At 52.1% G+C, this 57,671-nt stretch carries 45 protein-coding genes and 5 pseudogenes (1 of these 50 running past the window's edge); 21 read left to right on the top strand and 29 right to left on the bottom strand.

Annotated elements, in window-relative coordinates:
- Window positions 1-76 precede the first annotated feature (76 nt).
- From ATO67_RS18885 to ATO67_RS18915, 7 genes and pseudogenes are all read right to left on the bottom strand, one after another.
- Window positions 77-781, bottom strand: a pseudogene (locus ATO67_RS18885) (transposase); the annotation flags it as partial.
- A 283-nt stretch (window positions 782-1,064) separates the two neighbouring features.
- Window positions 1,065-1,871, bottom strand: a complete 807-nt coding sequence (locus ATO67_RS18890; protein ID WP_067652842.1) for an IclR family transcriptional regulator — start codon at window positions 1,869-1,871, stop codon at window positions 1,065-1,067.
- 19 nt (window positions 1,872-1,890) lie between these two features.
- The gene (locus ATO67_RS18895) at window positions 1,891-2,280 is read right to left on the bottom strand and encodes a RidA family protein (RefSeq protein WP_067652844.1); all 390 of its coding nucleotides are present in this window, start codon (window positions 2,278-2,280) and stop codon (window positions 1,891-1,893) included.
- A gap of 18 nt (window positions 2,281-2,298) precedes the next feature.
- Window positions 2,299-3,069 (bottom strand): amino acid ABC transporter ATP-binding protein, encoded by a 771-nt coding sequence (locus ATO67_RS18900; protein ID WP_067652846.1) that lies wholly within the window; start codon window positions 3,067-3,069, stop codon window positions 2,299-2,301.
- Between the two features lie 11 nt (window positions 3,070-3,080).
- Complete coding sequence (locus ATO67_RS18905; protein ID WP_067652848.1) at window positions 3,081-3,746, bottom strand: amino acid ABC transporter permease; 666 nt, start codon at window positions 3,744-3,746, stop codon at window positions 3,081-3,083.
- A gap of 4 nt (window positions 3,747-3,750) precedes the next feature.
- Entirely contained in the window at window positions 3,751-4,413 is a 663-nt protein-coding gene (locus ATO67_RS18910; protein ID WP_067652850.1) for an amino acid ABC transporter permease, read from the bottom strand.
- A gap of 72 nt (window positions 4,414-4,485) precedes the next feature.
- Window positions 4,486-5,325: a transporter substrate-binding protein gene (locus ATO67_RS18915; protein WP_067652852.1), complete on the bottom strand. Its 840-nt coding sequence runs from the start codon at window positions 5,323-5,325 to the stop codon at window positions 4,486-4,488.
- A 183-nt stretch (window positions 5,326-5,508) separates the two neighbouring features.
- Here ATO67_RS18915 and ATO67_RS18920 point away from each other — a divergent pair, with 183 nt between their 5' ends.
- From ATO67_RS18920 to ATO67_RS18945, 6 genes are all read left to right on the top strand, one after another.
- The gene (locus ATO67_RS18920) at window positions 5,509-6,588 is read left to right on the top strand and encodes a D-TA family PLP-dependent enzyme (RefSeq protein ID WP_067652854.1); all 1,080 of its coding nucleotides are present in this window, start codon (window positions 5,509-5,511) and stop codon (window positions 6,586-6,588) included.
- A 176-nt stretch (window positions 6,589-6,764) separates the two neighbouring features.
- Complete coding sequence (locus ATO67_RS18925) at window positions 6,765-7,883, top strand: ROK family transcriptional regulator (protein WP_067652855.1); 1,119 nt, start codon at window positions 6,765-6,767, stop codon at window positions 7,881-7,883.
- 18 nt (window positions 7,884-7,901) lie between these two features.
- Complete coding sequence (locus ATO67_RS18930; protein WP_067652857.1) at window positions 7,902-8,666, top strand: ATP-binding cassette domain-containing protein; 765 nt, start codon at window positions 7,902-7,904, stop codon at window positions 8,664-8,666.
- A 39-nt stretch (window positions 8,667-8,705) separates the two neighbouring features.
- On the top strand, window positions 8,706-9,746 hold the full coding sequence (locus tag ATO67_RS18935) for a sugar ABC transporter substrate-binding protein (RefSeq protein WP_067652859.1): 1,041 nt from the start codon (window positions 8,706-8,708) through the stop codon (window positions 9,744-9,746).
- A 66-nt stretch (window positions 9,747-9,812) separates the two neighbouring features.
- Window positions 9,813-10,808, top strand: a complete 996-nt coding sequence (locus tag ATO67_RS18940) for an ABC transporter permease (protein ID WP_067652861.1) — start codon at window positions 9,813-9,815, stop codon at window positions 10,806-10,808.
- Window positions 10,805-11,575 carry an SDR family NAD(P)-dependent oxidoreductase gene (locus ATO67_RS18945; RefSeq protein WP_067652863.1) on the top strand — a complete coding sequence of 257 codons (771 nt, stop codon included), beginning with the start codon at window positions 10,805-10,807 and terminating at the stop codon, window positions 11,573-11,575. Before ATO67_RS18940 ends, ATO67_RS18945 begins: the two co-directional genes overlap by 4 nt.
- Before the next feature lie 601 nt (window positions 11,576-12,176).
- On the opposite strand, the gene ATO67_RS23310 is transcribed toward ATO67_RS18945, so the two are convergent.
- Window positions 12,177-12,332, bottom strand: coding sequence for a hypothetical protein (locus ATO67_RS23310; RefSeq protein WP_173645951.1), 156 nt, complete (start codon window positions 12,330-12,332; stop codon window positions 12,177-12,179).
- Window positions 12,333-12,625: 293 nt separating this feature from the next.
- On the opposite strand from ATO67_RS23310, the gene ATO67_RS18955 reads away from it, so the two are divergent.
- Window positions 12,626-12,835 carry a hypothetical protein gene (locus ATO67_RS18955; protein ID WP_082760331.1) on the top strand — a complete coding sequence of 70 codons (210 nt, stop codon included), beginning with the start codon at window positions 12,626-12,628 and terminating at the stop codon, window positions 12,833-12,835.
- Window positions 12,836-12,929: 94 nt separating this feature from the next.
- Here the strand turns inward: ATO67_RS18955 and ATO67_RS18960 are convergent, their stop codons facing one another.
- The 4 genes from ATO67_RS18960 to ATO67_RS18975 form a co-directional block, all read right to left on the bottom strand.
- On the bottom strand, window positions 12,930-13,823 hold the full coding sequence (locus tag ATO67_RS18960) for a DMT family transporter (RefSeq protein WP_067652866.1): 894 nt from the start codon (window positions 13,821-13,823) through the stop codon (window positions 12,930-12,932).
- A 346-nt stretch (window positions 13,824-14,169) separates the two neighbouring features.
- On the bottom strand, window positions 14,170-14,496 hold the full coding sequence (locus ATO67_RS18965) for a hypothetical protein (protein ID WP_067652868.1): 327 nt from the start codon (window positions 14,494-14,496) through the stop codon (window positions 14,170-14,172).
- Between the two features lie 187 nt (window positions 14,497-14,683).
- The gene (locus ATO67_RS18970; protein WP_067652870.1) at window positions 14,684-15,637 is read right to left on the bottom strand and encodes a nucleotidyltransferase and HEPN domain-containing protein; all 954 of its coding nucleotides are present in this window, start codon (window positions 15,635-15,637) and stop codon (window positions 14,684-14,686) included.
- 73 nt (window positions 15,638-15,710) lie between these two features.
- The gene (locus ATO67_RS18975) at window positions 15,711-16,334 is read right to left on the bottom strand and encodes a cytochrome b (RefSeq protein WP_067652872.1); all 624 of its coding nucleotides are present in this window, start codon (window positions 16,332-16,334) and stop codon (window positions 15,711-15,713) included.
- Between the two features lie 4 nt (window positions 16,335-16,338).
- On the opposite strand from ATO67_RS18975, the pseudogene ATO67_RS22540 reads away from it, so the two are divergent.
- The 7 genes and pseudogenes from ATO67_RS22540 to ATO67_RS19010 form a co-directional block, all read left to right on the top strand.
- Window positions 16,339-17,570: pseudogene (locus ATO67_RS22540) on the top strand (MobA/MobL family protein); the annotation flags it as partial.
- Window positions 17,571-17,972: 402 nt separating this feature from the next.
- Complete coding sequence (locus ATO67_RS18990) at window positions 17,973-19,529, top strand: class I SAM-dependent methyltransferase (protein ID WP_067652877.1); 1,557 nt, start codon at window positions 17,973-17,975, stop codon at window positions 19,527-19,529.
- Window positions 19,530-19,560: 31 nt separating this feature from the next.
- Window positions 19,561-21,108, top strand: a complete 1,548-nt coding sequence (locus ATO67_RS18995) for a glycosyltransferase family 4 protein (RefSeq protein WP_067652879.1) — start codon at window positions 19,561-19,563, stop codon at window positions 21,106-21,108.
- Window positions 21,109-21,157: 49 nt separating this feature from the next.
- On the top strand, window positions 21,158-22,747 hold the full coding sequence (locus ATO67_RS19000) for a glycosyltransferase (RefSeq protein WP_067652881.1): 1,590 nt from the start codon (window positions 21,158-21,160) through the stop codon (window positions 22,745-22,747).
- A 2-nt stretch (window positions 22,748-22,749) separates the two neighbouring features.
- The gene (locus ATO67_RS19005) at window positions 22,750-23,787 is read left to right on the top strand and encodes a GSCFA domain-containing protein (protein ID WP_067652883.1); all 1,038 of its coding nucleotides are present in this window, start codon (window positions 22,750-22,752) and stop codon (window positions 23,785-23,787) included.
- Between the two features lie 267 nt (window positions 23,788-24,054).
- Window positions 24,055-24,255, top strand: a pseudogene (locus ATO67_RS23895) (transposase); the annotation flags it as partial.
- Window positions 24,256-24,285: 30 nt separating this feature from the next.
- Window positions 24,286-24,765: pseudogene (locus ATO67_RS19010) on the top strand (transposase); the annotation flags it as partial.
- A 121-nt stretch (window positions 24,766-24,886) separates the two neighbouring features.
- Here ATO67_RS19010 and rfbA read toward each other — a convergent pair.
- The 4 genes from rfbA to rfbC are packed head-to-tail and all read right to left on the bottom strand — an operon-like array spanning window position 24,887 to window position 28,320.
- Window positions 24,887-25,753, bottom strand: a complete 867-nt coding sequence (gene rfbA, locus ATO67_RS19015) for a glucose-1-phosphate thymidylyltransferase RfbA (RefSeq protein ID WP_067652885.1) — start codon at window positions 25,751-25,753, stop codon at window positions 24,887-24,889.
- Window positions 25,750-26,676 carry a dTDP-4-dehydrorhamnose reductase gene (rfbD, locus tag ATO67_RS19020; protein ID WP_067652888.1) on the bottom strand — a complete coding sequence of 309 codons (927 nt, stop codon included), beginning with the start codon at window positions 26,674-26,676 and terminating at the stop codon, window positions 25,750-25,752. The genes rfbA and rfbD overlap by 4 nt, the downstream gene beginning before the upstream one ends.
- Complete coding sequence (gene rfbB / locus ATO67_RS19025) at window positions 26,673-27,734, bottom strand: dTDP-glucose 4,6-dehydratase (RefSeq protein ID WP_067652890.1); 1,062 nt, start codon at window positions 27,732-27,734, stop codon at window positions 26,673-26,675. Before rfbB ends, rfbD begins: the two co-directional genes overlap by 4 nt.
- A 31-nt stretch (window positions 27,735-27,765) precedes the next feature.
- Entirely contained in the window at window positions 27,766-28,320 is a 555-nt protein-coding gene (rfbC, locus tag ATO67_RS19030) for a dTDP-4-dehydrorhamnose 3,5-epimerase (protein ID WP_067652892.1), read from the bottom strand.
- 362 nt (window positions 28,321-28,682) lie between these two features.
- Here rfbC and ATO67_RS19035 point away from each other — a divergent pair, with 362 nt between their 5' ends.
- The 3 genes and pseudogenes from ATO67_RS19035 to ATO67_RS22545 all read left to right on the top strand — a co-directional run.
- A complete protein-coding gene (locus tag ATO67_RS19035) occupies window positions 28,683-29,348 on the top strand; it encodes a class I SAM-dependent methyltransferase (RefSeq protein ID WP_067652894.1) in 666 nt (221 codons plus the stop codon).
- A 44-nt stretch (window positions 29,349-29,392) separates the two neighbouring features.
- The gene (locus ATO67_RS19040) at window positions 29,393-30,100 is read left to right on the top strand and encodes a methyltransferase domain-containing protein (RefSeq protein WP_067652896.1); all 708 of its coding nucleotides are present in this window, start codon (window positions 29,393-29,395) and stop codon (window positions 30,098-30,100) included.
- Between the two features lie 219 nt (window positions 30,101-30,319).
- Window positions 30,320-30,457: pseudogene (locus tag ATO67_RS22545) on the top strand (integrase core domain-containing protein); the annotation flags it as partial.
- Window positions 30,458-30,504: 47 nt separating this feature from the next.
- On the opposite strand, the gene ATO67_RS19045 reads toward ATO67_RS22545, so the two are convergent.
- The 12 genes from ATO67_RS19045 to ATO67_RS19100 form a co-directional block, all read right to left on the bottom strand.
- Window positions 30,505-32,682, bottom strand: coding sequence for a glycosyltransferase family 2 protein (locus ATO67_RS19045; RefSeq protein ID WP_067652899.1), 2,178 nt, complete (start codon window positions 32,680-32,682; stop codon window positions 30,505-30,507).
- A gap of 5 nt (window positions 32,683-32,687) precedes the next feature.
- A complete protein-coding gene (locus ATO67_RS19050) occupies window positions 32,688-33,428 on the bottom strand; it encodes an ABC transporter permease (protein ID WP_082760336.1) in 741 nt (246 codons plus the stop codon).
- A gap of 169 nt (window positions 33,429-33,597) precedes the next feature.
- Window positions 33,598-34,881: a KpsE/RkpR family capsule polysaccharide export protein gene (locus tag ATO67_RS19055; RefSeq protein ID WP_245304031.1), complete on the bottom strand. Its 1,284-nt coding sequence runs from the start codon at window positions 34,879-34,881 to the stop codon at window positions 33,598-33,600.
- Between the two features lie 38 nt (window positions 34,882-34,919).
- Window positions 34,920-35,573: an ABC transporter ATP-binding protein gene (locus ATO67_RS19060; protein ID WP_067652903.1), complete on the bottom strand. Its 654-nt coding sequence runs from the start codon at window positions 35,571-35,573 to the stop codon at window positions 34,920-34,922.
- 1 nt (window position 35,574) lies between these two features.
- Window positions 35,575-36,828, bottom strand: coding sequence for a KpsE/RkpR family capsule polysaccharide export protein (locus ATO67_RS19065; RefSeq protein ID WP_067652906.1), 1,254 nt, complete (start codon window positions 36,826-36,828; stop codon window positions 35,575-35,577).
- A 19-nt stretch (window positions 36,829-36,847) separates the two neighbouring features.
- Window positions 36,848-37,879 (bottom strand): hypothetical protein, encoded by a 1,032-nt coding sequence (locus ATO67_RS19070; RefSeq protein ID WP_067652908.1) that lies wholly within the window; start codon window positions 37,877-37,879, stop codon window positions 36,848-36,850.
- Window positions 37,880-37,906: 27 nt separating this feature from the next.
- The gene (locus ATO67_RS19075; RefSeq protein ID WP_245304032.1) at window positions 37,907-38,806 is read right to left on the bottom strand and encodes a class I SAM-dependent methyltransferase; all 900 of its coding nucleotides are present in this window, start codon (window positions 38,804-38,806) and stop codon (window positions 37,907-37,909) included.
- A gap of 124 nt (window positions 38,807-38,930) precedes the next feature.
- The gene (locus tag ATO67_RS19080; RefSeq protein WP_067652910.1) at window positions 38,931-40,214 is read right to left on the bottom strand and encodes a capsule biosynthesis protein; all 1,284 of its coding nucleotides are present in this window, start codon (window positions 40,212-40,214) and stop codon (window positions 38,931-38,933) included.
- Entirely contained in the window at window positions 40,211-41,803 is a 1,593-nt protein-coding gene (locus tag ATO67_RS19085) for an LTA synthase family protein (RefSeq protein WP_067652912.1), read from the bottom strand. Before ATO67_RS19085 ends, ATO67_RS19080 begins: the two co-directional genes overlap by 4 nt.
- Window positions 41,804-41,817: 14 nt before the next feature.
- The gene (locus tag ATO67_RS19090; RefSeq protein ID WP_067652914.1) at window positions 41,818-42,606 is read right to left on the bottom strand and encodes an SDR family NAD(P)-dependent oxidoreductase; all 789 of its coding nucleotides are present in this window, start codon (window positions 42,604-42,606) and stop codon (window positions 41,818-41,820) included.
- A gap of 27 nt (window positions 42,607-42,633) precedes the next feature.
- Complete coding sequence (locus tag ATO67_RS19095; protein WP_067652916.1) at window positions 42,634-44,034, bottom strand: aminotransferase class I/II-fold pyridoxal phosphate-dependent enzyme; 1,401 nt, start codon at window positions 44,032-44,034, stop codon at window positions 42,634-42,636.
- Entirely contained in the window at window positions 44,027-51,493 is a 7,467-nt protein-coding gene (locus tag ATO67_RS19100) for a type I polyketide synthase (RefSeq protein ID WP_067652918.1), read from the bottom strand. Before ATO67_RS19100 ends, ATO67_RS19095 begins: the two co-directional genes overlap by 8 nt.
- Window positions 51,494-51,794: 301 nt before the next feature.
- Here ATO67_RS19100 and ATO67_RS19105 point away from each other — a divergent pair, with 301 nt between their 5' ends.
- The 3 genes from ATO67_RS19105 to ATO67_RS19120 all read left to right on the top strand — a co-directional run bounded on the left by ATO67_RS19105 (window position 51,795) and on the right by ATO67_RS19120 (window position 56,497).
- Entirely contained in the window at window positions 51,795-52,970 is a 1,176-nt protein-coding gene (locus ATO67_RS19105; RefSeq protein WP_067652921.1) for a polysaccharide biosynthesis/export family protein, read from the top strand.
- Between the two features lie 465 nt (window positions 52,971-53,435).
- Window positions 53,436-55,373, top strand: coding sequence for a glycosyltransferase family 2 protein (locus ATO67_RS19115; protein ID WP_158667376.1), 1,938 nt, complete (start codon window positions 53,436-53,438; stop codon window positions 55,371-55,373).
- 44 nt (window positions 55,374-55,417) lie between these two features.
- Window positions 55,418-56,497, top strand: coding sequence for a glycosyltransferase family protein (locus ATO67_RS19120; protein WP_067652927.1), 1,080 nt, complete (start codon window positions 55,418-55,420; stop codon window positions 56,495-56,497).
- 69 nt (window positions 56,498-56,566) lie between these two features.
- Here ATO67_RS19120 and ATO67_RS19125 read toward each other — a convergent pair whose 3' ends face one another.
- A complete protein-coding gene (locus tag ATO67_RS19125; protein ID WP_067652929.1) occupies window positions 56,567-57,460 on the bottom strand; it encodes an AraC family transcriptional regulator in 894 nt (297 codons plus the stop codon).
- Window positions 57,461-57,647: 187 nt separating this feature from the next.
- On the opposite strand from ATO67_RS19125, the gene melA reads away from it, so the two are divergent.
- On the top strand, window positions 57,648-57,671 hold the start of the coding sequence (gene melA, locus ATO67_RS19130; RefSeq protein ID WP_067653124.1) for an alpha-glucosidase/alpha-galactosidase. It continues 1,443 nt past the right edge of the window; 24 of the gene's 1,467 nt are visible here — the first part of the coding sequence; it begins with the start codon at window positions 57,648-57,650; its stop codon lies beyond the right edge, outside the window.

The raw sequence follows: 57,671 nt of genomic DNA on the forward strand, positions 1-57,671 counted from the left end.
AGATGGCTTCCCCTCGGCAGTTCATCAGAGCTAAATCAACCTAGCCGACCTGTCCGGTGAAATGGGGTGCACTCCACTCTTTAAGGGCGTCAATCAGCTGTGTCTTTTCCCGATTACTCAGGGTCTGGAGATCGACGCCCAGGCCTTTTTTTAGCAGTTCGTTGGCCTTCTTCAACAGATCATGCTCGAGTTGCAACTGACGGACATCGCGTTGGAGGACTTCGAGCTGTCGCTCAAGTTCCTCGCGTTCGGGCGCCGGCGCAGAGGTTTTGCGGCGTTTCATGGATGAAGGAGCCTCATGACCGAGTAACTGATTTCTCCAGTTGTACAACGTCGGCCTGCAGACGCCCAGCCGGTCGGCTACTCGTTGGGCACTTTCCTCTCCACTGCAAAGCTCCATGATACCAACCTGCTTCAAAGTCTCCGAATAGGCCGGACGCCACGATCGACCGACCATGGAAGCTCTCGCCTCTGGGAACGCTTCTCGACCCCATACGGTCAAGGTTCCTCGGCCGGGATAACCCAGTGCTCGCATTGTCGCAGAGATACAGCGATCGTGGGTCTGGTAATGCTCAAGCGCCGCCTGCTTCTGATCCTCGGAATATTTCGGCATTCGAACCGGATAGCAAACGCACAGATCAAAACGCTGCTCGTACTCACGGTACCAGCCCTTCAAAGCATTTTTGGTCGGATAACCCAACTGGCGAATGGTTGCCTTAACCCGCTTGCCAAGCCTGATGTAAAGCTCAACGGCTCGAAGTCTGTCTGCGTAGGAATACATGAACTACCTCCTGGTGGTCCAAGTTTTCGTCCGCATCCCCACGGGGTCAACATTCCAAGCCGATTGACAATTGGCATCTCGGACAAGCTCGCCAATGAAAACGTTGGTCAGGTTCATGTGAGAAAAATGCCGGACGCATTTGTTTTTTCCAAGGGTCGGCAAGCCCCCCCTACAACACGCCCGGCATGTTTTGCGGCTGGGTGACATCACAGGGCAAGGGGTTCGTTGCGACCCATGAAGAGATTTATGAAATTACGCTGTGACGCTCTATAATGACGTCAATTTACCTGATCCCCGCAAGTTTCGCTGGCTCGATGCGAAATCCCAGCTTTTCCGACACCTCATTTGCCGCGGTGAGCAAACTCGTCAGATAGCTGTTCCGATTTCGCAGGCCATCTTCACGGGGGGTAACGAGGCAGAGCGTTGCGATACAAGCGCCATCCGCCTGGTGGATCGGCACCGCAAAACAGTGCGTGAAGTTTTCGACTTCGCTGTTGAAGGTAAAGAAACCGTCCCGGCTGGCTTGGCGGACCTGGGCGATGAAGTCGGCAGGCTCCATCCGGCTTCCATTTGGCAGAATGAAGTCTTCTTGGGGAATGAGGCCGAGGATTTGCTGGTCACTCAGATGCGATACCAGAAGACGGCCGGATGCAGTCCAGACGATCGATACCAATTCACCGATATTGGAAGAAATGCGGAACGGGCGGCTGCCCTCCCGCATCATAGCGACCGTGTACTTCTTTCCTTCGAGGACGCACATCTGAGCGGTCTCTCTTGTTTCTTCGGCAAGATGCACGAGCATGCGTTCACACTCACGCATGAGATCAAACTGCTCGGCATATGCGGTTCCGAGGAAATAGAGGCGGCGACCGAGATTAACGCGGCCATCGCCTCCTTGGTAATCGAGCATGCCGTGGCTGAGCAGAAGATTGACGAGTTCATAGACCGAAGAGCGCGGTGCGCCGATTTCCGAGGCTATCTCATTGGGGCGCATGGACTGTCGTTTGACACGCAGAAATTCGAGAATTTCAAATGCGCGATCCAGTCCCCGAGTGCGTCGCGACGCCGTTTCGCCTACAGTCTCTGCCATGCCACTCTCCAAATCGATGTCACCCGCGATCAGCCCGATAGGCGACGCAATCGACCTCCACTTTGCAATCGACCATCATACGTGACTGAACACAAGCGCGTCCTGGCGGGTTTTCGCCGAAGTATTCCGCATAGACGCCGTTGAAGCTCCAGAAATCCCGGGGATCATCGAGCCACACACCAACGCGGACCACATCTTCGATGCCGTAACCGGCTTCATGAAGGATGGCAATGAGGTTTTCGATGGCTTTCCGGGTTTCCGAAACGATGCCACCGAGAACGATTTCGCCGTTCTCCATCGGCACCTGACCAGACACATAAAGCCAGCCACCAGCTTCAACGGCCCGCGCAAAAGGAAGCGGCTGTCCACCCGCACCAGTTTCACCAGCACCGTAACGTTTGATCGTCATAATATTCTCTCTTTTCTTTTAGTTGAAGCTGGACGTTTTAAGAAATTCAGCAAGCCGCTCAGTCTTCGGCCTGACGAACATCTCTTTCGGGTCGCCCTCCTCGCAGATGACGCCCTGATTCATAAAGATCACCCGGCTGGAAACTTCATAGGCAAACCGCATTTCGTGGGTAACGAGCAGCATGCTCATACCATCGGCGGCAAGACCTTTTATGACCTGCAGCACTTCACCAACCAACTCCGGGTCCAGGGCTGATGTCACCTCGTCGAAGAGCATCAGTTGCGGTGCCATGGCAATAGCACGCGCAATTGCGACGCGCTGCTGCTGACCACCGGATAGTTGCCCGGGATAATGACCGCCACGTGTCGCAAGCCCTACGCGGTCCAACCACTTTTCGCCGATGATACCTGCCTCATCGCGGCTCATCTTTTTGACCTTTATGAGGCCAAGCATGACGTTTTGAAGTGCCGTCAAATGCGGGAACAAATTGAACTGCTGGAAAGCCATGCCGGTCATTGCCCGCTGGCGAGCAATTTCCTTCTCGCCCTTGCGCACACGCTTTGCACCGTTTTGTTCATATCCGATCTCTTCACCAGCGAGCCTGATCTGCCCACCTTGAAACTCTTCCAGCATGTTGATGCAGCGAAGCATCGTCGTCTTGCCGGATCCGGAAGAGCCAATGATGGAGATCACGTCTCCCTTGTGCATGGTGCAGTCGATGCCTTTCAGCACCTCAAGAGTGCCGTACCGTTTGCGTAAATCGCTGATTTCGAGAAGTACATTGCTCATGACAATCGGCCTTAGGACGCGACAGTGGTCTTGCGTTCGACATATTTGCCGAAGCGCTCGATGCTGTAGTTGATAACGAAGTAGAGAAGACCCGCGAAAAAATAGAACTGCAGGCTCATGAAGTTGCGCGAAATGATTTCCTGCGTACGAAGCAGAAGCTCAGCGACGCCAATAACGGAAAGGAGCGTGGAAGCCTTGACCATCTCAGCAGCGGTGTTGACCCAGGCCGGGAGGAATTGACGCAACGCTTGGGGCCAAAGGACATAGGCAAATGTCTGGCCGAATGTCAGGCCAATGGCCTTGGCGGCCTCGGTTTGGCCTTTCGGCACCGCTTGAAGGCCGCCGCGAACAATTTCTCCGACATGCGACGAGCAAAAAATGGCAAGCGCCAGAACACCTGCCTGGAAAGGCCCGAGCTCTATACCAATGCCGGAAAGCATGTAGTAACTCGCCAGAATCAGGACGAGAACCGGCGTGCCACGAACGACATCGGTGTAAACCCGCACAATGAAACGTAGCAGGCGGTTGCCGTAAACCAGCGACAGACCAACGAAAACTCCGAGAATTGAGCCAGCGACGATCGACAGTAACGAAATCGATACAGTCACACCCAGCCCTTTCAGGATGACGTTTCGGGCCAGCCATATCTGGTCAAAGAATGCGTAAAAACTGTTCATGGCACTACCTTGGAACCATCAGGCGTCGCTCGGCCACACGCATCAGTGCGGCGAGGACGGAGCAAGTGGCGACGTAAAGACCAGATACGACGATCCATGTCTCGATGACCCGGAACGTTTCGACGTTAATCTTGCGCGCCTCGAATGTAAGCTCCGGCACCGCGATTGCGGCGGCCAGAGACGTATCCTTGAATAGCGAGATCACCGTGGAAGAAAGCGAGGGGAGCACATTTCGAAACATCAGAGGTGCGATGATGGATGTCCGGATCTGCATCGGTGTCAGACCAATGGCGAGGCCCGCTTCCGTCAATCCCTTGGGGATGGAGAGCAGGCCAGCGCGAAAGACTTCCGCCAGATAAGCCCCCGAATAGATCGCGAGTACCGCCACGAAACTCTGAATCTTGCCGAGCCTCAAGCCAAGTTGAGGCAGAGCAAAATAAGCAAAAAGCACCAACACTAGAATTGGCAGGTTGCGGATGATCGTGACATAGATCGCAGCAGGCGCCTTTATCCATCGACTTTTTGAAACAAGAGCAAATGCGACCAGCAAGCCGATGAGAGCCCCGATCAGGATCGAACCGAAAGCCAGACCCAGGCTGATCAGCAATCCTTCCAGAAGCTGATCAAAGCTGCGCCACACGGCCGCAAAGTTGAGCGAGTAGCCCATTGAAACGTCCTGCACTAGGATAGGAAGAGGACAAAGGGGAAGCCCCTTTGTCCCGATGATAAGCGAACAGACTTACTTGTATTCGACTGGAAAACCGATTTGTGGCGGTGGCAGGTCCTTGCCAAACCAAGTCTTGTAGGACTTGGCGTAGAAATCAAACTCCACGCCGGTCATGGCTTCATGCAGCGCAGTGTTGACAAAGTTCAGCCAGTCCTGGTCTCCACGCTTGACGCCGCAGGCATAGGTTTGCGGGTTCCAGCCGTAACCGGCATCTTTATAGCGGCCCTGATTTTGCGTCATGTACCAAGCGAGAGACGACTGGTCGGTTGCAGCCGCATCAGAACGACCGGATTCCAGCGCCTGATAAATCAGGTCAACAGAATCGTACTGATCGACCGTTGCATCCGGCAGGGCAGCATGAACCATAGCTTCAGCATAGACGTTCTGAAGCACGGAAATTGTGACGGATGAACCTGCGGCCTTCAGTGCGGCATAGTCGGCATATTTGCCATCCGCCTTCAGCATAAGTCCCACGCCTTCGCGGTAGTAAGGAATCGTAAACGCGATCTGCTGCGCGCGTTCACCGGTCACGGTCATGAACTGGCAGGTGATATCGACCTTATTCGTGGTGATGTTCGGAATACGGGCGTCAGACGATTGATTGACGTATTCGATTTTGTCCGCATCGCCAAACAAAGCTTTTGCGACGATGCGCCCCATGTCGACATCGAAACCTTGCAGCTTGTCATCGGCGCTTTTGAAGTGCCATGGCGCATTGGTGCTACCGGTGCCAAGCACGAGGTGGCCACGAGCAAGGACCTCATCAAGCTTACTGCCGTCAGCAAGAACAGGCGTGGAAAGAAAGGTAGCGGCGATCAGCGACATGACGCCAGCACGGAAGGAAATGGTCATTGCGTTCCCCTGAGAATTGAGCGCTTATTATTTAATCCAATATACTGGACATCCGTCCGTTTTATCGGATTGACATATCAAGTCTTATAGATGAAGACTTGTCAATAGCCACCGCTCAAAATTGGTGCAGCGCCACAGAGGTGGTGATTTCTTTTGCAATGCATCACTCCTGTTGAGGTTAAAATGCCTTTTACGCCTAAAGAACTGGCCGCCATCAGCACCCCCGCCGTGCTCATCGATCTCGATATTGCCAATCGCAACGTTGAGAGGTTTCAGAGGTATGCAGATGCCCATGAATTGAACGTGCGCCCACACATCAAGACGCATAAGCTTCCGGAGGTTGCGCAGATGCAACTGAGCGCAGGTGCCATTGGCATCACCTGCCAAAAAGTTTCGGAAGCCGAAGCCATGGTCTCGGGCAACTCGAAGATTGATGATGTTCTCATCACCTACAACATCGTTGGTGAGGACAAACTCGAAAGCTTGAGAGAGCTTGCGAAACGCATCACACTTTCGGTCGTGGCCGATAGTAAAACCGTAGTGGATGGGTTATCGCAGACGTTTAACAAAGAGCCGCAACCTCTTACTGTGCTTGTGGAATCCGATACTGGGGCACAACGCTGTGGCGTGCTTAGCCCAGACGCTGCACAAGATTTGGCAACGTATATCGATGCAGCACCCGGCCTGCTCTTTGGTGGCCTTATGACCTATCCGCCAGCGGGGCAAGAGGCCTCGGTGGAGGCTTTCATGAAAGAAGCCAAAACCCGTATCGAGGCCCGCGGCATTCCAGTTCCAGTGGTCACGTCAGGAGGCACTCCCTCCATGATGCACGCGGCAGAAGCTGTTGTGACAACCGAATATCGTCCGGGAACTTACGTCTATAACGACCGATCCTTGGTCGCACGGGGCGCCTGTGAATGGGATGATTGCGCGTTGAATGTCCTCGCCACGGTGGTCTCTGTCCCGACACCGAACCGTGCGATTATCGATGCCGGCTCCAAAGCCCTGACCTCCGATCTTCTTGGCCTTACAGGCTACGGCCATGTGGTTGGACGTGATGACATCACAATAGATCAGCTCTCTGAAGAGCACGGACGCCTGATCAGCGCCGAGCCGATTGGCCTCGTCGTTGGCGACAGAATCAGGATCGTGCCGAACCACGCCTGTGTCGTCACGAACCTAGTCGATACCGTTATCGTCAAAGGCCATGGCCGAGCCGTGCCGGAAACGTTGCCAGTCACAGCGCGCGGAAAGATCATCTAATCATAGGAAGAGAAGCGATCACTTTCGGCAACTGACGTGAGGCCATTGTGATCGCCCATGCCGGAACTCGAAAATCGATAACTCAATGAGCGGACGAGAGGTCTGGATTTTTTTTGAAAACCATTTGACTAAATAAAAACCCAGTGTCACTCTCCTGTCATTCGGGGGCTTCTGACATGGCATTGCGTGGCACCAATCAAGAATCGGGAAGGCCGTATAATCGACGGATCGTGCTGGAATCGATCCGGTTACGTGGGCCAACGACACGGAGCGACATTGCCGACAGAGTTGGCCTGACCGTACAGACCGTCTCCACCATCGTTCGTGAACTGGAAGAGCACGACCTCATCCTCTCGGTGAAAGAGGAGCCAAAAGGACGTGGTATTCCACCCTCGACGCTCACCATAAATCCCGACGGCGGCCTTGCCGTTGGTATCCACCTCACTCCGCTGTTCATCGAGGCTGCGCTCGTCAATCTTCTGGGCGACGTCGTTGAAAGTCGCCATCGTCATGCGACAAAACCGACGCCGGACGAGGCCTTTGCGCTGATCGGCGAAATGGTGGCGGAGCTCAAAGCAGATATGCGCGGCGGCAGACTACTGGGTGCGGGTCTTGCCCTTCCCGGTCCGTTCGACGTGGAATCCATGAGCTTCGTTGGCCCCACAACGATGACCGGGTGGAAGAATGTCGATATTCGTCAGCGCCTTGCCGACGCGACGGGTCTGCCATCCTTCATCGAGAATGATATGGCCGCAGCAGCACTTGGTGAGCAGCTTTACGGTCTGGGGCAACAGCTTTCGGATTATTATTACCTGTTTTTTAGTGTCGGCCTTGGTGGCGCCATGATGCATGACGGCTTGGTCATGCGCGGAGCCTGGGGCAATGCGGGTGAAATCGGCCACATTCCCGCCGTGCCGGACGGTGAGCCATGTCCCTGCGGCAACCACGGGTGCCTCGAACGGTACCTTTCTCTGGATGCCTTCAATAGGCGGGGTCTGCCCGAAGCAGACTGGGTTCGCGAGATCGCGCCGATCTTCCGCAATGCGATCCGGACCATCGAAAACCTGTTCGACCCCGAGACCGTTGTTCTCGGTGGTTTAGCGCCACAACCGCTGATCGACCAGCTGGTAACGCTGGTCGAAGGCCTTAACAATTCCGTGTCTGTCCGCCCGAACCGCTCCTACCCACGCGTCGTCATCGCCAGTGATTGCCAACACTCCGCACTTCGCGGTGCTGCGGCACTTGCTGTCTTTGGCGCGCTGTCACCACGATACGGCCAAATGTTCGAAACTTGAAAAACAGGGGAATGCCGAATGACTGAGAAGCTGCTTGTTCTCGACAATATTCGCATGAGCTTCGGAGCGATCGAAGCCCTCAAGGGCATCAGTTTCTCGATTGGCAAAGGCGAGGTCGTGGCGCTTCTCGGTGACAACGGTGCGGGGAAATCGACGCTGGTGAAGATCATTTCCGGTGGCCTTAAGCCAACCTCCGGTCGGATGCTGTTCGAAGGCAAAGAGTATAACGCGACGACACCGGCACAGGCCAAGGCGGCCGGCATCGAAACCGTCTACCAGGACCTGTCGCTCTGCACCAATGTCGATGTTGTCGGCAACTTCTTCATGGGCCGCGAGATCACTCGCAAGATCGCGGGAATACCCTTTCTCGACGAGCGCGCGATGGAAGAGATTACCACCAAGGCGCTGACGAGTGCCGGCACCCGCATTCCCTCCATGCGTACCAAGGTGGAGCATCTGTCCGGCGGCCAGAGACAGGCCATCGAGCTCAATCGCTTTGTGCATTGGGGCGGCAAGCTTGTTTTGCTGGATGAACCCTTTGCAGCCCTTGGCGTAGAACAGACCCGGCGCGGGCTGGATATGATCCGCCACGTGGCCAACCAGGGCATCGGCGTCGTCATCATAACGCATATCATGCAGCAAGCCTTTCAAGTCGCAGATCGCATCGTTGTCATCCGCCACGGCGTTGTCGCAGGGGATGTCGCGCGCGACAATACAAGCCCGGATGCAGTGATCGAAATGATCACAGGGCAAACACTCACCGGTGCCGGACCGGTGGGATAATAATGAAAAGGGGTCCGGCTCAAACTGGAGAGAACGATCATGAAGCGAATAGGATTATTTTTGCTGAGCGTATTGGTGCTCGGCCTGTCCATGCTCACGACTGCAAACGCTCAAAGTAAAGGGACAGTCTATTATCTCGTCCCCACCTTGCTCGATGAATTCCAGACCGGGTCCGTCAGCGCACTGGAACTGTTTCTAAAACAGACCGGTTACGAGATGAAAACGCTCAATGCCGACAACAAGACCGACGCCCAGCAATCACAGATGAACGACGTCATTGCACTGAAACCTGCGGCCATCATTCTTGCTGCCGTCGATTTCAATGCGCTGAAGCCCTCCATCGAAGCAGCACGGGCTGCCGGTATTCCGGTTGCCGAATTCGACCGTCAGATCACATCGACCAAATCCGACTTCACCTCCGTCGCCGGTACCATAGAGATCGGCCATGTGGCGGGCGACCAGGCGCAGGCGATGCTGAAAGCCAAAAACGGTGACGTGAAGGGCAAAATCCTTCAGGTGCTCGGCGATCCCGGCGATCCCTATACCCTCGACATCCAGAAGGGCTTCGAGGAGAAAATGAAGGCCTTCCCGGATGTCACCATAATCTCGGTGCCAGCTCTAATGTGGGAAGCCAGCAATGCAGGTACAATCGTCTCCGACCAGATGCTGGCCAATCCCGATATCGACCTGATTTTCCTGCATGCTGCCCACCTGTCGGTGGCAGCGGTTGCCTCCCTTGAAGCGGCTGGTAAAAAGCCGGGCGACGTGATGATGATGAGTTCCAACGGCGCGCCCGTCGGGCTCGACCTTATCCGTAAGGGCTGGCTGAATGCCGAAGTCGAACAACCGCTCTATGCGCAGGCAGCCGCTATTGCCATGTTCATGGACAAGATCGTCGGCAAGCAGGAAATTAAGGCTGGAGACTATGATGTGCTTGGTCTCAAGGGCGTCGTTACAGGCGAAACCTGGGGTCCCAACATCAAGATCCCTGGCTCCGCGATTACCAAGGAGAATGTCGACAACCCAGCCTTCTGGGGTAACCTGAAGCCGCCGACATCGAAAATCGAATCCGTCAAGTAAAGATGGATTTTCCGTCCGGGGTCTGCGGACCCCGGCCTCCTCCCCCTCCCATCTCGGATTGGCCGTATGACGCCTCGTACCCGCACAACTCTTGAATTCGTGCTGGACAATCTTGTCTGGTTCATGCTCATCCTCGTGCTTGCCCTGTTTTCGGCGCTGATCCCGAATTATTTTCAGCTCGGCATTTTCACCAACATCATCGAAGCTTCGAGCGTACTCGGCGTGATGTCGATCGGGCTGGCACTGGTCATCATCACTGGCCATATGGACCTGTCCGTGGAGTCGGTGGCGGCTCTGTCTGCCATGGCCGTCGGTATCCTTTTTTGCTCGGCTGGCATCGGGCTTGGCATCAAGCTGTCGCCGGAGTGGCTGATGGTTCCGGTCTCCCTGCTGATTGCGTGTGCCATTGGGGCGCTGATCGGTTTTCTCAACGGTGTCCTCATCGTCAAGCTGAAGATGAGCGCCTTCATCATCACCCTCGCCTCTTTCATATGGGTGCGCGGTATCGTGCTGGCCGTCTCCGGCGGCAGGTCCGCGCAGGATCTCGCACCCTCCATCCGGGTGTTCGCCATAGAACGCTTCCTCGGCATTCCGCTTTCCGCCTGGATCGCGATTGCCTGCTTCGTCGTCTTTTCGGTTCTCATGTCGAAGACGCCGTTCGGGCGGCATCTCGTGATGATCGGCGGCAATGAAACGGCGACGTTCCGGGCCGGCATCCGCGTCACCCGCAACCTTATCCTTGCCTTCGTTATGGCTGGTGCCATCGCCGGTCTTGCGGGCTGGCTGCTTGCAATACGTACCTCGGGCGCAACGGCTAATCTGGGCGTAGGGCTGCTGTTCAATGCTTTTGCCGCCGTCGTCATCGGCGGTGTCAGTCTTAAAGGTGGCGTCGGGTCACTTCCGGGTGTCTATGCAGGCGTACTGCTGCTCTCCTCCATCAATACGGCCATCAATCTGATGGGCCTCCCCGCAAATTACACCCAGGTCATCCATGGCTTTCTGGTGCTTGCGGCCGTTCTTCTCGATACCTTCAAACAAAAACTCCGCCAGAGGCTCGCATGACAGACCGACTGAAAGACAAAGCGGCGCTGGTCATTGGTGCGTCCCGCGGTATCGGCAAGGCGATTGCATTGCGCTTCCGTGAAGAAGGTGCAAGCGTTGTCGTTTCGGATTTCGAAACCGAGGAAGGCAGGGCAACAGCGGACGAACTCGGTGCGGATTTCATCCAGACCGACATTTCCAAGTTGGACGACGCAATTGCTGCGGTCTCTCACACGCTGGAACGTTATGGCAGGCTCGATATCATTGTACAGAATGCCGGTATTTATCCCTGGCAACTGATCGAGAACACCAGTCCCGACGACTGGGACCGGGTGATGGCCGTCAACCTGCGGGGTTGCTTCAATGCTGCAAGAGCGGCGTTGACACCGATGAAGGCGCAAGGATCGGGACGCATTCTCTTCACCTCTTCCATCACCGGTCCACATGTCACGAGCCCTGGCCATGGCCACTATGCCGCAACGAAGGCGGGCATCAACGGCTTTATCCGTTCCGCGGCGCTGGAGTTTTCGTCTTACGGAATCACCGTCAACGGCGTCGAACCGGGCAACATCCTGACTGAAGCCATGCAGCTTCATCGCAGTCCAGCATTCATCAAAAACATGGAAAACTCCGTTCCACTTGGCCGGCTGGGTTCACCCCGGGATGTGGCCAATGCTTTCCTTTTCCTGGCCTCGGACGAAGCGGCCTATATTACCGGCACCACAATCGTCGTTGATGGCGGCCAGTTGCTGCCGGAAGGTGCCGATTTTCGTGTCCTGCCACCCTGAAATCTTCGGACGGAGACCTGCGTCGAGCAACCTCCAGCCACTCTCTCAAGCGCTCGATCGAGGGTATTCTTTCGGGTCCACTCTTCGCAAGGAAACCGCAGCCTTAACCAAGTCTGCCAAGCAATAACCAGCGCCCCATGAAATTGTTCAAGACTCTCAATGAAGCCTATATGAATGCTTGATATTCCGCTGAGTATGGTGACGAAACAAGCGCCTGGATGGCGATCGTTCACACCAAGGCCCTCCATCAAGCGGCACGGGGATGTACTTCGCCATTAAATGGTAACACGATCAAGCGAAGAAGGAGAAGGAAACAGCGGATGGTTAGCGCCCATTGCCCAGCCAGCGGACCTCTAACACTCAATGCGCCCTCGACGCTATCTTGCCGATGATATCGGCTTGGCTCATTCATTAGACGAGATGTAAGCCTTAACTCACTGCAAAGATCGTAAATACTGAACCTGCATACTACGTGCAAAGGATGACGTGTTGTGGCCATTTTTAAACAATCAGCGGGTAAACGCCGTCGCCATGTGACCCTAAACACGCTGGTCTCAACGCAACGAAAGAGCCGACTTTTCTGAGCCGTTCAATATCGGCTTCATTTCTCTCGCTGCGGACACCGCTTCATCATTTTCTCAATCGATGCACCGTCACCACCGAAACGATCCAGAACCTCGATGGCTTTTGGTAAACTCAGCGCATAGATTTCCTGAAGCTTCTCTACCGTATACTGCTTGCTCTTCTTCTGGCTCATTTCGCATTCTCCTTACCGCATACAAATGCGATCGATCAGCGATGCGTTCCGGCCACACGCCCTGTCAAATTTAACCCGCAATCTTTGGGCTGGCGTCAACAGTCTCAGTGACTGAACATCTTTTACAGCCATAGCAAAGAGCACTGACTTGACGAGTGAGGCGATATTAAACACGCGCCGCGGCAATTCGAGCATCAGATCCTTGGCGATCCCTTGACTCCCTGCATCGTAAGAACATAATAGGAACATCCGTCAGAAATGCGGGCTCCATCGATCAACGCGAACAGTCAGAAATGGAACGTAAACTCATGCGTCACAGGCTCAATGAGGCCGATGTTGCCGACTATATTCTAGATTACCACAACGGCGATGCGAAGGCCGCGATCAAGGCGATGCAAGACGAGATCGAACATCTGCAACACCAGTTGAGCCTCGCTGTTGTTGCGATGGGTCGGGGCTATACCAGGGGTTGGGCTCCCGGCGAGACGCGTGATGGTCAATGAGGCCTTGCCAGCGCTGTAGCCGCCTGCTTGCCTGGCTCTGGCTGTGTTCTGTTGTCGACAGCGAAGCGGCAAAGCAGCAGGACTGAAGACTGGATCAACCAATCCGCTCCTTCGCAATTTTCATGCTTCGACGTTCCCAACTCACAAGCACAAGGCTCGCCGCGACGATGAGGATTGCGCCGATGAAGACGTTTATTGCCGGTACTTCCGTCCAGATGACGTAACCATAGATGAAGGCCCAGATCAGGCCGGTATATTCCACCGGCGCGAGTGAGGATGCGGGCGCGTATCTGAACCCTTCATAGAGAAGATATTGCCCGATTGTTGAGACGAGCCCGACCCCGATCATGAGAAGCCAGCCCTGCGCATCCGGGTTTTTCCAGAGCCAGGGCAAGGACAGTGCGCAGGCGATGCCGAACAATGCGCTGGTGGCATACATCTGCGTCAATGTCGTTTCGCTTCTGCTGACGAGGCGAATGAGAATGGTGCTCCACGCCCAGCAGAAGCCCGCGATGATGCAGAGTGTTGCGGGGAGCCAGTTTGGGGAGTTGGCTGGATTGGCAGCTATGACGACACCGACGAAACCAACCGCACAGGCTATCCAGCGACCTGCGCCGACTTTCTCCTTCAGCACGAAGATGGAGAGCACCATGACCATGATGGGTGCGGAGAAATAGAGCGTGGTGAGTTCCGCCAACCCCAGATATCGCGCGGAGCTGTAGAACAGCATCCATGCGGTGAGCATGAGTGCGGCGCGAATAACGACGGTGCCGCGATATTTGCTCTTGAGGATGGATGGGTGGCGGTAGCGATATGCCAGTAGGCCGGTAATCAGAACGATGACGGCGCTTCGCACAAAGAGGATTTGCGGAACCTCGTAGCTTTCGACAAGCCATTTGACGAGCGCATCCTGAAGAGCAAAACAGGAGTAGCCCATGGCCGCCAGCCCGATGCCGAAAAGCGGCCTTGCTTCCAATGATCCTGCCATGCACTTCACCATGATACTGCTGATGATCTGTACTAGCCGAGTCCCTTGTTACGATCTATCAAATTACGGCAGCGTATTTCGGAACGTTCGGTTGATGAGCTGGTCAAGGCAATCAGAGTTCAGGAGCTGATGTCGCGGCTTTGCCAGACAATCGACGTCAAGATCCTAGTGTCCTCACATCGAAGGGCAATGGCCCTGAATTTGAATTGATTCCCAGTGGCGAGACGTAAACGGGTTTCGAATCGAAGAGGGTGCTGAAAACAGTAGGGCGGGCGTCTATCTCGCAAATAGATCACCCAACCGGAACCCTATCGGATACCTAGCACACCTGCCCCAGAGGCAATTACTACGAGACGTCGCGGTTTCCGACCAGGGATACCCTTGTCCCGCTATCGAGAACAATGTGCAGGTCCCGGATCATACCAGCAGCCAGAAGAAACGTATCACGAACCTGATTGTCATCGCGCCAGCCCCGCTCGACCGAAAGAGCAGTTGTGTGAATATCAAGAACGATATCGCGGCCGGGGCCTGCGGGCAGGCCCACAGCCTCTCGCAAATCCGCGATCGTCGCGACGGCACGCTCCAGCATCCGGCGCTTCTGGAACGCATCGAGGCGCTCCATGCGATTGGCATCTCGAACAAGTTTGCCAATAAAATCCGTTGTCAGGCTCATCCCTAAAAAATGCCGCACGCCTGCGTTTTTTCAAGTCCAGACATCGGAAAAAACATCAAAGCACGCGGTTTCGATTGGTCTGTGATCCAACGGCATCATCGGACAACGCCGATCTATCGTCCAAGGCCATGAACGGCCCCAAACATCACCCCGTCACTGTCTTGAGAGCAAGACGCCAAGAGCAGGACTAGCCACCCGTTTGAGACGCTTTTTCATTCGCATTCTCTGCGAGTTTTGTCAGGTGCTCTTCGCAAACCTGTTTGACCCGTTCAAGCAGATGCGCGGTCCGTTCCCCGAGCCAGACAAGCGCCTCTTCGCTGATCTCGAAATGCTTCGAATACCTTGCCTTCACATAGGCCTCGTTGATCGTGTTGAACCAGGCCCGCTCGCGGTGTTGGTCGCGCGGAAAGGCTTCCACCAAGCGAAGATCCTGCTCCTCAGCCATCGAGCGCAAAAACTTGATGTTGTGCGATGGCGGCCCGTAATTAGTCAGAGTGAGCAGAACGCAGGAGTAAGCCTGTTCCAAAGACTGGTGCAAGCTGAACGCCGCTAAGTTTTTCCACACATCATCACCATCCTTCCACATGCCCCATTGAAGGCCCGCAGTCATGTGGAACGCGTTAGCCTCAGCGTACCGCTGAGCAAAATGCTCCCGCGCCACCCGCAGCCGTGCCTCTGCGGTCAGCGGCTTGGGCTCCACCAGGGGTTCATCATCCAGTTCGTAAAGAACGATCCCGTCTCTGCGGATATCCGAGAAGAAGTAATGGCCTTCCTTCAACTGCGTGTTCACCTCGCGCAGCGAGTGCACGATGAACTGTGCCGGCGTTTCGATAAAACTATCCCGGATCAAACGGTCGGCGGCCTTGTACCAATATTCGGCAAAGTCGGTCAGCTTGCGATTGTTGACGATGACGAGCAGATCAAAGTCAGAGCGATACCCCTTCATCGTGTGCGGCTCGTCGACAAACGTACCGCGGGCGTAAGAACCGAACAGGATGATTTTCAGAATGCGTCCGCGCTTTTTGAAGTCGGCTGTTCCCTCGCCCAGCGCATCCTCGAATTCCTCGTGCAGGATTTCCAGCGCACGGGCGAGTTCACGTTGCTTGCGCGGCGGGATATGATCGAGGGAAGACTTCATCATGGTAGCACGTTCTTGTTCGCTGGCGGTATCGGCGTCGACTCTCTTAAAGCTGGTCCGCAAAACCTGACACAGTTCAACCGAAACAACAACTGCAGGAAAGGCCCCTAGGCCGTTGACACACATTGCACAAAGGCACTCGGCGGAGTTGACCAGCCTTCGTCTGCGACGCTGCTTTCAGGTCTCGTCCGGCTGGCCTGCCCGTCATTGCTTCCTCATCAGTCGTGGCTGTGCCCAGCCTTCCCGCCATCCGTCCCAGCGTTTGGTCATTCAACGCAAACCGGTGAACGAGCGCCATGGTGACGTGGCCTGCGATCAGAACCGACAGGCCCCATGCCAACAGACTGTGAAGACGATCGGCCGGTGCCATCATCCATGACACCTCCACCCCGCTTGCCGGGATCCACGGCTCCCACCCCTTGCCGCTGCCATAGGCCCGCAACAGCGCCAGGGCCGGAATGCCAAACATCAGAAGATAGAGGCTGGCGTGAACAACAACGGCCGCATGACCGGCAATGGTTGTCGATTGCACCGGGCGACGGTTGCGATTGACGGTCCACCAGATGGCGCGAATGACGACAAGCACGATGACCAAAAGGCCAACGGTGCCATGGCCGGGTCCAAGCGACGTGACCGTCCTGACCCACTCCCTATCCCCGAACAATCGCCACGTCAGGATGACGACAAACTGCCAGATCAAAAGGTGGGCGCTGGATCGATCAACACTGTGGAATGCCGCAGAGGCCGCCGAGACACGCTGCGATGCCCGTGTTGCCCGCGAGTTCGAAATCGCCCTTCCCCATGAGTTGAGCAGCGACGATCGCCTGTCGCTGACGCGTGCCTTTGCCCAGGATCTCGCCAACCGCTATGGTACCGCCGTCGACTTCGCCATCCATGCCGCAGGGCAAAAGCGACATTCGCAATATCCATGCCCATGTGATGATGACCACGCGGGTGGTGACACCAACAGGCCTTGGCGAAAAAAGCCTGATCGAGCGCGAGAACAAATGGCTGATCACCCATGAGCTGCCGACGTCGCACCTGCAGATGCGCGATATCCGCCAGATGTTCGAACAGCATGCCAACCGCCATCTGATGCGGGCAGGCCTTGATGTGCGTGTCGATCATCGCTCGCATCTGGAGCGTGGCCTGTCGATTGAGCCAACCGAACATATGGGCGTGCATGCCAGCCAGATGATGCGACGCGGACTGGATGTTGAGCGAAGCCGGATCGAGGAACAAGCTGCGAAACGAAACGCTAACATCATCCGGCGCAAACCGGACGAGGTTCTCAAACTCATCACCGACGAAAAGAGCGTGTTTACCCGTCATGGCGTCACGCCAGCTGGTCGAACTGCAAGCCGAGCAACACGATGAACTGGCGCGCTGTTCGACCCGCGAGATGATCGAAACCGAACATACGATGGCGGCCAGCGCGGTGCGGATGGCAGACAGACACAGCCATGGCACCAGACCTGAAACCGTTGATCATGCGCTCGATCGTCAGGACGCGCTCCTGAACGGTCCTGGTCTCAGCCACGAGCAGCGTGCGGCCGTGCGCCACATCACATCTTCACAGCAGATCGCAGCCGTGATCGGTTTTGCCGGTGCTGGCAAATCCACCATGCTGGCGGCAGCCCGCGACGCCTGGGAGCACCAAGGGTTTACCGTTCATGGCGGCGCCCTTGTCGGAAAGGCAGCGGAAGGTTTGACGCAATCATCCGGCATTGCGGCACGCACATTGGCGTCATGGGAATACGGCTGGAACAAAGGCAAAGGCGAGCTTGGTCATAGTGATATCTTCGTCATCGACGAGGCCGGTATGGTCGGCAGTCGCCAGCTCGCACGGATCGTGTCGCAGGTCGAAAAGCGCGGTGCCAAGCTCGTTCTGGTTGGCGATCACGAGCAGCTTCAGGAGATCCGTGCAGGCTCGCCGCGAAGTCCGTTTTCCTCTCAGCGCCCACGACCCCAGATAGCTTGCATCACCACGGACGAGGATCGCCAGCAGCCTCTGCGGCATCCAACCTGTCTTACGGCACTCATCACCCAACAAACCGTCCTAGAAAAGATCCGCTGATGCCGCAACGCGCTCCTAGGTAAACAATCCCCGGCTACGGGCCTTCACTTCAAGCAGGGACGATGCCCAAAGTTACAACGTTATCTCAATCGATGCACCTAACATCCGTAACTATCCCGTCATGGAGACCTAAAGATTCAGAACTTGAAAAAATACGTAACTGTAATGTTTGCTGAACAGAGCTAACTTGAACGAACCAGCGTTTTCAAATAGAGAGTACTTCTGAAAACTCATAATGGTCCCGATGCAAGTGTGGTATTGATGATGGATGGTGAAGGTAGAAAGCCGACAGTGCAGATGCTTTCTTCAAAAAAAATTTGGGACTACGCCGCCCGGCCAATTACATTTATGCGGCCTCAATACACCGCCAAATCAGGTTGGCATGAGCATGTCCCTTTTGCATTCTGGCTGACCGATGTTCACCGACCTCAATGTATTGTTGAGCTAGGTTGCCACTATGGCGTCTCATATTTCGCTTTTTGCCAAGCTGTCCAAGAAATCGGCCTTGATGCTAGATGCTACGGTGTTGATACATGGAAAGGCGATGAGCACGCGGGTGTCTACGACGAGTCGGTTTTCCGAGAAGTGGAAGCACACAACAATGCTCAGTACTCCGGTTTTTCACGGCTTGTTAGAAGTACGTTTGACCAGGCACTAGAGCATTTTTCTGACGGCCAGATAGATCTCCTCCACATCGATGGCCACCACTCGTTTGACTCTGTTTTACATGACTTCAATAGCTGGCTACCCAAATTATCTGACCGAGCAGTAGTTATAATGCATGACACCAATGTGCGCGAACGCGGTTTCGGTGTATATCAGCTTTTCGAGGAACTCCGGCGCCGATACCCGGGGTTTGCCTTTCTACACGGCCATGGACTAGGCATCTTAGGTACGGGCTCAGATTACGGCGAAGGTATAAAAAAGCTATTCAGTATAGATGGAAGTGAGGATCGACTAGCTTTCCAAGAACTTTTTTCTCGGATGGGTCGCTCTTGCGCCGATGCTTATTGGGCAAAACAGCGTGACATCGAGCTCGCTGAAGAAAAGAAATTATCGGAAGGTTACAAGAATACAATCGATCGGTTTTGGAAAGAGATTGAAGAAGGTGAAGCTCAACTACAACTTGAACGGAAAGAGCGCGAGAGGGTCAGCACGACCATATCGGAACTAGTAAAGAGTTCGGAAATAGTCCGCCAGTCCTTGATCGAAAAGAAACTAGAATTAGAACGAAAATGCAGCGAACATGCAGATGCAGTGGATATCACGTTGAAACTGGGGAAACGTCTGGAAGCTTTCGTTCTATTGCAGAAACAGTTAGAAGAGCAACTGAGTCAGACCAAAGCTGACGCCGAGCGCAAAAATTTGGATTCTAAACAAGCTGATGAGACACGACTACGTGTCGAAACCGAAATTTCTCAACTGCGTAAACGATTCAACGAATTAGAATCTCGCTGCCGCGAACACATTGCGGAAATAGTTAAGCTCAGTGAAATGCTGCTGGTACGTGATAATGTCCTAGCTGGCTCGAAGATATTGAAAAAAGAAGCTCTTTTGTTAATCGGGAAGCACGTACAGTCGATGTTAGGTAAACCGTCTTTGCCAATTGTTGACCGATGGCGTGAAAAACGTCTAGCACGACGCTTGGCAAAACTAGGGCTTTTCAATTCACGGTGGTATTTAGAGTGTTATGAAGATGTCGCGAAGGCTGGCATCGATCCAGCAATTCATTACGTCCGACACGGGAGCAAAGAAGGGCGCAGTCCTGTTAATAACCTAGATGAGATTTTCGGGTCTTTCATGCCAAGTGACCCCTGAGACAAAGCGTCAACCGTGGGAATCCCGTTTAATGATTTCGAGAAATTCCGATTCTTTTGCGCAGGATATTTTGACAATCAAGACTTCTGACCTTTTCGATGAAGATTGGTACGTAAAAAACTATACCGATGTTGCAATTTTGAAAATGGACCCAGTCGAGCACTATATATGGCTCGGGGCAAAAATTGGGCGCAATCCTTCATTGCGCTTCAGTACCAATACTTATTTATCGGAATACGACGATGTTTTCAACGCGTCCATAAACCCATTGGTCCACTACATTAAATGGGGGAAGCAGGAAGGGCGTGTCGCTTTTGACGTGAAGACATCTACAAAACCATCAGAGGGAGCGGAAAGGTTAGCGGCCGAGGTTGCCACTCTTAAGAAAAACCTAAGCGCGACAACTAATAGTCCCCTCGTTCTCTACGAGAGTCACAACCTTAAGATGCAGGGCGCACCGAGTAGTTTATTTGAAATTGCTTCTGGTGTGCATCGTCGTGGGACATATCAAGCTGTATTATCCTCTAATACACCGGGGCCTCTCTCTACGTCTTATACTAGCGTTGGCATCAAAACTATTGTTCATTCGATATCGCAAAATCGTATGAAAGATATTGATACCTACGACAATTGGCTTTCTCGTCTAACAGACCATTACAGGTTATTAGGCCCTGCTATCTGCCATATCAACACGCTACAGAACTTCCATTCCGTAATTGCTGCTAAACGGGCGGGTTGCGCCGTGTTATGGAATATCCGGGAGAGCGAACCACCAGAATCATACTATGATTATCTTCCTAGCCACGTTCGAGAGTTGGCATATTCAGCCTTCGATCACGCAGATGCAGTTGTTTTTGTTGCCAATTCAACTAGGCATATGTGGGAGAAGCACTGGGCACGGCCCACGAAGGCTTTTACAATCCACAATGGAATAAGCATGGATCGTATGATGAGTCCTCTGTACGGTACAAGTCGCTCCAATTTACGCACCTCTTACGGGATAAGAGAGACAGACATAGTCATCCTAAGTGTGGGCACAGTGTGTCCTCGTAAAGGCCAAAAAGATCTGTTGTACGCACTTAGGAAGCTTGGCACAGATACTTTGTCCAAAACAGTCGTTGCTATCGTGGGCTTAAATAAATCGGAATATGCTAGCGAGGTACGCGACGGCTTTAATAATCTCCAAGATGTCAGTGGATTAAGATTTATTGCAGTTGATGAAACGGAGGACGAAAGTGAAAGGAGATTTCTATCGGAGCTGTATCTTTGTGGAGATATGCTTGCATTTTGCTCTAGAGTTGAAAGCTACCCACGTGTCATTATCGAAGCATTAGAATTCGGATTGCCCATTGTCTCTACACCATGTTTCGGTGTTAGGGAGCAACTCGAAGATGGCATTAGCGGGCTGTTTTATCAGGAGGGTGAGATCGACGTCTTGGCTAGACACCTGCAAGAGATGATTAGAAATAAGCAATTTAGGTTAAAACTCTCAGAAGGAGGTCGGCGTCGGCTAATGATGCTTAACTCATATGACGAGATGCTGGACGCTTATGAGCGAATCTACGATACCATCATTTGATAAAACACGGGCGAGCCATGTTCGCGCGCAAAATCGTTACAGGAGTAACATGCTAACTAAAGTCGTCAATACCCTTTCGATTCTGGTGGTTTCCCGTTCTGCAGAGAACATGTCGAGACTGATGGCGACCTTGGAACAAAATGAAATACAAGCGCCATATGAAGTCATATGCTCGTGGAATGGCTCTGATGAAGAAGCCAAAGAGATAGATGTATGCGAAGGTCAAAACTTTTCGCTGTATATTCAGCGGCCATATAATTTCGCTCAGAACAATAATTTTGTTGCTGCGAAGGCCAGTGGTGAGTACGTTCTCTTTATAAACGACGATTTGGTTCCGGACAAAGGGGCCATAGCGAAGGCCTTGTTGGCTGTTAAGCAGCAGACTGTTGGAATCGTAGGTATCAATCTCCGCTACTCAGATCACCGGCTGCAGCACGCCGGAGTTTTCTTTCATGATGATGGAAAACCTTACCATCGCTTTAAGCATAAAATTGAGTGGCATAATGCGATCGTAGCACAAGATATGTTTGTGCCTTCAGTCACAGGCGCTTTCATTATGATGCGTCGGGCTGAGTTCGATCAACTTAAATTTGACGAAAATTTTAAGGTTTGTGGCGAGGACATTGCTCTCTGCCTTAGTTATAGACAGAAGTTCCAGCGAGAGATCCTATATCTCGCGGCCGCAACAGCGCTCCATTTCGAAAATGTTACCCGCAAAAAATTTGGTGAAACGAAAACTCCCGACGATGATATGGCGAGAATTATAGCTTACTCAAAACGTACTCTCGCAAATGGTAAGCCTATCACTGACGTGCGCCGTCCAAATATTCGTATAGTTACGGAACCGCCGGGTTGGATAATGCATCGAAAAGCGGAGGAAATCGCAAAATACATGGGCACCGCGAGGATTAATCAAGATTTCCCAGAAGCAGATATCCATTACTATGTAAACTACGGTTATTTTAATCGTAGGCCCGATTCAGGTATAGTAGTAGCAAACTTCACGCACTACGATCCTGATCATTTGGGAGAGAAATTCATTTCCGTGGCGAAAGAAGTAGACCATTGCATAGCGGTTTCAGAGGAGACAGCGAAGGTTTTGACAGGATTTGGCATTCCGCGATCAAAAATCACTGTTATTCGGGTCGGCGCGGATAGGAGTTTTCAACCCAAGCTCACGGTAGGCGTTGTGGGGCGTGTTTATCCTGGGCGCAGAAAGGGTGAAGATATCATCAAACAATTGTTGGATGACTCCGACTTGATGGAGCAGGTTCAGGTTGTAGCCTCGAAAGAGGGTTGGGGAGCACCTGTCTGGTCTTTTGCCCATATCGCCGACTTCTACAGAGCTATAGATTTTTTGCTCGTTCCAAGTCGTCTGGAGGGAGGACCAGTTCCATTTATGGAGGCTCTCGCTTGCGGTACAATGGCGATAGCCCCAGAGGTTGGTGTCGTACCAGAGTTTCCGCACGTGTCCTACCCAACGGGTGATGTCCAAACACTAAGAGAAACTCTTTTACAACTCGCTTCCGAGCATATTCGGCAGCGTAGTTTTCTAACCGCCAAAATGCAGGGTCTAGACTGGGAAGGTTGGGCGATGAATCATGATAAGCTTTTCCGTGCTCTTGTTCTGGATAGATGACGATGAATGATCAGCAGAATATTGAAGATAATTCCGTCCTAACTGGATCCCTTAACAATGCGAAAGAGGTATTCAGAGAAGCGGCTAGGAACATCGGCGCTAGATGGTCGTACGGTGATATCAAACGAGATTCCGATCCTACGTTAGCCATAAATCGTATAGGCAATGGGTATTTTGTCCCTAACTTCACTCCGAAGTTTAAGGTAAGGCGCGATGCCGTGTTCTTTTTGATTGGCTCGTGCTTTGCGCGCGAACTCGAGATACCACTGCTGAAAATGAAAAGAGATGTTCCGAGTCGGCTGGAAGATATTGAAGGCAATCCCTTGTTTCTTCATAAAAACGGGGTTTCAATTCACCAATATTTCAACCGTTATAATGTCCCATCAATCGCTGAAGAAGTGGAAAACATTAGCTCTAGAGTAGGATGTACCCTTGAAGATAAATTGATATATGAATCAGCTGATGGACAGTATGATGATCTTCATTATACTCCTGCTGCTGTCGCTGGGGATATGGTCACGATTTTAGAGAGGCGCAAGTGGCTCTGGAAAAGGCTATCCGAAGGGTATGCTCGTGCAGATGTTGTTGTTTTGACCTTAGGGCTTTCCGAAGCTTGGTTCGATACGAAGTCTGGAAAATATCTTAACGTTGTTTCGTCACCTCAAATGCTCCGCCGCTACAGCGATGATCTGCAGATACGGTTCATCGGTTTCACGGAGGCACAACGTTACCTCGGTCCTGCAATTGACCGATTGAGGAAAGACGGTAAGAAAGTGGTACTTACTGTATCTCCAGTGCCACTGCAAAACACCTTTCTCGGAGAGGACATCGTGATCGCAAACCATGCTTCCAAATCGAACTTGCGTGCCTTGGCCGTCGAGGTAGCTCAGAACAATGAGGACGTTGATTATTTCCCCAGTTTCGAAATGGTTCATTTTTCAGATAAATCGATGGCTTGGAAGTCTGACGGGAGACATGTGCAAATGGGGATGATTGAGGCGATAACTTCGAAGGCGCTTAGCTCTTACCTCCAGCAATAGATCCAACTTGGGGCCATTCACTCATTGTCCGGCACGAGCATCACGGCACCAGCCAAATCGCAATGGTGGATGAATCCCGCTGCGTTGAGCAACCGATAAAACCTTTGCACCAGGCTCCATCGCCTCAGCGTAAGCGGCAAGCTGATACCGTTCAGCGCGCCTAATTCCACGGCATGAGCGCATCGAGATTGACGTGCCCCCAATAAATTAGGCCATTTTGAACTGGAATTTTCCACTTATGATCCCGGTTGGGAAGAGGAGAATTCAATGAAGGCGTCCAAGTTTTCGGAAGCGCAGATCGCATTTGTGTTGAAGCAGGCGGAGGATGGAATACCGATCGGTGAGGTTTGCCGCAAGGCAGGCAGTTCGGATGCGACGTTCTACAATTGGCGTAAAAAATACGCGGGCCTGATCCCCTCGGAGATGAAGCGACTGCGGCAGCTTGAGGAGGAGAATGCCGAGCTGAAGCGGATTGTGGCGGATCTCTCACTGGACAAGGCAATTGACATAACCTACGTTCCGATGGCTCGCGGTTTTGTCTATCTCTGTGCCGGCGTGGACTGGTTCAACCGCAGGGTTCTGTCGTGGCGGCTGTCGATCACGACGGAAGCAGCTTTCTGTATCGCAGTAGTCGAGGAAGCGCTGGCCCGTTATGGCAAACCCGACATATTCAATACTGACCAGGGATCGCAGTTCACCTCGATGGACTTCACGGCAGTGTTGAAGAAAGCCGAAATCGCCATCTCGATGGATGGCAAGCGCGCTTGGCGGGACAATGTCTTCGTGGAACGCCTTTGGCGTTCGATCAAATACGAGGAGGTCTACCTCCACGCCTGCAAGACCGTGTCCGAAGCCCGCGTCGGCATTGGCCGATATCTGACCTTCTACAATAGCCGACGCCCACATTCATCCCTTGACCGGCAGACGCCGGATCAGGCCTACTTCAACGCGCTGGCACCTATGATGGTGGCAGCATAATCGAGGCGGAAATCCACTTAACGAAACGCCCGAAACTGTTCAGACAAACCGAACCAGCTCTCTTCTCGCTTGAACCGAAACACCATTACACTGTGGGACTAAACGAATAGCTAAAATATACTCACGCATCTATCAACTTGAGCAGGGATCGGCCATATGCAGTCTTCGAAAACATGTTCCCATATTCACGAACCTGCTCTCGAGTAATCCAGCCGTTCATATACGCTATTTCCTCAATACACGCGACGCTCGTCCCCTGCCGATGCTGGATAGTTCGTACGAATTCCGAAGCTTCCAACAGGCTATCGTGAGTGCCAGTATCCAACCACGCAAAGCCACGCGACATACGCTCAACGAATAGCTCGCCCTTTTCCATATAAAGTCGGTTCAGGTCGGTAATTTCATACTCGCCACGTGCAGACGGCTGCATGGTGCGCGCATATTCGACGACTTTGCTGTCGTAAAAATACAGGCCGGTGACAGCCATACGCGATTTGGGTGACGTTGGTTTCTCTTCCAACGACAAAGCTCGCCCGTCCGCATCAAGCTCGACCACGCCATACCTTTCGGGATCATCCACTTCATATGCAAAGACCGTCGCACCCGCCTTGCGGTGGCTTGCCTGTGCGAGCAGCCCCTGAAGGCCGGCCCCGAAAAAGATGTTGTCGCCAAGAACCAATGCGACGTTGTCGTCACCGATAAATTCAGCACCCAATGTAAACGCTTGCGCCAGTCCGTCTGGTTTGGGTTGTACGACATAAGAGAAGCTCAGTCCCCAACCAGAACCATCGCTGAACAAACGCTTGTAGCTGTCGATATACTCTGGAGAAGATATGATCAATATATCGCGAATGCCAGCTAGCATCAAAACAGATAACGGATAATAAATCATCGGCTTGTCATAAACGGGAATGAGTTGCTTATTGACGGCCAGTGTCGCTGGATGAAGCCGTGTACCGCTGCCGCCGGCAAGTATGATGCCCTTCATTTATTGTCTCCTGAAATTTCATTGGCACGCGATGTTTGGATTATCCGGGCAACTGTTTTTCGCGTAGAGCTTCGCCACTGCGGGAGGGAGACACCATAAATATCTAGGAGCTTTCCGCAGTTCAGGCGCGAGTTGGTTGGCCTTTTTGCAGGAGTAGGGTAATCACTTGAAGGAATTCTGTTCACCCCAGCAGACGGACCGCCCATCTCAGCGGAGGCTCTGAAAATTTCTTCGGCAAAATCGGCCCAACTGGCCTCGCCGGTCGCCGTCATATGGAAAATCCCTCGTAGTCCAGGGTCGGTTGAGGCAATAAGGCTGCGGGAGACCGCAAAGACTGCTCCGGCAATATCGAGCGCGGATGTGGGGTTTCCGAACTGGTCGTCGACCACGTTGACGACGTCACGGCCCTCGCCCACTCGGAGCATTGTCTTCAGGAAATTTTTTCCGAATGGACTGTAAACCCAGGCGGTACGCAGTATTGCATAATTGTCCGTCGCCGCCGCCACAGCCTTTTCGCCGAACAGTTTGCTTGCACCGTAAACGCCCAACGGCGATACCGCATCGAACTCTCTATATGGTGTTCTTTTAGCGCCATCGAAGACATAGTCTGTCGAGATATGCACGATCGGTATGTCGAGCTTTGCCGCCGCCTCTGCAAGAGCCGATGGTCCGTCTCCGTTGACAACGTGCGCAAACGCACTCTCGCTCTCCGCCTGGTCTACAGCGGTGTAAGCAGCGGCGGATATTATGAGATCAGGTTTGACCTCCATCACCGCACTGGTGACGGTTTCCGGTCTTCCGAGATCAAGCTTCGGTCTGCCTACAGCAATGATCTTCACCGAAGCATCGCTTGCCGCTTGTTGAATGAGCGACTGTGCGACCTGACCATCCAGCCCGGTGACAAGATAGCGTTTGACATTCATGCCGCGGCTCCTGAGGGTAAAAGACCCAGCCGCTCACCCTTGTATCGCTGCCGTAAGGGTGACCACCACCATTCGTTTTCGAGATACCATTTAACTGTTTTCTCGATCCCTGTGTCGAAGTTTTCGACGGCTTTCCAGCACAATTCTTGCTCGAGTTTTGTTGCATCGATTGCATAGCGTGCATCATGTCCGGGCCGATCTTCAACACATTTAATCAATCTGGAATGTGGGCCATGTTCAGGGCGAAACTCATCCATCAGCGTGCAAATGCGGTTGACTACATCTATGTTTCGCTGCTCGTTTCTGCCGCCCACATTGTAGGTTTCGCCAACACGTCCGCGCTCTGCGATGAGATCCAAAGCTTTGGCATGATCTTCAACAAACAGCCAGTCACGTATGTTGCTCCCGCTACCATAAACAGGCAGAGATTTACCCTCCATCGCATTGATGATCATGAGCGGAATGAGCTTTTCCGGGAAATGGAATGGTCCATAATTATTCGAGCAGTTGGATATCACAACTGGCAAGCCATACGTCCTCTCCCACGCTTTCGCGAGATGGTCAGACGCCGCCTTTGTGGCAGAGTAGGGCGAACTGGGATCATATGGCGTGGATTCGGTAAATAGGCCTTCCTTTCCCAATGAACCGTAGACTTCATCAGTTGAAATGTGAAGGAAACGAAATGTCTCTTTGGCACGGCTGTCTAAAGATTGCCAATAAGCACGCGCGCATTCGAGCATGTTGAAAGTGCCAAGCACATTTGTTTCAACAAAATCTTTGGCACCCGTGATAGACCTGTCAACATGGCTTTCGGCTGCCAAGTGCATGATGCGATCTGGTCTGAAGTCCGACATTGCTTGTGTTATCGCTGTCTTGTCGCAGACATCTGCATTTTCGAAACGATATAGCGGATTATCATTCACTGACACCATAGACGTAAGGGTCCCGGCGTAGGTCAACTTGTCAATGCTCAACACATCAAAGCGCTTATCGTTGACGAGATGCCTTACTACCGCAGACCCTATAAAACCTGCACCACCGGTAACTAGTACGCGCATTTACTCAAATCTCCCGATTTATTTTGTCGCTCTAGAGGAAATTGGTCTCCAACTCAGCCAGCAGTGGTTGCTTTTTATCTCTTTCAGAAAGAACTACGTCACCGCCAGCAACTGGCCAATTGATGTTCAGCGCCGGATCGTTCCAAAGCAAGCCGCGATCACAATCGGGCGCGTAGTAGGCAGTCACCTTGTAACTGATGACAGTATCTGGTTCTAATGTGCAAAATCCATGAGCAAATCCAGGGGGGATCCATAGCTGATGAGCATTATCAGCTGTTAGTTCCGCGCACACGTAGTGACCGTAGGTTGGAGAGCTTCTTCTAATATCAACCGCAACGTCCAAGAGAGCACCTGCAGCGCAAGTAACCAACTTTCCTTGTGCGTGCGGCTCGAGCTGAAAATGCAGCCCTCGGATCGTCCCAGCTTCCGCAGAAAACGAGCGATTTTCCTGAACAAATACGAAATTCCCGATATTGAGTTGAAACCACTCTGAGCGAAAAGTTTCCATAAAGTAGCCTCGGGTATCACCGAAACGAGTTGGCTTTAAGAGCACTACGTCCGAAATGTTCAAGGGGTCGTACTGCATTGCGTGCCTTTCTTCTTAACGAGTTCCTTCTTCAACCATAGGCGTTATTTCAGTGCAACGCCAAAACCCAACTTCAGGCCTAAAGCTCGACCGAAAATCATATTGGTCGACTATATAAGCATCTTTACCATTCAGGACGCCCGCGCTGGACACAGCTGACTCTAGGCCGAAAACAAAAACGGTTCTCAATCAGTGCGGACAAATGTTTCCTGTGGCAGTCGACCAAACTCCTTCTGAACAGTCGAACTGTCAGGCGAATTCGGGGCGGCGCAAGTATCAAACATTATTGAAACGATAACAATGTTGTATCAGCCCACCTAGCATGTTAAACGCCGTCAAGAAACCAAACAGAGGGCCCAAGCATGAGCGGAGTTGAAGAAGAAAACATTCTCGCCCGGCACAAAAACAAGTGGGACGTGTTAGCAAAGGAAAACGACCGCTACTACGTACGCTCGGTACATCATGAGCAATCAGATGAGGAATACGAAGCAAGCGGCAAAAAAAACGTCGAGGAGCATATTCTTAACGATCCGATTCTCATGGCTAAGCTCGGCTGCCTTGCAGAAAAAAACGTTCTAGAAATTGGCTGCGGTTCGGGTCGTATAACTCGAACTCTCTCTAAGCATTTTATGAACGTTGCAGCGCTGGATATTTCGAGGACAATGCTTGAGAAGGCGCGCTACTTCGTAAACGAAGAAAATGTGATATTTTTGGAAAGCAATGGTGAAGATGTGCCTTTGTTTCCTGCTAGCGTTGATTTCGCATTCTCGTTCATCGTCTACCAGCACTTCCCAACGAAAGAAGCGATCCTTCATTCGTTTCGCCAAGTTGCCCGCTCATTGAAACCAGGCGGCGTGTTTAAGGTACAGGTTCGCGGGATTGCCAATCCGGATCCAAAACACTGGGCTTGGGGTCCTCATTTCACTAAAGAAGACGGTCTAGCCCTCGCCAATTCGGCCGGACTTAAAGTTATAGAACTGCGAGGAGAAGGTTCTCAATATTTCTGGATGTTGCTCGAAAAGAGCTGAATTCCAGCGGTCATCTCTGAAAGGTAACAAGAAGAGAGATCTACATGCACGACACTGCGCTTGAAAACTCAAAATATTTTTTCGAAACTTACACACCCGGACGCTCAAACCTGAAGATTATCGAAATTGGCTCGCAGAACGTTAATGGAACCATCCGGGTTAATGCACCAGCTGATTCTGAGTATATCGGACTCGATTTCGTTGAAGGAAGGGGTGTAGATGTTGTTATTGACGATCCCTACGTTCTTCCTGTCGAGGATGAGTTCGCCGACGTAGTCGTGTCATCCTCGTGTTTTGAGCACTCAGAGTTCTTCTGGCTGTCGTTCAACGAAGCGTTGAGAATATTGAAGTCCGACGGATTATTATATATCAACGTCCCATCAAATGGTGGATTTCACCGATATCCAGTGGATTGTTGGCGATTTTATCCCGACAGCGGCATAGCCCTCCAAAACTGGGCTCGCCGTTGTGGCTACAATGCCGCTCTACTGGAATCTTTCATTACATTGAGGAAGAAGGACCAGTGGAATGATTTCGTAGCTGTCTATGTTAAAAATGAAGCTTACGTACCTAACTATCCAGAACGGATCCACCTTCGACGGGACGACTACTTGAATGCTCGTACTTATGGATCGAATAGCTTTACCAACCCATCAGATCTTACCGAAGATCAGATTATTGCAATACGTCGATTGGAGCGGTTGGGAGAAATTTCCAAGATAGCCTCGCCTCAGATATCATCCCGTTACTAGGAGTAAACTTATTGGCTTCAATTGCGATGTAAAATTGACGTATTCTGAGTGGATTAAATTTCCGGCAGTAAACAAATGCCAATCCCGATTCTCCGACCCGTCCGTTACGAAGGAATTTCTGGATGATCTCACAGTGTTTGAATGAATAGCCCTGCGTTTCGTAGACACCTCGGTAATCCACCCGCAAATTAACGTGCTTCAAAAGTAGAATTTTCTCGGGCAGAAGCCTTCGTCAAAACGTTCAAGCGTGATTACGTCACGGTCAACTCCATTCCGGACGCAAAAACGGTAATCGCCCAACTGCCAATGTGGTTCGAGCATTACAACACGCTTCACCCTCACAAAGCTTTGGGATAGCGGTCGCAACGGATACTTTTGGGCTCTTTGCTGGTCACTATATCGGATCAGGAACTTCTGTTCGTTCGGGCCTTAAAAACACGAGTTGGAATCGAAAGCGACGGAACGGAACTCCCCTTGAGGTAACCCGGATTTATGGTGGGGTCCTGAAAAACCTCAGTCCTGTGAAGCCGACGTAGGCTAGCTTGTTCAATTTCAAATCTTTTCCTATTAGGCCCGTGCGTATCTTCTCCACGAGAGGCCGATTCATGATGATACAGCGACGCGAACGGAGTCCAAACTGCTTTAAAACCTTTTCTGTACGCACGTATGCAATAGTCGACATCGTTATAAGCAACCGCGAAGTTTTCTTCGTCAAACCGACCTACTAAGTCAAGACAATTTCGAGAGATCAGCATTGCCGCTCCAGTAACGCAAACAACAGAGTTTCGTACATGTAGCCGATTCATCGGACCGCCAAAATTCTCAGGCTTGTTAATATACCAATGACCTGCGAGCCCTCCGAACCCAACGATCACCCCTGCGTGCTGTATGGACCCGTTGGGATACAGAAGTTTCGCCCCAACTATTCCCACGCCCTCAAACCGAAGGCAAGAAACCATCTCTTTTAACCAGCTAGACTCACGTACCTCTATATCATTATTGAGCAATAGTACGCACTCGCCTTGGGCAAGATCTAACCCGCAATTCACGGATCTAGAAAAGTTAAAAGCCTCGTGTCTATGAGAAACCCGAAATTTTTCCCCAGATTGCTGATATTTTTTATAAAGCTCCAGCACTCGGGAATCGGTGGTACCATTGTCGACAACTATAACTTCAAAATTGGGATAGGAGGTCTCTTCAAAAATCCCTCGCAACACACATTCTAAAAGTTCATAACTATCCCTGCTAGGAATAATGATAGAGACTTTCGGCCAGTCGCCAACGTTGTCGTAGGTTAGGTCTATGCGGTGTAGGCTAGCCGTTAACGCCGGCTGAACTTGAATCACGTGCCCGCTTCTTAGAAAACTATCGCACAGAGCTTTTCGAGCTGCGTTAGTCGCTTTTTCGATGAAGCGTTGAGAATACGAGCCCTTTGTACGACGCCACCAGTACGCTGGGAACGGTAGATGATAGACCTTGCTACGGTCGAGATCCTCCAAGTATCGCAAAAGCAGGTCATAATCTTGAGATCCATCTAAGGACTGATTGAAGAGCCCGAGATCAAGAATTTTTTGCCGACGATATATAGAGAAATGGTTTATATAGTTCATACCTGAGAGTAGAACTGGATCGTAAGCCGGCTTCAACATCAGGCCCTGCGGCTCTAACCTCTCGCTGACAACGGCCTCGTCCGTATAGAGAAACTCTACGTCAGAATTTTCTAGCAGAGCACTAAGAATAATTTTGAACGCATGCGGCGCAATTACGTCATCATGATCCAGAAAAGTTACCCAGAGACCCGAGGCTTGAATTACGCCAGCATTTGTTGCTGCGGCGATTCCGCCGTTGATATCGCTAATCAGAACTTTAATGTTCTGCTCGTGAGATAAGCTTTGGTAAAATGCCAAGGTCTCGGTCGAAGTCGATCCGTCGTCACTAAGAATTAACTCGGCTCCCATGGAACCCTGCGACATAAACGAACCTACCAAATCTTCCAAGTGCCTCTTAGGGGCATTGTAGACTGGCACAACAACGCTCAGCCACACATTTCCAGGGGGGGAGGGCTCGGGCTCTAACTGCGCAAGTTGATAAATAGAATCTAGGTAATCGCTCACCTCATAGGATACGGATTTTGGGAGACGTGGTATTTTGAGCCAAAATCGAGGAAGAGGTTTGACATTCCATAGCTCGCCATCTTCACTGTACCCTCGAACCCGAACAAGGTGCTCGGCTTCTTCTCGGGTTTTCGAAGCAGCAACTGAGAACAAAAAATCACACGGTTGTGTCGCCGGGTCAAAACGAAGTGACTTATTGACGCCAACGATCCCAACGTCGACGATAATTGCAACTTTCCGCGTAGATTTATATGGTAACGAATCCTCTTCTCGATATCCGTGTCCTCTATTCAAGTACAGCCTAGGTTCCAAAGCTTCGCTGCACGAAGAAAGAAAGATGATTAGAAATGGAGATCTTATATATCCAAAACTAATTTCGAAGCTAGGGTCCTCACCTGTACTAATCCAATGATCAGGGTTCGACCCCGCTATCGCCAGGTCAGCGTTTTGGATAATTTTCAATTTCATTTAAGTTAGTTTTCCAACATTCTCATCCGAAGCGATCTTTCCAGAGCAAGTCCCGCAGCAAGCGCTGTAACCCCGAACCAAACTACGTATTGTTTGTCGAGAACTCGGCTATTATATCCTAAATAATAGGCTTCTCTCATCCACTCAACCAAGTGAAACACAGGATTCCAGGACAGAACGTACGTGACCGGTTCAGGCATAGTCTGCACAACAAAAAGGGTACCGGAAGAAATATAAACTACAATCATTGTGAGAGCATAGATTGTTGCGAACAACGGGAGAAACATCACAATGACTCCTGCCAGAAAGCCCATGCCGACCGCAAGCAAAATCGACGCCCCGTATGCCTCAACAGCCAGAAATGGATCGATAGGAAAAGGATCGTCTCCGAGGGCTACTAGCGTTAAAAACATAAGCCCCAACGTTATGAATGCAGCAATCACTTCGAGCACGCTTCGCGCCAGCATAATGTCCAATACAGTAACAACTGGGAACGCCAACATCGGTCGATTGAGAACCAGCGAAAGTGACATAAATCTCGATATGTACATAAAAGCTAAGGTAGGTATAAGCCCTGTGGCAAAAAAAACATTCAAACTCTCACCGTAGGGGGCGCGCCGACCCATAGCGCTGTAGATCAGCAATAGAATCAACATATGTGCAAGCGGCCAAAGAGAAACTACTAGAAAACCAAGGCCATGATCGAAAAACCTTGATCTCATATCTCTGAGGATCACTGCATTCATCACGTTCCGTTTTTCTAAAATCGCACTTAAAACTGTGGACCGTGGAGTATTCTTAGTCCTACCCATCGCACTCGTACCTATTCAAACAACAGCTCTTTTGGGATTTAGAAGTCGAGTAAATCGTGAAGCACCACCAGTGCGACTGCTCCATTGTAAATTCCTCATAAGATCAATCCGCAAGTCGGCTTCTCACTAAATAGGAAATTCCAATCGCACCACCCCAAGACAAAACGCTGCCGATGACGACGACAATGAACCATAATCCCGATTTGGGATAAGTTGCCTTATCAGGCACCCTTGGGTCGAGGAAGCTCTCGAGGTACATCAGTTGCTGTTGGCTTGTGAATCTGACCTGTTCCAACGTTTTGGCGCTTGAAGCAAACTGAAGTTCAGAAAGGTTCTGCGCTAGTTGTAGTTGAGCTAACTCCTGTGAAACATCCGCCAGATTCGGCTCACCGCTAGCCAACTTCCTCCCAGCAAGCTGCCTCTTCAGGTCTTCGACTTGTTTTTCTGTGCTTTCTATTTCCCGCTTTAAAACCTTCATTTGCGGCGCGGAAATTGACACATTCGAGAGTTGGGCTTCCATTCGCCCCTGAAGTTGAAGCCTTCTCCCCTCGAGATTGACAATAAGTTGATTTACCAAATCGGCGCTGCTTTCCACCGATATTAATGAATTTCTATTGCGAGCACTTGTTATACCCGCGCGTGCACCCTCAAGCTGTGCAGCGGCGTGCTTTAGATTTTCCTCTGCGGTACTAATAACATCTTTCCAAATTCGAACATTAACATCATTCACAACGGCTTCCGATGCAGAAAGCACATGTTGCAAAATCAAAGAGGCATCATAAGCCGTGAAGGCCCTCACCTTCACAGAAACGATCCCGCTTCCAGGGCTGACGGAAACTTTCGTCATACGCCTCCAATATTCGGTCATCTCCTCAATACTGGCGTTGCGTTGCAACCGTGCCCACAAATCTATATGCTCGTTTCCGAAAATTTCCTTGACGCTTACACCTCTAGTTTCAAGAGCCTTGACCATTTCGTAGCTCTGGATGTAATTAACGACGATCATCGTATCCTGAGCAATTTTTGCAGATGGTATTCCTGTAACGCTAGCCAGTTGGTCTTTACCCAATGCAGACGTCGAAGAACGAACGGTGAAACGCGCCTCAGACTCGAATTGATCTGACGCAAAATAACCGAGATATATCGCTGAAGACGCAATCGGCAAAAAAAGAAGTCCAAACGTCAAACAGATAAAAAGTGAGTAAAATAATCTGTCTGCAACGCGGGGCCGTAGACCTACCGCTTTGAACAAGACGCTTCGTGAAGAAGTACTAAACCGAAGTTTTCTCGCTGAGAATGCGAGTTCTTTAGACACTTGTTTGCTGGCAGCCAGACCTTTCAGTCTCTGTTGCTCCATTCTCCCGCCCTGATGTGGCGTGTCGGTCATTCTGCTGCTTCCCGATCTACCGCTCGATGGCGGAACTTCTATCGATTGAGTCTATAGTACGCTTCTATCGCGTGTTCGACGTCATCATAAAATATCATCCTGCCGTCAACGAGTAAGTAACATTTGTCGCAGTAGCTGTGGATAGTGCTCATTCCGTGCGAAATCATGATCAAGTCAGAATTCTTACGTCGACTTTCAAATTCGTCCTTGCACCTCTGCTGAAATCTAGCGTCACCGACCGCAGTGATTTCATCAACTAGGTAACAGTCGAATTCGATTGCCATAGAAAGGCCAAAAGCTAACCGAGCAGCCATACCGGAAGAGTAGGTTCGAAATGGCGCATTTATGTAATCACCCAGTTCCGCAAAATCCTCCACGAAACTGGATACTCGTTTTACATTTTCACCGTACGCCCTAGCAACAAAGTTAAGGTTCTCTTTACCAGTCATCTGACCACTAAAACCACCAGCAAATCCGAGCGGCCAAGACACGCGTAGATCTTTTTTTATGACGCCAGAGTTCGGCAAAATGGTTCCCGCAATCATCTTCATTGTGGTCGATTTTCCGGCACCGTTAACACCAAGTATCCCATAAGAATGACCGGACTTAAATTCAAGGCTGACACCCTGCAGAATTACTTTCTTGTGGCTCTTAGTCTTGAAATATTTGGAAACGTTCTCAAATTTGATCATTTCAGTGCCTGTGATCTTCTACAGACGCATAGGCGAGAAGAAGAGTTGACCAGAGGACCAGCAGACCAATAAATATCAGGAGAGGAGAAGCTATACGACGAGGATAAAGGGCTTCCTCTGGAAGAGAGGGCCTCACAAAAATGGTTAAGTAAACCCCTTTGCGCGCACTAGCAGCCAATGCCTGATCATAATTTCGACGAGAGGATTCATAAAGTCGCTCTGCGACCATTCTATCTGTTTCTAGTCCAGTAAACTTGCCCATAATATTCGATAGAGAACTACCTTCGCTTCCCGTTAGTCCACCACGCAATTCCGAAATCTGCTGATTTAAACTGTCTCTTGAAAGAGCAAGTTGCCTGTAACTAGGCGAGTCAGTACCTGCAGACTGCTGAAGCACAAATAACTTATCCTCAATACCAAGTTTACGTGTCAAAAGATCGGACAAAAGCGCTCCAGTCTGCTGTGCTTGGGCCGTTGGGCTAAAAACCCCAATCTCCTGCTGAAAACTCTGGAGGTTCGTCAGCGATTTGCGGTAAAGACTGTTAGTGCGATCCACTTCCTTTCTAAACCCAGCAAGCATGTCAGAGCGTGCGCGATCTGAAAGCTCATTAACCAATTGCTCACTCTCGTTTAAGAGGGCATCGGCCAGTGTCACCGCGTCTAAAGGAACAAACGCTCGAACTGAAATGGTAACTATTCCAGACGGCCCGTCAACGTAAGCAGAAACATGTTTACTCCAATATTGGAGAAATTCCTCTTGGCTACCTTCAGCATCGAAACGTGAATAGTAATCGACATTATCATACTGAAAAATTCGTCTATAGTCGACTTCACCATCCAACCGCCTTAATATTTCTGATGACTGTATAAAACTGGTCACTATATATGCGTCTTGACCTGAAGCATTCATGCTGACCGAACCAGTATCAACCGAAGCGCTAGCTCCATCATCCACCACTGATCTAACCGCGAACCTCGCTTCAGCAACAAATTGGTCAGAAGCAATGAAAGTAAAGTAAAGTAGCCCAATGAAACTTGGTACAAGTACAAGAATGCAAAATGAAATTATTTTCCATGGTGGCGCTCCAGGAACCTCATTCTCGGCATACTTTGGCGCAATCCGTTCTTTGGTTTTAAATGCCAGATATTTTTTTTTGTTACCGTAGAATGTGAGCCAACGGTTACGTTTCTCGTTTGTCTCCAGCTTGACGTCCGGCGTCAGCGTTTCTGCATCTGAAGTCGTCAGTGTTTTCATACGAATCTCTATAACATCGTTAAGTGTGTCTCTTGATCGCTTCTCGTAGATAGTGGTCCAGAATAAGGTCTTCCTCAATAAACGTTTCGGCAACGGGAAACGTGCGCAGTCGATCCGCTAATTTCTCCAAAGCAGGGTGAATGGCCGATATGGGAATATTTTCCTCTTTAACACCCAAGAGCTCGCTTAAAGATCGTTGATAATGCCGGTGGTATCCATATCCAACAATTGTAAATCGGGACATCAGGTTAATCGCAGCCGCAACATCTCGCCTCGTTACACGTTGCTCAAGTGACGTTGATACCAACTGTTTTGTAACCGGAGAAGACAAGCCCTCACGCACTCTATCACCCCCCGTTTTTAACGCCTGAATTATCGCTCGGTCATCATCAAGGTTGACATCAGAAAAATGCTCGGCGACGGGAGCAAGATTTAATTTGTCTCGATCACCAAGAAACGTAATCTGCCCGCGAGACAAGCCTTTCAGGGTAAGCAATCTACAAGCCATTTCATAGTAAGGCTCAGAGAAACTAGCCGCAACTTCAAATCCTTTATCAAGAAATTCTTCGTAATTTCTCAGAAACAGTCGACCACTAATGAATATAGATTCCACGGCATTCAGGTGGAAAGCCTGCAATGTCGTCTCATGGCCGAAACGTTCTACGGCTGATATGGCGTATTGGAAGAGCTCTCCACAGTACGAATCCAGCTTAGGTTGCGGTACTATACTCATATCAAGACGTAACAGCTTCATGTTACGTACATCGTCCGCGACCCGTCTGTAGATAAGTAAGCCGGTTTTCGCGTCTCTAATGGTCAGTCGACTTTGACTTTCTATATCCTCGATCATCGTTTTATCGATTACAAAGCCCACCAAACCTGTTTCATGTCGGCCGGACTGCTTGACGGCCAACCGCTCGTGGATGCAAGGGAGAAACAATTCGGTTCCGTCGTCCTTGGTTACCACAATAGACGCGGTCTCGGAGAACCCATCTGGGATCATATACCCTTCAACAATATCGCCGCGATCAAACTCGAGATTGAATAGCACTGCTGGTCCTTTATGAAGAACGCGGAACTACACGCGGCGCGCTAGCAAGGAAAAACACGGCCCCCCAGGATGGGTCGGATCCTCAGCTTGAATGGTGACAGAATTGTAACCGATGTGCCGTATTAGCTCAATTATTTCGTTCTTTTCCAACCAGTAGTGGCGATCCTTCATTCCCCCACAAAATGACGCATTCTCTTGCGCACTTTGGTAACTCCGCTCGAAATAACGCATCTCCATGCCGGCCACATCACGCACCTCAACGCGCCCACTAAAAGGTGCGCGGCGTACATCTGCTCTGGGCATTTCTTCCTCGTGAAAATAGTGCGTCCAGATAAATACTGCATCAACCCGTAAAGCCAAAAGGCGTAAGAATTCGCCCGGGTCTGGCATATGATATAGAACACCTGATGCAAGCCCGAAATCGTATCGCTGATCGTAGGTCGTCAGCCACTCCTTTATATCCCCAAGATGGAACGCGGCCTTATCGATATTGAGTATCTCTTTTGTCACGAGGCAACGGAAATAGCACGATTTATTCGCCTCAATCGCATCGATCCTTGCAGGTCTTTGCTGATTCAAAATGTAGGTGTGCATACCTTCTAGCGGTCCAACTTCGAGTACCCGTTTCCCCTCTATCGAACCATATGCCGCCAGAGCGTCCTTAATCCGTCCATCAACAAATAGCGGAGTGCTCCCACCTCGGACACCGCTTTCTGGCGGAAAGGCCGATGTCCAACCCGGAATAGCATCAACCGCATTTTGCGAGGTCGGAAGACGGTCTTCATATTCAGCAAATGACTCATCCATCTGCGCAACACGCAGCGATTGGCCTTTTGCAGTGAACCGATTTAAAAGCCGCAGCGAGACTTTCCATACCTTTTTCTTCAGGAGAGCCAGTTGTTCAGAGTGTAACCAGATATCTCTCAAAATTAATCCTCGAATGTCATCTGTGGGAAGTTCAACTGATTAAAGGCAGCATAGTCCTATTGATCAACGACGTAATTTGTCAGCCATAATTGGATTGCCGTGTAGCTGGTTTGCTAGACAAACGCTACGGGAATAAACCACCAACAGCTTTGGGAAATTTTGTCCGGTTAGGGCTTGGCTTCAATGGAGCAGGAAAATTCACATTCCGATTTAGTACCCTATCCGCTATTGCTTTTGCACCAGCGTCGGCACCTTTCCGGGAGTAGAAATTGCCCCGCACCTGCACCGCAGCTGCCAACAAACGAACAAAAGCTGAAACGAGCACGCCATTTGGCTTGTCCGGCGCATTCCAGAACTCATCCAACGTCTTTTGGTCACTCAAGCCAGGAACATCATAGATCGCTCCCCCGAGAACTTTAGTAGGAACACCATACATCAACCCAGGTAGCGCAGCGGATGAATTCACAGTGACAATACCCGTCGCATCCTTCATCAAAACTGCCAGATCACCACCCTCGATGTAAGTTACTCGATCCTTTATCTCACATTTAAGGCTGAGCTCTTCGATAAGCTTCCTCCACGAAATAAGCCCATTGTCCAACGGATGCAGTTTGATGATCAAGCGGTGTGAGGTGTTCGCATGTCTTGCGAAAGATGTTATAACTTCAGAAATCGCATCCCGCTGGCTCTTAAAGCGCGAGTGGGCGCGTAGTTGATAATCTGTCTCGAGCTGTAACGGATATACAAAGCGAGGGTGCAAACTGCTTACCAGGTCTCTCACTTTTCTACCTGCGTCTCTCTCCCTGCTCTTTTGAGTGGCCAAGCGAACTATCCATCCAGCATATTCCGCCAGCGGGTGAAATATCCCGTGAAATCTGTATCGTGGATAGAGAAATCCCAGAAAGACAGACGGCAGATAATAGGTCAGATCAGCCAGCGCCTCGCTTAGGAACGTGTGCGAATATTTCCGCGTCCAGTCCGGCTCGGGTAAATCTGCGGCTGCTTTGAAGATCACGTCCGGATCGTTCGGAAACCGAGAATTGGATGACATGCCATCCAGTTCAACGGTCACCCAGTCAGGCCTCAGATAGCCCATCTCGATAACGACGACTTCGAGACCACGTTCCTTGGCCGCGCGCACTGCCTCCTTATGGTAGGGACGCTCTTCGCCAAGCAGGATGATGGTGCCGATGTTACGATCGTCCATGAACGACCGGATATAGCTGCCCCACTTTTCGAGGCTGCCGCGGTAATTGGATGCCCCGCCACGCCGCCAAAAAATCTGGTCTCCGACGTTGAGATTGATGCGATAGCACGCCCGGCCTGCGCGGGTGAGATGCTGTGCAATCTTTGCAAATAGAGGCGAGGAAGGGCCTTGTAGAAATAGGAATGCCCTTTCGCTGCTCATTTAAACCGCTCCTTATAGAGATGGGCATGCCACAGGAGTGTTTCGAACAGGGTCCATGGCGCTTCAATGCGTGAGGGCGTAGACTTGTGCTGTTCTTGCTTGGCTTTTGCCAATGGAACGATAAAATAATCCGTTCTTGGATCTGGGAAAGGGTCGGCGTAGCGTTTCAGCAGCGGGGCATGATCACCATAGAACGCAAGCCATACAGGACGGTCGTACTTGTCCAGTTCATCTATCAGATAAGCCAAGGCCTCGTCCGCTTTGCGCAGGAGCTCTTTATAGATATCGACCGGGTCGGTCAGCTCCTCGCATCGACCTGGCTCCCACGGTCCGTGATTTGCCATGGACGCTACAAAAAGCAACGCGGATTGCCTTTTGTCGACCTTGTCTGCAATATGCAAAACTTTCTGGGTCAGACGCATATCGGAAACATAGGCGCCATCTCTCTCCAGGACATGATCGAAATCATCCAGCATCGTCATTTCGCTGAAGCCGAGTATCGGCATGGCTTTGTGCCGCAGAAAAAATGTCCGGTCATAGGGGTGTATGAAATGGGTGAGCCAACCGGCCTTGCGTAATTTGTTTGGCCAGACGACGTCGGCATAATGGGACGCCCTAAGATAGGGGTAGCTGGCATCGGCGTGTACGTCGGCAGGCTGAAGACCGCTCAGGACGGCGAATTCGGTACGAAGCGTGTAACCACCCTCAAACACCGTGGTCATACGCCCCCATTGCGCCGCACGCTCCTTTAATAAATCGATGGTCGGCAACTCAATATCCTGATCGCCCGAATTTCTGAGATCCATGAAGGACTCGGATTGCCAGACAATCAACAACGGCGCGTCGTGGTTCGGCTCACCGAGCATGTCGTGGATGACGCTTTGCAAGCCTTGGGCGATCTCCTCGATGATAGCGTCGCGTTTCATACCAAGCCACATCATGAAATGATAGCTGACGGAGGAGAACGTCCCGAAGCGGGTTGTATTGGATTTCACGTTGAGTGTCGTCAAGAGCCGCTGCGAAACCGTGGCCGCCAGATGTCCGACAGGTTTTACAAACAGTAGCAGAACAGACAAAGTTGGAACAAGGATGCCAACCATGATCCAAAGTGGCGTGTAGCTCTCCGGAATGATGGCTGGTTCAAAAACCATGAAAAGCGCTGTTACGCCAAAGACATAACCGAGTGCGATGATCCAAAACACGATATTGAGATTGGTGGCATAAAAGATCGACTTGTATTTGAAAACGTCCACCACCAGTGCAATATCTGAAAACACCAGCGGTTCGCGAATGAAGATGTATTTCGCGCGCGAAATGCCCGTGAAGATCACAAAAAAACTGATCGTACCTAGGCAGCAATAGAGTGGCCGCCAGGAGATGGCAAAAAAGATCGAGAACACGAAAAGAATGATCGGCAGCCGCATGACATGCTCGACCAGCACCCGTCCCCAGCCATGCGGCAGGCGACTTTGCCGTCTTGCCGACTGTGGCATTGCAAATGGATCTGTCAAATAAACGACAAGCGCAGCGACGATGAATGAGGCGGCTGTCAGCGTGATCGGATGATCATCATGTATAAACATATCCATGAAGCCCTGTTAAACTAAGGTGTCAGGCGCGCAAGCCGCCAGAACATGACCGGCTTTATGAAGGCCGAAAAACACGATAAAAGTTTCAACGTGAGGCCAAAATGGACCTGTCGTTTTCCTCTTTCCGTACCATCCACCAGCAATTGCGCCACCGCCTGCGGCTTCCAGGGACGCACTGCCCCCATCAGGACCTGGGCCGCTGGCGGACGAAGGCCGATTTCACGCTCATATTGTGGCGTCAATGTATCCGGCGGGTAGCAGATTGAGACCGACACACCATAACTCTGGGCTTCGAGCCTCAACGCTTCTGCAAAACCTGTGAGCGCCGACTTCGACGCGCAGTAAGCGCTATAGGCCGGAATCCCAATGAGGGCTGCACCGGACGATATCAGCATGATACGCCCGCCTCGCCTTTGTCTCATTCCGGCAAGGACGGCTCTAACGGCGTAGACAGTGCCAAAGAAATTTACAGCCAGCTGGGCGTCAAAAATGTCCGAAGACTGTGCGTCGAAAAACTGTGGCTCGACTCGGCCAGCCGAAGTGACCAACACATCACATGGTCCATGTGCGGCTTCCGCAGCGATAACGGCTGCACGCATTTCAGTCTCGTTGCAGACATCGACGGTAACAAGAAGGATAGCATCCTGAGTTGCCGTATTGGCCTTGAGTAGCTCCTCGCGGGCGTCTTGCAGAATATCGGCCCTGCGTGCCATCAAGGAAACTCGATACCCTTTGGCAAGATATATACGGGCGACTTCAAGCCCTATCCCGCTTGATCCGCCTGTTATGATGAGGTGAGCCATAAATTCGTTTCCAAAGCTGTCGCGTCCCTACATGAAGAGCTTTGCGACCTGCTGCATATCGAGAGAACTTAAACCGACATTTCGTTGCGTCAAATCCTGCAATATTTCATCCGTCAGTTTTACAGCCTGCGCAATCTGCTCGGGCGTGTGGTCGCTCGTCAAGAAAAACCGAAGGCGGGCCATGCCTTCCTGCACAGCAGGATAGATGATGGGCAGCGCGTTGATACCCGCTTTCAGAAGATCGTTCGACAGTTGTACGGCGCGCAGGGAATCACCCACGATCACCGGTACCACAGAGTAGCCTTCGCTAGGCCCGGTATCGAGGCCCGCCTGCTGGGCAAGCTGGAGAAAAAATTTACCGTTTCGACGGAGTGACGCCACGCGTTCCGGTTCGTTTTCCAGAACTAGAAGGCTTGCATGCGCCGCACTTGCCAATGCCGGGGCAAGTCCAACACTGTAAACGAAGCCACCAGCCTGCGCCTTCAATATCTCGATCAGTGGAAGACTTCCGGCAATATAGCCGCCGCAACTAGAAGCCGTTTTAGACAAGGTACCCATCCAGATATCGACGCTGGAAGAGTCTATGCCAAAATGCTCGAACGTGCCTCGGCCCGTCTCACCCAGAACTCCAAGCGCGTGAGCTTCATCTACCATCAGCCAGAAGCCAAATTTTGACCTCAAGCGGACCAATTCCGGAAGATTGGCGATATCACCATCCATCGAATACACACCTTCGACGATCACGAGAATGCGGTCGAAATCTCCTTCGATACTGGACAGGATTTTCTCTAGATCTGCAGGATCGTTATGCCGGAAGAAACGACGTGACGCACCTGAGAGTTTGACGCCTGACAGAACGCTGTTGTGGATCAGCTCGTCGTGGATGACGAGGTCTTTTGGACCGACGACGCAACTGATAATGGTGGAATTGGTAAGGTATCCGCTCACAAAACATACAGCAGCCTCTGTGCCATAGACGGACGCGAGCTTCTGCTCGAGAATGGCATGCAAGGGCCGCTCGCCCGCAACAAGGCGGCTGGCAGATGCGGAAATTCCGTAAGCACTGATGGCGACCGTGGCTGCCTTCAGGACTTCAGGATGTGTATTTGCACTAATATAGTCATAGGATGCGAAGTTGATAAGCTCCCGACCATCTATCCGGGTGGTCGCACCTGCGGCACCCTGGTGGGACCGGTAAAACGGGTTATCGACACCCGCGAGATCGCTGATCGCTTTTTGCGCGATGATTTTCTTGTATTCCGGCAGTTCATCGAAGCGCTTCGGCAGCTTTACGCGCTCGGGCGAGCGTCGGTTGATGCGTGCCATGCGGTTCTGACCCGTCGCGCTCTGACGCTCGCGTAGCACACCGACAAAGGCAGACTCAGACGTCTCATCAAGCCGATCGTTTTGATCTTTGTTGTCAACCATTGTGACCGATCTTCCTGTCCGAGACTGCCGCCGTATGTTTATCGGTGAGCTGTTCCATCAGCGATGTGCCGGTCACAGCATCGTCTGCGTCATCGGAATTATCATTGGCGGTCACTTTTTCATACAGCTTTTGTACGATGTCACCAACGGTCGCACCGTCCCCCATGCCTGACAGCGGGATATCGATGCCTGTTTTCTGTTGGAAACCAACGCCCAGTTCCATCGCCATGAGACTGTCCAGACCGATGTCCTTCAACACCTTTTCGGCTTTGACACTATCTTCCGCAACTTTGAGGATCGCCGCAATTTCTCCTGCGAGGAAGCCATGCAAAATGGCATGCGCTTCTTCATCCGACTTGCCAGCCACCAGCGCGGCCAGGTCGATCTGATCACCGTCGCCGCCGGAGGTCCCGCCTGCGGCGTTGCGTGGAATGGCGGAAAAGAGCGGTTGCGATGTAATCGGCAGTGCCGAGGCGCTGGTCCAGTCCAATTCCGCGATCATGACCGCAGCCTGATCGACCGCGCCCGTATCATTCACAATGACGCGTTCGACAAAGCCAAGGGCGCCGCGCGCCTTGAGGGCTGTTTTTCCGAGACGGCGAGACAGGATATCGCTGACATTGGTGTTGCGCGTCAAAAAGCCGACATCGCCGATCGCGCCAAATCCAATAGCAAGTGCAGGCAGCCCGGCACGCCGACGTCCGCGCGCCAGACCTTCGAGATAACCGTTTGCAGCGACGTAGTTGCCCTGACCGGGATTGCCGATCATCGTTGTCGCTGACGAGAAGAGAAGAAAGAGGTCAAGCTCGTCCGAGCGCGTCATACGATCAAGATTGCTGGCGCCAATTGCCTTGACCTCGATCACGGCGCGATTTTTCTCGCGGTCGAGGTTGGAAATCAGTCCGTCATTCAGCACCATGGCAGCATGAACGACGCCTTTGAGAGGACCGTATGACCGCAACTCTGTCAGTAATGAATTTAACGACGCTTCAACGGTCACATCACATGCGTGAACGGTGGCCTTAATGCCGGATGGTTTCCAGGCGGCAATGGCATCCAACGTTTCACGATCTGCGACACCACCGCGCGTGCAGAGCGCGACATGGTTGGCACCACGGCTGACGAGCCATTTTGCTGTTTCGAGACCGAACCCGCCGATACCGCCGACGACAAGATAAACACCGGACGACAGCTTGAGCACCTCATTAGAGAACAGCTGCACATGATCCTGGCCCTGAACAGGCGGGCGCACAACGATCTTGCCGATGTGACCTGCATTCTGCATCAGACGGAACGCAGCACCCGTCTCATCATAATTGAAGGCGCGATAGGGCAACGGCGTGAGTTTTCGTTCCGAAAACAATGTCCCGATTTCGGCAAAAATACGACGTGTCAGGTCAGGGGCTTTGACAAGCAACTGGTCGGCATCGATCCCGAAATAGGAGATGTTACGGCGAAATGGCCGCAGCGCGAGCTTACGGTCCGAATAGTAGTCGCGTTTGCCGAGTTCCAGAAAACGACCGAATGGCTTGACGAGTTCGAAACTGCGCTCCATCGCCTCGGCAAAGAGAGAATTCAGCACAAGCTCAACACCCTCCCCGTCCGTCACACGCAGGACGTCGCCCACGAAAGCAAGCGAGCGTGAATCGAACACATGGTCCGCACCAAGCAACGTAAGGAACCGGCGCTTCTCCACGGTACCGGCCGTTGCAATGACTTTGGCGCCTTTGAGCTTGGCAATCTGCAACGCGGCGAGACCAACGCCGCCGGCTGCACCATGGATCAGGATCGTCTCACCCTGGCGGACACGACCCAGTTCCACCATCGCGTAATATGCCGTCAGAAAAGCGACGGGAACCGTGGCCGCTGCGGCAAGATCGATACCATGCGGCACCTTAGTAACGCCGTCACGGGCAACGACCATATGTGTAGAGAAGGCCTTGGGACCAATACCCATCACGTCATCGCCGATGGAAAGATCGGTCACGGCCGAGCCAATAGCCACGACCGTGCCAGCCATTTCCATTCCGATAGTGGCACCGGCAAAACCATCTTCCAGCGCCTCTTCAGGCAGGAGACCCATCGACCACATTACGTCGCGGAAGTTCAGCCCGGTTGCAGCGACTTTGACGACGATTTCATCTGCGCCGGGAACAGGAACCTTGTCTTGGGTCCAGACGATGCTATCGACGCGCCCGCTGGTTTGTTGCTGAATGGTCGCCGCTTCAAACATTGCCGTTTTCCTGGCAGCATCGGAAACATAGCTTGGCACAGCGCGGACCACCGACAACAGACCGGTCCTTGCGCTGCATACCCACTCCCGCTCAGGACCACCGTAGGCCAGCAGAGACATGACAGCGTCCGACGTCTGCGACGGAGAAAGCGCCGCATCCAACAGGAAGATATCGAGTTCTTCATATTCGTTTTGCAGCACTCTGACGAATGTCCACAAGCCACTTGCATCGGGATCGGACTGATCGGATGCGGCAGGCGATCCGCCAGCCGCGACGACGACCAAACGGACACGCGCACTGCCTTGTCTACGCAAATGAGCGCGTGCTGCTTCCGCAAAGGCGCTCAGTGTTAAAACGGCATCCTGAAGGCCTGCCGCATTAGGGTCTCCTGTGGGAAGAGCAAATATGACAGCAAGCGGATAGGAAAGGCTTGCTGCAAACAGCTGGTCGAATGCTGCGCGCGCTTCGTCGGGCGGGCAGAGCAGAGGTTTTGAGAAACCACCGGACAGGACAGGGCTATCGCCTTCGCTGTGTGTTACCTCGAACACCGATGCGAAAGAGGAGGCGCCGACATGGCCTGTAGCAGCTTTGGTGAATGTCGCAGCCTGTACCAGCAGCAATCCACCCTCGACAGAGTCAGACTGCGCGACAGTAGGCGTACGAAACCCACACTCTTTGAGAAGGTCTTCCCACTGGGTGGTGGATGCAAACAGGCCGGTCGGGAATTCTGCGGTCGTGCTGCCGGAAAACCAGTTTTCCGTGAGGCCGAAAACGAAATCGGACAGAGCCGACGATGAGGTTTCTGCGATCGCGACGCGACCGGCACTGGATGCGGCGGTGCGCAAAACGTCTTTCAAGCCGCTATTCTGACGGAAGTGCCCGTAGAGAGAACCGCTGGCGCTGACGACAACATCCGCCCGATCCAGTTGCGACACGTCATCGGGGGCGAGGCAGTCGACAGACGGATTGCGTTCAAACCCGATTTCAAGCGTGCGCCGCAGATGGTCGGAGGGTTCGACGATGACGAGACGAGCGGCCTTGAGGGCAGCAATATCCGCGAGGCGGTTGCTGAACGCCGTGGAGACGGCACCGGCTTCGACAATCGTGAAGCCATCACCCGGCAGAACATCCGCCAGAGCAGCATGCACCGCATCGATCACCAGCTTTTCGCGACGCCGTCCGAGCGCTGTGTGGTGGCGCACATGGTCGAGGGTCGCGTCACTGAGGAAGGACAACGACTGGACCGGCTCGGAATGCGAGCCTTTTGCCAGGCGCTTGAGCGATTCTCGATAAGCGTTGTTGATCAACACGGTTTCGGCAACGCGTTCTGGGAAACGATGGTAGATTTCGTTCAACAGATCGTTGAGTGGTGGCAGGCCGCTATCAGCCTGGATGGTCCAACCCGTATCGACGAATTGTGCAATTGCAGCATCTTCCAGAGTGTACAAGCTGCTGGAAAGGAAACATTGGAATTCGGTATCACCCGGCAGCGATGACAAGAAAACTGTCTGGTCTTTGCCCGCTAAGAAAAGAGCGATATCGTGACAAGCGCGTTGAACAGCCGCGTCCAGAAGCAGCGTTGCCTCATCCGCCGGCGCCTGGGTCACTTTGGCGAAAAGGCTCGCAGGCAAGGCAGCAACCGCTTGGGACGACGTGTCAGACGAAATCTGCTGTCTTGCAACGGCCTCATAATGGAAAGCGACCGTATCGAGCGTGCTGTGCTGACGCAGCCAGGTACGACGGAAGCGGCAATCGTCCAATGCGGTAACAAGTGTGCCGTCTTCAGCCAAGAGTTCGATACGCGCCTTCAAGCTGTTTGCGCTGAACCTCTGTATCTGGATGATGGCACTGACGATTGGCTGACCGGAGGACGCCGTTCGGACCGTTCCAAACCGCACTGGAATATAAGGCGCGCCATCAATTTCGCCTGTCAGGGTGCCGAACAGTGCGACCAGTCCGTGGAAGGCGGCATCGGTCGATACCGGGTCCATGCCGTAGGTGAGGTATGGATGCACCGGGGAAGCTGCTGGCCGCAGATTGACCAAGATATGCCGGTCACCAAAAACCTCGGCTCGCTCCAGAAGCTGGAAGCACGGTGCGTAGTCCAGACCAAATCGTCGCGCCGTTTCATAAGCTTCCGCAGCGAGAATTGCGTCTGCCTTGCCAAGTGGAACGACATTGAGTTCAGCCTTACGGGAAAGGCCCACGGAACGTCGACTGCGTGCTGTCGCATGGATCGTCCACCCGTCTTCACTCATATATTCGCGAGACGCGATCTCAATCATCCCGGTTTCCGGGGATATCCGGGTCAGAAGCTCTGCCATCCGGTTATCACGCAGTTCGAGCGGTCTGAAAATCTCCAGATTGGTAATTTCCACCTCTGGCGTGCCATAATAACCCCTCGCCGCTTGCACGGCGATTTCGATGAATGCACTTCCCGGCATGATGGATTTCCCATCCACGACATGCCCGGCCAGATCAGGAAAGAGTAGTGCGTCGATATGGTTTTTCCACACAGACGCATTTGGATCGGTGCGCCATCCCAGCAAGGTGTATGGGCCATCGGCGCCATCACGACCGAACACATTGATAGCGTCCGACGTCATATTCGCTCGATAGGTTGCGTTCTCGAACGGCAATGGCGGCAAATCGATGCCGGTGATGCCTCGTGAGCGCCCGTCGACTTCCGCAACCTTTATCCCATGGGAAATACCGCGAAGCGCCGACCGTTCAACCGGATCGATACCATCTGCCAGCCCCGGACGAGCAAGCGTCGGCAAAACTACGGCCGAGGCTGAAAGCTGTTTGGCGGTTTCGGTGACGTAGGCCGACAGAATCGGACGCGGAGAAATCTCCATGAAGACATTACACCCGGCTTCGAGCGCTACATTTACAGCCGTCTCGAATGCAATGGGTTCTCGAACGTTGCGCCACCAATACCTGGCATCCAGTTGCTCTCCACCGATCTCCGCACCGGTGACTGTGGAAATGAATGTCGTGTGTCCGCCCTGAGGCGTAAGCGACGGGATTTCCTGAAGAAAGGCATCTCGTTCTCCGTCGATCACGGGATGGTGGAACGGGTAATTTATATCGAGAATGTGCACGGCATTGCGCGTCGCCTGCGCGGCGGCCTTGAAGCCTTTGATCTCCTCGACCGGACCGGAAATCGTCACCGAATTATGGGCATTTGTGGCTGCGACCATGATATTATGCAGGCCGTGACGCTGCGCAAAGGTCACGGCTGCCGCCTCCGACATCACCACTGCCGCCATCGTGCCCATGCCAGCCAAAGCATGCTGATGCTTGGATCGAATTGATACAACAGTCGTCGCATCTTCGGCACTTAGGATACCGGCGGCATAAGCGGCCGCGACTTCACCTACGGAGTGACCGAAGACGAGATCGGGTTTTACTCCAAAGCTGACCAAGCAATCGGTCAGCGCTGCCTGCACCGCAAAAAGCAAAGGCTGCGCGACGCGCGTATCCCGCAAATGCTGATCAAGGTCATCTGCAAAAAGAAGCGTAGCGATGTCGATCCCAGCGCGCTCAGCGAACAAGTGGCTAAAATGATCAAACCTACTTTTGAACTCGCTGTTCTCGCGATAGGCATCAACGCCCATTCCAGCCCACTGCGAGCCATTCCCGGCATAGACGAATGCCGTTTTGACTGCTTTGCCTGGAACTTCGCCCATCTGCGAGTGGGCCTCGCGCCCATCATACAGATAGGACGACACGGCGTTGGCGATGTCATCGGCACTGTTACCGGCCGCGACGAACCTGTGTTTCAGCATTGAGCGATTGCGTGTTGCAGAAATAATATCTGCTTTTTCTGCATCGGACGATACCGCAAATCGGGCGTCATATTCTTCCAGCAACTTGTGAAGAGCGGACTGCGTGTGCGCAGACAGAGTGAACGTTCCGCCGTCATTTGCGACATTTGCCTTTTCAACTGACGCTGGGTCCGAGATGACGACGTGAACGTTGGTGCCACCAAACCCGAATGAATTGACGCCAGCAAGACGTCGAGCGCCGGTTCGCGCGAGCGCCTGTCCCGACCGATTGACTTCAACGTTCAGATCAACGAAATCAACATTTTCATTGAGGTTTTCGGCATGAAGAGATGCTGGCAAATAGTTATTTTCTAGAGACAAAACTGCTTTAATCAGTCCTAGGACACCTGATGCAGGTTCTGCATGACCGATATTGGACTTGATTGAACCAATGAGCAGCGGCTGCGACCGAACCTTACCCAGAACCGAGCCAATAGCCCAAAGCTCGGCGGGATCGCCAACCTTCGTGCCGGTTCCATGACCTTCGATAAAAGCAAGAGCGTCCGGATCTATCCCTTTGTCATTATATATGGAGCGCAAAAGCTGTGCTTGCGCTTCGCGCGATGGCAGGGAAATACCGTTCGTGCGACCAGAAGAATTCATTCCCGACGCTACCAGTGTGGCACGGCTTCTGCTTGCATCGCTCAAGGTGCGGTCTGTGCGGCGCAGGACAACAGCGCCCGCGCCTTCTGCGCGCACGTAACCTTCGCCGTTTTCACCGTAAGCGCGGCAAAGTCCTTCCGAGGACAGCATGCGGGCTTGCGAAAAGCCGATAAATGAGAAGGGGTGGAGCAACAGATTGACGCCGCCGACAATCGCCGTATCGATTTCACCGTCACATAAAGCACGCTCAGCCTGATGCAGCGCAACTAGCGATGACGAACAAGCTGTATCGATCGTCATACTCGGACCATTTAGTCCGAGGATATGTGAAATTCTGTTGGAGATGATGGATAGCGTGTTGCCCGTCATGAAATGCGGGCCGCCAGACGCTGGATCTTCAACCTGGAGATTGCCATTGTCGAGCGAAGACGCGCCGATATAGACACCGACACGTTCTCTTTGCAGATCGGACTGTGAAACGGATGCATCTTCCAGCGCACGCCACACAGTCTGAAGAAGTAGCCGTTGCTGCGGATCCATATAGGATGCTTCACGTGCCGAGATGCCAAAAACAGCTGGATCAAAATCGTAAACATCTGCCAGAACGCCCGCAGAGAACGTATATGACTTGCCCGGGATGCCGCGCGACGGATGCCAGAAACGCGCCTTGGCCCAACGCTCGTTCGGTATAGCGCTGACGGCACAGACTTCCTGGCGCAGAAGCTCGAAAAGCTCCTCAACATTTTTTGCGGATGGCGCCACACAAGCGCGCCCCAGAATCTCAACCGTCATGCGTTACCACTATTCAATCTTTAACAGCGTGACCAATCTTGCTCAAATGACGATCACGCGATCCACATGTGTATCTTAATCGCCACCACAGGTTCCGGTTCAACAAAAAGCTGTTGGTCCGAACAGAGAAAATGTTAGCAAATCACCCGAACATCGAATACTCCTGCGACCAAGATAGTCTCATGTCAAATATTCTGGTTGCAGAAAAGTTTTTTTATGGACTGTCGGTATGCGTGCCAGTCATCTTTAACACTTTGTTGCTACTTGATGGGTGCGTGCGAATTTGCGTGACGGAGTGACTGTGAAGAAGGCTGGTTTTTTAATGATTGGGCTGGGCCTTACCTCGTGCAACAATTTGCCTGGTGACGGCCCCCTCGCATCAGATGTTGTGGAACAGTCCAGGCAGTCGATCAATCAAACTGGGCAGCGGCAGAACGTTGTCTTCGACATTGTCGACATCGACGTGAATTCGGCTACGCTCATTTCTGCCTTTGACGGAAAGTTACTGCAAAGCAGATTTGGGATTGGCGGCTCCGTTAAGCGTCCCGTCATTGGTATCGGCGATCAGCTGAAAATCACCATATTCGAAGCAGGGTCGGACGGGTTGTTTTCTACCGGCGACTCCAAGCAGACGACATTGGACATCGTCGTTCAGCCAGACGGAAAGGCCGCTATACCCTATGTTGGTCTGGTTACTTTCGCTGGCAAAACATTGGAACAAGCTCGCCAGACCATTCTTGCATCCTTGAAAAGCAAGGCCGTTGAACCTGATGTCATCATTAACAGCGCTGCGACGGCGTCCCGCAATGTCACAGTCTCGGGTGCGGTCAATAGCCCTGCTGTAGTCCCATTGAATCTGGTTGCAGAGACAATCATGGAAGTTATTGCAAAGGCAGGAGGCCCGAGCGCTCAACCCTATGAGAGTTACGTGACGCTGACCCGACAGGGCAAGACCGGGACGGTTTTGTTAAAAACTCTTCTCCAAAATCCGCGTGAGAATGTCTATCTCCAGCCTGGCGACCAGATTTTCGTGACACGTGAACCGCGGACCTTCACTGTACTCGGCTCCGTAAAAAGCAATAGCCGAATTGAATTCGGCGCCAATGACCTGAATTTGCTGGAAGCCGTCGCTTTGGCAGGCGGGGGATCGGCTGACACCAGCGACATGAAGGGCTATTTCGTATTCCGTTATGAAGAACCCGACATCGTCATGGATCTCCTAGGAGCGCAGCGTTTCAACCAACTGGTGGGCAGGGGTATGCGTCCGGATAAACTGGGACGCTACCCAATCGTCTATCGTTTCGACATGACCAAGGCTGGCAGCATGCTGACGGGTCAGAATTTTGATATCAAGGCGAGAGACGTCATATATGCGTCTCGTCATCCATCTGTCGATTTCACCCGATTTGTTACAATCGTCGGGCAGCCTATTGGCATAGTGTCAGGAGGCGCTGGCGTTTACAAAAACTTTAAGTGACTGACCAAGAGAATCATCCCGCTATTCAGCGTCTGGTCTCGGGGCGGACAGGTTTTCATCCATATACGAATGAAAGGCCCATGCCGGAAACGGCGGGATCCCCATCTTGTTGTACCCAGCGTCAGTGAGGTAAAAGTGTCTCACACCATCGCGCTCACGGTAGCGCATGTAGCCCATGTTCATCCCCACATTAATTGCTGGCGTCATGTAGGCTCTCCATGCGATAGCGTGCGCAGGTACACTCTCAGCGCCTGCGTCGTACAACAGCAACAATACGGCTCTCAAGTCATCACCCGTCCATATTGTCTAGCAAAGTCAAAAGCACATCCTAATTGACAAAATCGAGATTTTATTTCGGGAGCGAGTGGTGATGTGACTGTCGTTCCCCAGTCTTGGCGTTAAAGCTTTGCGGTTGCCAGATGTTGATAATCAGGTGGGAAACGACAAACAAACATGTGGCATGAAATGAAAGAACCAGACATTTCGTTGACCGCAAATAACTCCAAAACACCTTATGCCCTTGGCGACATGCCGGTTTCCATCAAAATTGATGCTGCAGGGACCGGGAAAAAACGCGCTTGTCTTGTGAAACTTCACAGGAAAAATCGCATTCCTGAGGTAGTCACCAGATCTGTTCTGCTAGATGAGCAGGGGCGTGGGACGTTCTTCGGCTGGATGCCAGTCGATCTCGAAGCCATTTCCTTACATCTGCCCGACAGCGTTGACAGTCGTGTAACGTTCTCTGCGCGACCGATGAACTATCTTGAGATGGTAATGCGCCTTGCGTGCCACTCGCCGAAAACGATGTGGCAAGCTCTTCGTCTCCTTCAGCGACGAAATATCAGAGGTTTCCAGTTTCGGATTGTTCGTCTTTGCGACAGTTTAAACGAGCCATCCTACCAAAATTGGCGCCAGGTCAATGATATCTCCGGAAAAATGCCCGACTTCAGCAACTGGCTGGAAAGGCCGAACGTCGTCGTCTCCATCATTGGCGATCCAGGGATGGTGGCGAAAACACGCGATTCACTTGCAGCTCAGACATATCCTGACATTCAAGAAGTTCCCGTCGGTCCCGGCGACGGCGATTTCATACTTCAAAACCCAAATTGCTTCTGGATCCGCCTGACTGCTGGAATGGAACTGAGTGCCGACGCCGTCGAGCGGCTTGTTAAGCCCCTCGTCCACGACCCTGGCATAGTCGCTGTTTATTGTGACGAAGACAGAATTGATACGGACGGAAAACGTGTCGACCCATTTTTTAAACCCGCATGGAACCCGCCCTTGGCTCAATCGGGATGGCTTGCACCAGATGGTGCGGCCATCCGTGTAAAGGCTTTGGCTGATATACCCGATTTCGAAAGCATGGATGCGGCCACTTTGCTGTTGGCTGCGTCACACTATGGTAAGATTGGTCACTTGCCTGCCCCCTTGCTTCACCGACGAGACCGGAGGCAGCCTGCCAAAATTTTCTCAGCTGCGTCTCCTGCTGCACCGTCCAAGGTCAGCGTCATTATTCCAACCCGCGATCGGGCAGATCTCCTCTCTGTTTGCCTTGCCGGACTGTTTGAAAAAACAAGAAACGATGGTCTGGACGTTATTGTGATCGACAATGACAGTTGCCAGCCGGATACGTTGCAGCTATTTGCCCGATATGAGAACGCTGGCCTCATTCGGCGCATTCCACTTCCGGGCCCGTTCAACTTCGCGAAAGCCTGCAACATCGGTGTGAACGCGGCAGAACATGACCACATTCTATTACTGAACAACGATGTCGACCCATTGCACCCCGAATGGCTGGACCGGATGATCGTAGAACTTTATGATGGGCGTGTCGGCGCCTGTGGTCCCCTCCTCCTGTTTCGTGATGGTTTCGTACAGCACGCAGGGGTGACACTGGGAGCAGGATCGGTTGCACGCCACAGCTTTCATTTCCGCGACCCTGATGGTGATGAAGACTGCGGGCTTATTTCTCAAAGGCGTGAGATCAGCGCCGTTACCGCCGCATGTCTGTTGACCCGAAAATACCTGTGGATGAACGTCGGCGGAATGAACGAGGGCAAGCTATCCGTGGCCTTCAATGATGTTGATTACTGCCTGAAGCTCGGTGTCTCCGGGAAAAAAATAATCTGGACACCTCATGCGCGTCTGACGCACCTTGAATCGGTTTCGCGTCTCGCAGACGATACGCCTGAAAAACAAAGGCGCTTTGCTGCGGAGGAACAGTATATGCATGAAGAGTGGAGCGAGGTCCTTTTAAACGATCCCCAATACAACCCGAATTTCTCCCTTGCAGCTGGTGATCATGTGCTCGACGTCTTACCCCGAAGTCTTGATGTCAGAACACCAGACATCTGGCGCAATGCCAGTGCCCTTGAACCGGGGCAAAAAGCACCTTCCTTTTAAGTCAACTGCTGTTGCTAAGCCTTATGGCGATCGAACGAGAACTAATGGTACCTTCATCCTGGCGTAACTATCTTACAAAGCTGCTCCCCCATCCTAGCCTTCGCAAAGGAGCGGGGAATGCCTCACGCAAACCAGTTCGCCGGATTTATTTGTTTGGCCGCCATCCCAACCCGACCGCAGACTACTATTTTGAAGGACGATTTGCAGATAGGCCCCAACTTCCTTACATCTTGGTGGATATCAGAGACTGCGACCTTTCCACGCTAAATCCGGACGGCGCACTCATCATCATATGCCGCTATGCCTCTACCAGCGTTTTGAAATGGATAGAGATTAATCAGGGTAGCATTGCAGGCGTCGTGCTGTTTCTGGATGACAGTATACCCGCGATCATCACGGGCGATGATGCGGCCCTGTCTTACCGTCTTTTTCTGTATTATAGGGCCCTCTACCCTCTCAGACGGCTAAACGCCCTTCTTGACGCGATTTGGGTGTCAACACCGACGCTCGGCAACACAATGCTGCAGGTCGCGCCCATCGTTGTACCTCCAGCCCCCCCTGCTCGGCTATGGGAGGTGACAGAGCCAAGAGAAGACGAAGGCAACATTTGCATCGCGTACCATGCGACAGGTGTTCATTATTCAGAGCATCTTTTCCTTCATCCGATTATTAAAGCGATACTCGCACAGCGCCCCCAAGCAAGATTTGAAGTTTTTGCTGGCAAACATGCAGCTAAAATTTGGAGGAATATGGAGCGTGTTGTTGTTCGATCACCGGTCGGTTGGAGCGAGTACCTGGAAGAGTCTTCAAAACGCTCGATCGACATCATGCTCGTTCCGCTTACACCGTCGCTCGTCAACGACTGCAGGTCACCAACGAAGCGGATCGATGTAACCAGGTTTGGCGCCGCAGGCGTATTCTCCATATCCAGGGCATATGGAGGGCGGGAGAATGCTCCCGAGATACTCCTGCCTTACGAAGCCGCGGCCTGGACGGAGAGTATAATCGAATTGATAGATGACACAGATCTAAGAGCAAAGGCGGCTGCGGCAACGCGGGCCAAAGTCGCAGCCATGCAATCAGCAGCGGATGAGCATGAAATTGAGCGACTATTGCGATTGTAAGGCGTTGCCCAGCTCAGTTACCTGGACGTGGTCCCCTGTGCTCGTCGCAGGCGGGCCCAAAACCAAAATCTATGACTTTGAAGCGCGCACGCTGGAATACATGCCTGTGCTTCTAAATTCACTCGGGTTGATGCCGTATAGCCGTCGAAAAACCTTCGAGAAATAATTAGGGTCTTCGAATCCACATAGTACAGACACCTCCTTGATGGGCATGTTTGCCGCCGTGGTGAGAAGTTTTGCCGCCCGTCGTAGCCGCTTTTGCAGAACACATTCAGCAGGCGGCACGCCCTCATTTGCAGCAAAAATGCGGGAAAAATGTGCACGGCTAAGACCCGCCACGGCTGCGAGCTCATTGACTGACAGGTTTTTGTCCAGATGGCTGTCGATGTGACTCAGCACCTGTTGCATCGTGCGGTACTCGCCGCCGAAAGAAGGATGGGAGCCGAAGACGTCATCGTAAAGCACCATCGCGGCTTCATAGGCAGCGGCAGAAGCACTGCCTGGGGTTTCAGCGCCGTTGACCAGCCTTGAACAGCATGAGGCAAGATGATCGATTGTTTCTGGCTTCAACCTGATGACTGGACCGGTTACGGAGAGAACTGCCTGGTGGATGCGCAACGCTTCTTGCCCGTTCATGGATATCCAGAAGAACTCCCATCGCCCATCTTCCTCCAGCCAGTAGCGATGGTTGTGGGGCATGAGCAGAAGCAGGGTCTCACCAGGTCCAATGCGGTAGGTGCTGTTCTCATATCGCAGGTTTCCTTGACCACTTATGCAATATTGCAGGACAGTAAAAGGTGTCTGCCCGCGCCTTCTACCATCCCAGTCATAGCCGCCACCCTGGCGGATTTCATAGCCGCTGCTGGTGGGCATCGTGTGCAATGTTTGCCTGCCACGGGGCAACGAAACAGTCCGCATAACAGGTCCTTGATCGATCAAATCCTGCAGCACAAAATTACCCATAAAAGCATAATCCTTCTCTGGCCCTTGCGATTTTTATCAGCATAATCCCGCCTCAAGGAGAGGATCAAGGGGAGTATACCGAAGGAGAATCCATATTATTCGGCGAGTTCCCGATTTTTTCTCCATTTTCTCGTGATTGAATTCCCTACCCTACTTTCGCATTCTTTTCGCAAACGAAGGTGCCAACATGAGTTTCAAAATCGCTATCATT

Source organism: Agrobacterium bohemicum (genome assembly GCF_001562555.1).
In the GTDB taxonomy this organism is placed as follows: Bacteria; Pseudomonadota; Alphaproteobacteria; order Rhizobiales; family Rhizobiaceae; genus Agrobacterium; species Agrobacterium bohemicum.

What these genes read in the sequence shown, in the direction of transcription:
- ATO67_RS18890 (WP_067652842.1), bottom strand. Translation starts at nt 1,871, where the DNA reads ATGGCAGAGACTGTAGGCGAAACGGCGTCGCGACGCACTCGGGGACTG.
- ATO67_RS18895 (WP_067652844.1), bottom strand. Translation starts at nt 2,280, where the DNA reads ATGACGATCAAACGTTACGGTGCTGGTGAAACTGGTGCGGGTGGACAG.
- ATO67_RS18900 (WP_067652846.1), bottom strand. Translation starts at nt 3,069, where the DNA reads ATGAGCAATGTACTTCTCGAAATCAGCGATTTACGCAAACGGTACGGC.
- ATO67_RS18905 (WP_067652848.1), bottom strand. Translation starts at nt 3,746, where the DNA reads ATGAACAGTTTTTACGCATTCTTTGACCAGATATGGCTGGCCCGAAAC.
- ATO67_RS18910 (WP_067652850.1), bottom strand. Translation starts at nt 4,413, where the DNA reads ATGGGCTACTCGCTCAACTTTGCGGCCGTGTGGCGCAGCTTTGATCAG.
- ATO67_RS18915 (WP_067652852.1), bottom strand. Translation starts at nt 5,325, where the DNA reads ATGACCATTTCCTTCCGTGCTGGCGTCATGTCGCTGATCGCCGCTACC.
- ATO67_RS18920 (WP_067652854.1), top strand. Translation starts at nt 5,509, where the DNA reads ATGCCTTTTACGCCTAAAGAACTGGCCGCCATCAGCACCCCCGCCGTG.
- ATO67_RS18925 (WP_067652855.1), top strand. Translation starts at nt 6,765, where the DNA reads ATGGCATTGCGTGGCACCAATCAAGAATCGGGAAGGCCGTATAATCGA.
- ATO67_RS18930 (WP_067652857.1), top strand. Translation starts at nt 7,902, where the DNA reads ATGACTGAGAAGCTGCTTGTTCTCGACAATATTCGCATGAGCTTCGGA.
- ATO67_RS18935 (WP_067652859.1), top strand. Translation starts at nt 8,706, where the DNA reads ATGAAGCGAATAGGATTATTTTTGCTGAGCGTATTGGTGCTCGGCCTG.
- ATO67_RS18940 (WP_067652861.1), top strand. Translation starts at nt 9,813, where the DNA reads ATGACGCCTCGTACCCGCACAACTCTTGAATTCGTGCTGGACAATCTT.
- ATO67_RS18945 (WP_067652863.1), top strand. Translation starts at nt 10,805, where the DNA reads ATGACAGACCGACTGAAAGACAAAGCGGCGCTGGTCATTGGTGCGTCC.
- ATO67_RS23310 (WP_173645951.1), bottom strand. Translation starts at nt 12,332, where the DNA reads ATGAGCCAGAAGAAGAGCAAGCAGTATACGGTAGAGAAGCTTCAGGAA.
- ATO67_RS18955 (WP_082760331.1), top strand. Translation starts at nt 12,626, where the DNA reads ATGGAACGTAAACTCATGCGTCACAGGCTCAATGAGGCCGATGTTGCC.
- ATO67_RS18960 (WP_067652866.1), bottom strand. Translation starts at nt 13,823, where the DNA reads ATGGCAGGATCATTGGAAGCAAGGCCGCTTTTCGGCATCGGGCTGGCG.
- ATO67_RS18965 (WP_067652868.1), bottom strand. Translation starts at nt 14,496, where the DNA reads ATGAGCCTGACAACGGATTTTATTGGCAAACTTGTTCGAGATGCCAAT.
- ATO67_RS18970 (WP_067652870.1), bottom strand. Translation starts at nt 15,637, where the DNA reads ATGATGAAGTCTTCCCTCGATCATATCCCGCCGCGCAAGCAACGTGAA.
- ATO67_RS18990 (WP_067652877.1), top strand. Translation starts at nt 17,973, where the DNA reads ATGATGGATGGTGAAGGTAGAAAGCCGACAGTGCAGATGCTTTCTTCA.
- ATO67_RS18995 (WP_067652879.1), top strand. Translation starts at nt 19,561, where the DNA reads ATGATTTCGAGAAATTCCGATTCTTTTGCGCAGGATATTTTGACAATC.
- ATO67_RS19000 (WP_067652881.1), top strand. Translation starts at nt 21,158, where the DNA reads ATGCTAACTAAAGTCGTCAATACCCTTTCGATTCTGGTGGTTTCCCGT.
- ATO67_RS19005 (WP_067652883.1), top strand. Translation starts at nt 22,750, where the DNA reads ATGAATGATCAGCAGAATATTGAAGATAATTCCGTCCTAACTGGATCC.
- rfbA (WP_067652885.1), bottom strand. Translation starts at nt 25,753, where the DNA reads ATGAAGGGCATCATACTTGCCGGCGGCAGCGGTACACGGCTTCATCCA.
- rfbD (WP_067652888.1), bottom strand. Translation starts at nt 26,676, where the DNA reads ATGAATGTCAAACGCTATCTTGTCACCGGGCTGGATGGTCAGGTCGCA.
- rfbB (WP_067652890.1), bottom strand. Translation starts at nt 27,734, where the DNA reads ATGCGCGTACTAGTTACCGGTGGTGCAGGTTTTATAGGGTCTGCGGTA.
- rfbC (WP_067652892.1), bottom strand. Translation starts at nt 28,320, where the DNA reads ATGCAGTACGACCCCTTGAACATTTCGGACGTAGTGCTCTTAAAGCCA.
- ATO67_RS19035 (WP_067652894.1), top strand. Translation starts at nt 28,683, where the DNA reads ATGAGCGGAGTTGAAGAAGAAAACATTCTCGCCCGGCACAAAAACAAG.
- ATO67_RS19040 (WP_067652896.1), top strand. Translation starts at nt 29,393, where the DNA reads ATGCACGACACTGCGCTTGAAAACTCAAAATATTTTTTCGAAACTTAC.
- ATO67_RS19045 (WP_067652899.1), bottom strand. Translation starts at nt 32,682, where the DNA reads ATGAAATTGAAAATTATCCAAAACGCTGACCTGGCGATAGCGGGGTCG.
- ATO67_RS19050 (WP_082760336.1), bottom strand. Translation starts at nt 33,428, where the DNA reads ATGAATGCAGTGATCCTCAGAGATATGAGATCAAGGTTTTTCGATCAT.
- ATO67_RS19055 (WP_245304031.1), bottom strand. Translation starts at nt 34,881, where the DNA reads ATGACCGACACGCCACATCAGGGCGGGAGAATGGAGCAACAGAGACTG.
- ATO67_RS19060 (WP_067652903.1), bottom strand. Translation starts at nt 35,573, where the DNA reads ATGATCAAATTTGAGAACGTTTCCAAATATTTCAAGACTAAGAGCCAC.
- ATO67_RS19065 (WP_067652906.1), bottom strand. Translation starts at nt 36,828, where the DNA reads ATGAAAACACTGACGACTTCAGATGCAGAAACGCTGACGCCGGACGTC.
- ATO67_RS19080 (WP_067652910.1), bottom strand. Translation starts at nt 40,214, where the DNA reads ATGAGCAGCGAAAGGGCATTCCTATTTCTACAAGGCCCTTCCTCGCCT.
- ATO67_RS19085 (WP_067652912.1), bottom strand. Translation starts at nt 41,803, where the DNA reads ATGGATATGTTTATACATGATGATCATCCGATCACGCTGACAGCCGCC.
- ATO67_RS19090 (WP_067652914.1), bottom strand. Translation starts at nt 42,606, where the DNA reads ATGGCTCACCTCATCATAACAGGCGGATCAAGCGGGATAGGGCTTGAA.
- ATO67_RS19095 (WP_067652916.1), bottom strand. Translation starts at nt 44,034, where the DNA reads ATGGTTGACAACAAAGATCAAAACGATCGGCTTGATGAGACGTCTGAG.
- ATO67_RS19100 (WP_067652918.1), bottom strand. Translation starts at nt 51,493, where the DNA reads ATGACGGTTGAGATTCTGGGGCGCGCTTGTGTGGCGCCATCCGCAAAA.
- ATO67_RS19115 (WP_158667376.1), top strand. Translation starts at nt 53,436, where the DNA reads ATGAAAGAACCAGACATTTCGTTGACCGCAAATAACTCCAAAACACCT.
- ATO67_RS19120 (WP_067652927.1), top strand. Translation starts at nt 55,418, where the DNA reads ATGGTACCTTCATCCTGGCGTAACTATCTTACAAAGCTGCTCCCCCAT.
- ATO67_RS19125 (WP_067652929.1), bottom strand. Translation starts at nt 57,460, where the DNA reads ATGGGTAATTTTGTGCTGCAGGATTTGATCGATCAAGGACCTGTTATG.